The sequence below is a fragment of the Asticcacaulis currens genome, assembly GCF_028550395.1.
GTDB classification, from domain to species: Bacteria; Pseudomonadota; Alphaproteobacteria; order Caulobacterales; family Caulobacteraceae; genus Asticcacaulis; species Asticcacaulis currens.
Genome location: NZ_JAQQKW010000004.1, coordinates 287,525 through 345,195, shown reverse-complemented (window position 1 = coordinate 345,195; position 57,671 = coordinate 287,525). Strand labels below are relative to the sequence as shown.

Sequence of the window (57,671 nt, the reverse complement as noted above, 5' to 3'; positions counted from 1 at the left end):
AAGGTTGGCAGGACTGAGTTTTCTGCCAAGTACCGTGCGGCGAACTGAACCGCCTAAATCTGGCGGACGCCCGTACTCGAAACGATATGGCAGGTGACCGCTCCAATGCGTTAACGGGCGGCCGCACGACCAGACCTCACGACGTCCGGTAATGAAATCGTTCGGCCTCTGCAAATGACCGCTCTGGGCGCGAGGCAGAAAAATGGCAGCGCTTTATTCAGGGACAGGTTTCGGTTACTATCTGAGGTGTCGGCAGGTTGAGGGGTTAAAACATGACTGATGTGGTGAAGGGGCCTGCATCTTATTTTCCGTCGATTGAAAAGAAATATGGCCGCCCAGTTTCTGAATGGCAGTCTTTGGTTCGTCAGAAACTTCCCGCCAAACATATGGAATTGGTGTTGATGCTGAAGAACGAGCATGGAATAGGGCATGGTCACGCCAACGCCATCGTCGCGCATACGTTGGCAATGAACGGCGAGTAGTAGGCCTAGTTCGCCCTAGCGCAGGCTGCGCCAGCCGCTGTTATCGGGATTCAGTAAGAAGCTTTACCGTCGCAGCGCGCCGGGGGCCGCTATGGGCGCTTACCTGCCTGGGAGCAGGCGGTTCAGTTTTGACGGTTTGAAAGTCATAGGTTTCCGTAAGACAGGCGCCAAGTCTTGCTGGGGCGAGATCTGAGAACGAGGGGATCTTGGAAAAGCATAAAGAGTATTGGTTTAGGTGGACTTGGTTTGGCAGCGCTACACCGATACACCTAATGGGTGTGTTGACATTGTTTGGCGGCATAGCGGTTGCGTTTGCTATTTTTTATTCCGGTGTTTGGTTGCTGAACAACGGCTACGGTAGTTTTGGAAAGCCATTGTTCGGAGTTTTTGCCGTTTGGGTTTTGTGGCTGATAATATTCATCTCGTCGAAAACAGAGCGCCGATGAATAACCCATCCATGGTCCTCGATTAGCCGAGGGGCGGCACATCGTCGACCCGCCGCAGGGCCACTATCCTAACCACAACTCTTTTAGTTCCGGTATGGGGTGCAACGCGGCCTAAACTTACCGTATTTGCATGGCCTTGAGTGGCGGCAAAAAAAGAAACAGATTAGATTGAGGGGGAGAAGTGTTCGGCTTTTTTAAAAAGAAATTACGTTACCAGTGCGCGTGCTGTGGCAAAACTTACAGTGGCTCACCTTCATTTGCCTATTTGAAGCCGAGCTATTATTTTGACGTTCCCGAAAATGATCGGGACGAAAGAATTACGATCGATACCGATCTTTGCCATATTAAAGGCCAAGCTGAAGATTCTTCGGACGATATTTTTGCTATTCGCGCTACGTTGGATATCCCAATTCTTGGAATGAAAGACCCATTTTGTTGGGGTGTGTGGGTTACGCAATCGCGTGAAAATTTTTACCGTTATGTTGAAACGTTCGCTGAAGATCAGTCCGACGTCGTAACTTTTGGTTGGCTGGCTGTGACAATGCCGATTTATAATAAATGTCCCCCGGATCAGCCACATGAGCACCTGGGTTGCGATGTAAGCTGGGCGGGTGAAGGACAACGGCCTAAAATTTTCGTCCAAGAAGTAGATCATCCATTGTTTGTTGATCAACGTGACGGGATAACGCGTGATCGAGCGGTGGAGATTGCCAAGAGCTTTATGAGGACGGTGCACTTACGATGACGAGCATTGCCCGAGGTCCGCTTTCGGGTGTTGGGCGCAATCTGCGCCAATGTCGGCTTTGGGCGCAGAGCAGTACATCAAGGAGGGAAAGAACGCGCTGAAATGGCCCCGTCTTTCCCGCTGGATGATTACGGCCAAGGCGGTCCGGCTTCAGCACCATGCCCTAGCGTACAATCTGTCGAACTTCTTACGTACAATCGCCTGGCCCGACGAGATGCGGTTCTAGTCTCTGACCAGCGTCCGCGAAAAGGTCCTCCAGATCGGCGCCAAGGTCATTACCCACGCCCGTTACCCAGTGTTCCAAATGGCCGAGGTAGGGGTGCCGCGTCGACTGTTCAGCCAGATCCTCAGCCTGATCGACGAACTGCGAAAGCGGGAGCCAGCCACATGTCAATGACCAAGTCAGCCCGCACTTCCTCGCCCAATGGACAGGATAGGTGCGTCCCAGACTGCCCCAAACCGCATTGAATGGCTACGTCTGAGGCGAAACGCACATTCGAGGCCCTGAAAAAGGGTGGCGGAGGCATCGCACAAACATACCAGCTTCACACCGGCACGGTTAACGACTATCGTCGTACCAATTGACTGCCATTGGGGCTTCAAATGGGGCATGTCGGTTGAAGCGCGGACTTCGCGACAGGGATAACATAAAACATCAATTTGTGTATTAAATATGGGGATTTGACTAATCCGACTTCCGCGGTTCGAATAATTATTTTGTTAGTGAGCGGATATAAAGTGTGAAGCGCTCAATATTAGAGATAACCTCGAATGTATTATTTTTCTTTTTCGCAATGGCGACGCTCATGGAGTGCCTTGGTGCGGCGGCGATAGCGTTGTTCACATTGCCTGCTGTGCTGTATAACTTCGGATATATATGGGTGACGCTTGTTTTATATATCTTTAGTCCAATTGCATTGTATTATTCCTACAGATTTCGCTCAAAATATGAGGTCGGGAAATTAAAATTAGCGACAACATTACTAAGTCTCGCCATCTTTGTTATTCTTTGTTTTGCGAATTTTGGCTTTAGTTTGGATAGGATGTTATCGTACTTGAAGCTGTTGGGTGTATTGGGGCGTGGCTAACGGCCACCGGGTGCCCAGGCTGTCAAATCGCAGTCAAAACACACCCCTTTTCGCGTCCAACATAGTCTTCTAAGGCGCAGACTTTACAACGGGATTGCATAGCCTAACGGGGCGAGTTGGACGCGAAGATCGACCACTAGAGGTCCAGAATTACGCGCGAATTTACATTATGTTGCACGGCTTCGGCGAAGGTGCAGGAATTACCGGCGTGGCGATCCTCGCGGAATCGCACATCAGCATCCATACATGGCCGGAACTCGATTATATCGCCCTTGATGTCTTTATGTGGGGGGCCTGCGATCCGAACCTGTCTTTAAGCGTTTTTCGGGCCTGTTTTATGCCCCAAAAGGAGCGCGTAAGTCTACACGTCAGAGGTCAGGATTCATCGCCTTAAGCCGCCGCTTCGCCTCTTCCAGCATGTCCGCTTTCGAGGTTTTTCACCGACACCCAAATGTCTGCATTGGGCGCTTGGCGGTAGTTTCTTCGTTTCTTTGGAGCTCAGGAGGTGGGCTTTTGTAGTTTAAGACTGAATGACGTCGCTTAAAGCTGCGGTCGCCATGCAAACAGGGAACGAGGCCAACAACACAATCCCGAAAGCTAACCACCACCACTTCGCATGACCACGCGTTGAGGGTATAAGAGATAAAATGAGCGCCAGGCCGAAATCGACGATGATGAGGCCTATATTGTAAATCCCCGGGACAATTATCTCTATTCCTAAATTGGTCTTAAACGCGTAGGGCAAATATATGAATGCCAATAAAATCGCATTTCCAATTAATATCAATAAAAGCTCTGTGTTCGCCTTCATTGCGAATCCTTTCCCATGTCAATACTGCATAGACTAAGTCTTTTGCGTCTAACGTGCCGCCGCCATCAATTTCGACTCAGTTTGCTCGTCACGGTAAAATAGATTCATTGTATCGAACGGAATGATTCGCCCGTCTTTATGAACGATGTGAACGCAGGACTTTTTAACCCCCCTGACATCGAAATCGTGGGCGTCGTAAAATTTCATTACGATGACACGAAACAGGTTAGAGTAGGTAAGTTCTCCGTAAGCCGTTTCCGTCTTGATTTGCGGCAAACAGCAAAGAATGTCCGCGATCGTGTCTGCGCAGTCTGAAGGGGAGTTGCCTGTTGAAAAAAGCTTGATCAGCTTGGCGTGAACCTCGGGCATAGTCTCAAAGTTCACTGTGTTTCGAGAGGTCGACAGAAGCTCTTCCGGACTGAAATGGCGGGTCAGTGGTACCAGCTCATCGCCTAGCTTCAACGCATACCCCATCATAATTGCATCTGGGTGGCAGGGAACTGGTACCAAATCGTCGGAGGTAAAGATGTGGCTTTGGTCAAGAATGGCCTGGCGAACTTCTGAGAGTGTTATACGGTCTGTCTCCGGCCTGAAATGCTCTGTCCTGCCAGCTGCCTGTGTGGGCTGAAAAGTTACGCCTCGAACGCAAGGTTGTTGCCGAGCATAGCCAAGTATGTCGCCAACCTCATGATCGTTCAGGCCCTTTTGTAAGGTGACGACGAGGGTGGTTGAGATGTTAAACGCATTGAGGTGGTCAATGGCCTGCTGACGCGTCGCCCGCAGATCCTCGCCCCGAAGCGACATCAAGGCTTCGGCCTCAAGCGAGTCAAATTGCAGGTAGAGTTCAACGCCGGGCATATATGTGGCGAGGCGCTCGACAAAGGCGCGGTCTTTGGCAATACGAATGCCATTGGTATTGATCATCAGGTGCTTGATTGGACGAGCCTTGGCCATATCCATAACAGCAAAGAAATCTGGATGAAGCGTTGGTTCGCCCCCCGAAAGCTGAACCACGTCAGGCTCACCTTCGCTCGCCACGACGATGTCGAGCATAGTTTCTATTTCTTCAAGGCTGCGATGTCGCCCATGGCTTGGGCTTGAAGACGCGTAACAGGTCGGACACGTCAAATTGCAGCGATCTGTCAGCTCTACTATCGAGACACAGCTATGCTGCTCGTGATCGCTACAAAGCCCACAGTCATAGGGGCAACCCCGTTCAACCTTCATTCCAAATTTCCGAGGCATGTCCCCCGGTTTGTTAAAATCTCGCGTCTTTTTGTAATAGGGAATGTCGGTCGATATCAGAACCTTTTCCTTCCCATGGTCAGGGCAGGTTTTAAGCATATAGACCCGATCATTCTGGAAGATGATCTTAGCTTCCAGTTTGCGGAAACACTTCGAGCAGATAGAGTTGGTCAGTTCAAAGAAAACATAGTCACGCGCGGCCATTTTCCCCCCTTTTGTAAACGGCGCTGCAGAAAGAAGGCGGCATAGAAGGTGACGCCGGCTAAGGCGGTCAATTGGAGAAGCGAAACACCAGGAAAAGCCGAAAGTGCACCCGTTGTAGCAACATTTTGAACTATGTTCAAGTTGCTTGCGACATTGTAGGTTGTGACGGGTTTAAGAAACTCGATGCCAAAGCGCCAGAGACAATATCCCATGATGAAGATTTTAAAAAAATCACCTTCCTCCAACCGCAAATGTCGCTGCGTGTGCCACAAACCCAAACCAAAGCTTGTCAGGAAGGCGATCTCGTAGAGTGGTGTCGGGTGACGAATAACGCCATCACCCGCATTAAACCCGAGGATGAAATGCGTGGCATTCCCCCACGTGCCATCACTTACCCCTGTTAGCAGACACCCCATCCGACCAATAGCAATGGCTGTTAGGAGTGGAAATACATAGATGTCGCCTGTCGATCGCGTAATTCCCGCAAAGGCCTTCGTGATCTCAACGCCGATGATACCACCCAACAAGCCGCCGAGGATTGATTTGGATGCAATGAAGTAGACAGGGTCAGCGTGTGCCAGTGGCCATAGTTCTGGGTGCTCAGCAAAGGCAAGAACCTTCGACCCGACCGCGGCACCAACTATCGCACCAATGAGAACGGTCAGGCGCGATTTGTTATCTACCGGATCTTTCGTTTTTTGTCTGAGCCATAGATAGAGTCTGAAGCCAATAGCATAAGCCAGGCTTTCGAACACCAGGTGTGCCGGTATCCCTACACCAAACGCATCGAAAACAACGGGGAAATCCATAACTTCCCATAACACACTCCAGCGCGCCTCCAAACGATGCCCCTGCGTCTTTCACGTGCTACCGGAATCCGTGCGGGCCGATGGGCGCGAGCGCATCACTGAGAGAAGCTTAAGTGAAAGGTTGGAAACGCGGGCTCCCGTTATCCGCCGTATGTCCGGTAACGGGATCTTCTGTCACAACCCGAATGTCCGGACTGGGCGCAAGCGCGACTTGTGCATCCCGGTGCAGCATCCGGTCCACCTATCTCTAAACTCCTTGCAGACCTATCGGAGTTCCTAGGCCGAAGCGGTTCCATCGCTCATAGCCGCAGGTATTGCCCACGTACAGGCAGCCGGAGGCGAGCACATTCCCGCACGCCTACATGGCAAGTTTATGCCCCTGATGTCGATAGGTGACGCAAGCCCTCGTACGCGTTACAACGTTGCATCCATGGGTGGCTACATGATCAATTTTGAAGATATGTTTGTTCTGGCCTTACGCTCAACGTACGCCTGCCTGATAAGCGCGTTGTCCGGTGCCGCACTTTGGCTCGTCTTTTTTTCGGCATCTGTCGTTCTCCAACTCTCGCAGAGTATGAGCCTCCAGCACGGCATGGCGTTAGCCGTGGAGGGAGTGATAAGCGGCGCGCCGATGATGTTGATGGGGGGCGGTGTTGTATTTTTAATCATGGTATTTCTAGGAATGCCGCTCCAGGCGGCACTTCAAGCTTTACGGCAGACAAGCTTTCTACCAAATGCAGTCCTGGCGGCTTTGATGGGCTCTGCTCTGTTTTTGCTAGCCAGCGAAACTTTAAGACCGTTCGAAGGCTACAACGGCGCTTGGAATAGGCCGCTCGAGGTGAGGTGGAACGAATTGGGTATCGGTGCCGTGCTTGGTTTTTATTTTGGCTCAATCGCATGGCTCGTGCGTAGGCCCGACAGGGATGCGGCTAGGGTTAGGAAGATCAGTACGCCGCTTACGGTTTCCTAATCGAAACTAACCGACTATCTCTTTTCTTCCGCTATCGGGAGTATGTAGCGGTGTTGGCATGGATGGCTGACCGGTATGGGCGCATAACCGCTTATATCGCGTGATAATCGAGCCGTTTCGGGTAACGCTTGAAGTCGAAATTCATAACCAATCGACCTTCATGGCGTTGTTTGATATGACGAATTAGGGACCTGTGAAAGACTTTGGGGGGAAAGTGTGGCCGACACCGAACGCGTTACGGATTACGAGCGCAAAATACTTCGGAACGTTAATGAACATGGTTGGTTTTGCGTCAGCGTGTTCGACCCCGAAGATGAAAGCGCAACTTTTTCGTATAGCGTAGGGTTCACAGAAACATTGGGATGTCCTGAGTTCATCATTTTTGGTCTGAACTCCGGGCTGATGCATTCGATGTTGTGGGAGGTGTTTCGTCAAATTCGCGGCGGTAAAATGCCGGCGGACAATGAAAAGTGGAGCAATGTGTTGACCGGCTACGAGTGCGTGAGTCGGACGGTTCATCCCACAAACATCATTCGCGATTATCTCAATTCAGCCATGTGGTTCTGGGGCGACCCGAACGAGCGGGGCCCATTGCCGGCTTTTCAGCTCGTTTGGCCGGGCGTCGAGACGCGCTTGTTTCCCTGGGACAAAGGCTGTTCGGAGATAGTTCGAAAGGCGCAGCCACCTCTATACCTTCCAAATAGCGGCGCATGAAACGCGCCGGATTAACCGGAGCGTTTAATTCGTGACTAGGCTCCGTGAGCGTCGCAATGTCGGCTAACAGGCGGACTGGAAGTTCGACGTCGCGATGTCCGGTCAGGGCGCTGAGGCGAAGGCTAGTCCCGGCCGATATAGTCGAAAAATCGTTGTTTCTGGAGCATTAAACAGAATACAGACACCAACTGTATTTCGGGCAAATCATAAAGTCGTTTCGTTCCCTTCCTGCATGCGGCAACACGTCGGCTACGTCGGAAGCGCCTTTACCCTCCGGATACGTCACGAAATCAATGGCATTTCCGGTCCCATAGGGCACTGTTGATCCGTCCTTGAACACGACAGTGAAAATTGTGTAGCCCATTCCAGATTCACCCTCTGCATAAAGTTTATTTGCAAAGCGAGCGGGCAGTGCAAATTGACTTGGCGCCACACGCGCGACTTGCAGGATATCTAGACTTCTTTTGCCGGAGTCGTCCTCCGGCCACACGCCCCAATACTGGAACCATTTTGTCGCCTCACAAATATAGACGCATGGTAATTGATCGCCAGACTTCAGCGTGACCGCGCATGGAAAATAGACTGGCTCATAAGTGCCGCCGCTTGGTTCCAAGCTGAGAAGCTGGGCTGCTATGCCTTCTGGCAGCTTTGGGTATGTACGTGTCATACTATAGCGATACTGTAGTGTGATCGTTGCGACAACTATGGAACTCACCGACACTGAACCGTCCCGAGTTTCCAGTGGCCGCGGCTTCTGAGAAGCTACGTCCGCTTGGGGAAGACCTAGATAATCGAACGATGACCGCTGTGGGCGCAGTCACGCCATACGGTCATGATGGGCGACGAGGCCGAGCGGAACGCTCGTTGTCGTTTCTTTGGCGTGTGTATGCTAACCTCCAAGCGTTGGCGGGGAGCACTAAGCGCATCTCATGAGGTTGGCAGCATTAAAATCAATTGGACACAACATCGCCGATTCCCTCGCAAGTGGTATGGGATTTATGATTGGTGTCTATGCGACTGACATTTTCGGCGAGGCGTCCGCAACTCCGGAAGGCTACATTCTCGTTGATTTTATTACAGGCGAAACTTCCGGAGGCAAGGTGTCACCCTCGCTTGCAAAGGCAGTTCTACTTTACTCGCAAATGTTGGGTGACCTTTGTAACCGGCATGGGGTGCCGTCGAATGCATTTCGCTTATTGGAAGTGCGTTACGTTCACGATCCGTATGGGCAGCGGTTCGTGGTTTCAATTGAAGATCAAACCGGCCGTAAATCGATCGATGAATACATCGGGAACCCTGGAAAGCGTGTCAAGGAGTTGGATCACCTAGGGCGAATTCGGCCAAAGCGACATTCAGTGTAAGATTGGCGCGCCATAAATTGACGGTGGGCTCTTACGATGAGAGGCTGCTAATGGGATGGACCTGGCTAGGCCGATGACATGGTCCCAAAGAAATTATGCAACAAACTGTTGCACAACCTCCTGATCCGGGAGCGTTTCGGCGAACGCTCGCATACACTGAAGATTTCGCGGCGACAGGCCCTTCATATCGGGAAAGTCGCGTAGGAGGTCCATCGAAAGACGCTCGATAAAGCGTGCGCCCATCCTTCCGCCGTTTAGCGCTTCAGTATATCTTTTCCTTCGTGCACGATGAGATTCAACTCAAAACACGTTCGATTTCATTTCCACAAATCCGTCTGACACTGAGTGCACCGCACCGCCGGTAAAGCAACCTCGCTATTCGGCCCGTGCGCATTATAGCGGGCCGTCACCGGCAAATCGCACTTCGGACAACGACATAAGACCGATTTGAGGAGAACTAGACCGACAAAGCCCACAAAGAACAGTTCCCCTGAATAGAAGGGTACGCGCCCACCTAACCATGCGGGGGTCGTGACCCATATCAGTATCAGGGCGATAAAGAGAAAATAGCGACCGGCCGGCGAAAACAGCTTCATAAGGTGACTCTTAGCTCTTTTGCGTCCAACCACAAGACCGATCAATGTAGATAACATAGCCGACATATCTCATTTGTTTCGCTAATGGGCGGCTGTTTGGCGTGTCAAATTGCATTCAAAACAAACCCCATTTCGCGTCCGGCATAATCTTCTAAGAACCAGACTTTACAACGGGATTGCATAGCGTAAGGGGGCGAGTTGGACGCGAAAATCGACATTTAGAGTGCCAGAATCGCGCGCCAATTTACAACCATGCCGCCCCAAACCTGCTTGATGATATGCCATACCCCTATACAACGGGTGGTCTGCCGTTGGTTTGGGCTAAGTACGGGACGCGTCTTTCGTTCGGTGTCACCTACCGGATTAAATGAGGCTTTATCTGTCCCGTATCGAAGCGCAGACAGGGCTTAAAGAAATGCAAGTTGTCAGCGTGCCCTGTCCCGACCGGCAGGGCACGGTTTGCTTATGTGGGGTCATAATGTCCAGTCGTCGTGAATTCTTGAACGCTTCTCTTACTACCTCGGCCCTGACCGGTCTTTCAGTTGCTCCAGCGAGGGCCGTCACGCGTGCGCGTCCAATTGTCGTATCAACCTGGGACTTTGGTGTCGCTGCCAATCAGGTTGCATGGGAGGTCATTTCTCGCGGGGGGCACGCTTTGGATGCGGTCGAAGCCGGGGCGCGCGTACCCGAGGCCGACATGAAAAATCATACTGTTGGCCGGGCCGGTTATCCGGATCGAGACGGCCACGTATCACTAGACGCCAGTATCATGGACGATCAATGGCGCTGTGGTGCGGTGGCGGCGCTTGAACATATCGCCCATCCCATTTCAGTGGCCCGCCGCGTGCTGGAGAAAACCCCGCACGTGATGCTCGTGGGGGCCGGGGCCCTGCAATTTGCGCTCGAACAGGGGTTCCCAAGGGAGGAACTCCTGACCCCCGAGTCCGATGCTGCCTGGAAAGCGTGGTTAAAGACTCAAACCTACAAGCCCATCGCCAACAGCGAAATGTCTACCTATGGACACGTGCCAAACAGCAAGCTGCCGGGGGATGTGCATAACCATGATACGCTGGGGATTTTGGCTCTTGATCAGCAGGGACGCTTGTCAGGCGCGTGTACGACATCAGGCATGGCGTGGAAAATGCGCGGCCGCGTAGGTGACAGTCCCATAATAGGGGCGGGGCTTTACGTCGATGGCGAAATCGGCGCGGCGACCTCGACGGGCGTTGGTGAAGAAGTCATCCGCAACTCGGGTAGTTTTCTTGTCGTGGAACTCATGCGTCAAGGGCTCTCGCCACAGAGGGCCTGTGAGGAAGCCGTCATGCGCATTGTCAGGCGCCGTCCAGAGACCGCAAAGTCGCTTCAAGTGGGGTTTTTGGCGTTGAGTCGGCAAGGCGCGGTTGGGGCCTTCGCTATTCAGAAGGGCTTTGTATATGCTCGTTGCGACCAGAACTCTGTCGATCAGATAATACCTGCAAAAAGCGCCTTCCTGTAGGGGCGAGTAAAGCACATCTTGGGGCACACGCGTCTTCGAGATCCGGCCAGTGTAATCCGTCTCTCTCGACTGAAATTTTCGTGGTATCAGCCCGAAGAGTGGACCGACATCGCGAGACGAGGAGAAGCGGTCGGTTTGATCGATAGCCGATACAAAGGTCAGCGAGGTGATGGGGCCGACGCCAGGAAGGGTCATCAATCGCTTTGTTCTCTGGTCGGCCTTCGCCAGAGTCAAAACCTTGCGGTGCAGAAGGTTGAATTGCGCCGAAAGGGCGCCCTTGGCGTCGAGCATGGACCGGGCGATTTGCATAAGTGTCTCATGGCCCTCGCAGACCGCCAGGATCCGAGTCTCGCAGCCTTTGGTGGATATAGCGCCGACTTTCAGACCAAAACCTCGAAGAATACTGCGCAGGCTTGTCTCAATATCCAGGAGCTTTGTTTGCAGGGGTTTGCGATCTGTTAGGATGGCACGCACCTCCTGAGCAGGCTGGGATTTGCAGTGCACGGGCCCGAACCAGCCCAGCCGCATCAGCTGGGCAATGCCGCGCGCATCCTACTTGTCGGTCTTGACTGGCATAATCTTGAACGCGGTGCGCACATGACGGGTTTCGATCAGTTGACATGCTAAACCCTTGGCGGTCATCTCGGTGTAGAGCCGCTGCGACAACGGACCGGCTTCCAGGCCGATGAGCTCAAGCTCCGTTCCAAAGGCTGAAAACTACGCAAGAAGTGCCTCTGGTTCGCTCAGTGCGTCTCCCTCACGACATTTCACTTGCGGCATCCACGATGCAAAGGCTTGAGCGTTCCAAAGACACATCAATTCCGGCATAGTGTTTTATAGTCGTATCTCGATGATGCTTGGCGCAGGCCACGAACCTGACGCCGTAGGTTGATGACACCATCATTCTGAGGGACGACCATCAAAGCGCAAGCCCTGGCTCAAGCCGCCCGTTACTCCATCTAACAGGCGGACTATCGGCGCGACTTTGCGATGTCCGGTACGGGCGCGAAGATGCCTAACCGATCGGGTGGATTGCCATGCCGGGTCGCCGGGGATAAGCTTTTTCGATGCCTCGACCGCTTTCTCAGAACCAGAAACTGATCCGACGAATTTTGCGGGTCAATCACGCAGGTGAACACGGCGCCGTTTCAATTTATTCTGCCCAGCTTAAGCGACTGCCCGTGGGCGGAAACGACTTGGAGGTCTGGCTGAAGGAAACAATGTCTCATGAGAAAGAACATCGGCTGGCATTTCGGGAAGCCATGAGTCCCCGTTTTGCTAAACCCTGTCGCGCATTGTCAGTCTGGAGCGTTGGAGGCTGGTTGTTGGGCAGTATCACTTCCATGTGGGGCCGGACAGGGATTTTGGCATGTACTGCAGCGGTAGAGCGAACTGTTCATGCGCACCTTGAGGAGCAAATTGCGTTTCTCCGACACCACGATTCCGAACTTGCGACTTTGGTCGAGCGCATTCAGTTTCAGGAGATATCCCATCTCTCCTATGCAGAAGAGGGACTGGGGCCCGAGTCGGGGTTAGCTGCGTCGCTAAGGATATTGATTTCATGTGCCACAGAAGTGCTGATCGCATTGTCTACGCGAGGAGACTCGATCCGACTGAGATACCGGCTGCGGGCGGCCATTGAATGATAAGCAGTGTCGGCTCAATGGAACGTAACGCTTTTTAGACATAGCGTGAGTGTTTGGCGATGAGATCATCCGGCATCCGCCAAATGACTATCGTCGGCGCGATGCGGGCAGATCCACTGACTTACGTGCTTTATAAGAACGTTGACAGCCTTTCTTGAAGAGGGCCATCTTGCATGAATTAGGAAATCAATCCCGGTCCGGGGTGGGGATGTGACGCCGGTCGCGCAAGTTATGCTTTGGATCTTTCTAGCGGCGTGTTGCGCTGGTGTAGCAGCATGGTTTTACGCAGTGTGGAACTTTCATGCCTTGGGACCGATTAACTTTATCCCAAAGGGAATGTCTGACGCGAAACAGGCTCGTAGAAAGAAAGCCGTTCGACGGGGCGTCCTCGCTTTCTTTTGTGCAATTGCTGTAGCATTTGCGGCTGGTGGGGTCGCACATTTGGCGGGAGGTTGGGGGTGAAAGCGCGTAGGAGCGTGCGCGGAAACCCGTGCCTCAGTTGGCGATACTTGGATAAGGCAGCGGGGCGATTGGGGCGCAGAAGGCTAAACTCAACGACATCTGGGAATTGTGTCGGGTTATAAAAGGACGGTATCTGCAGTTGCGAATTCTATCAAAGAAAATGATTGGGGATTTGGAAGAGATCAATAATAGAAAAGGGGTTTTCAGAATAAAGATTGAAAGGGTTAAGAATTGAATCATAAAAATTTCCATCAAATTTCCGTAAGAAATGAATTGTCATTTTTTATATTTTACGAAGTGATATTTTCATTTTTATCTATATTTTATATTGCATTTAATTTTGATGGTATTATTGGACATATTAGAAGTATTGGTGAATTTATTGATGCGTGGTGTGGATTTTTCATTATGTCCATTGTGTGCTATGGCCTGGCGTATATTCCATTTTTGTCGGTTCGATATATATTAAAATTTCTTTTTAGAAATATTTATACATATTTCTTTACTATGCTATTTTTTTCCATTTCGCTGTTTTATTTAGTGGTTGGGCCCGTATTTTTTAAATGACTTGAAAGTCTTCTAAGGCACAGACTTTAGAACCGGATTGCATAGCCTAAGGGGGCGAGTTGGACGCGAAAATCGACCTCTAGAGGGTCAGAATTGCGCGCGATTTTACACTCGAAGAGAACAATCCCACTGACAAACGGGGGCAAAATTCAGGTTGAACGGCGCCGATTATGCCGGAGCATCTCACTCGTGAGTAAGCTAGCAGTCAAACGATCACCCCGCGTAGAGGACGTCGGCTGGCTCAAAATTGTCGCCGGTCAGCGAAAACGCGCTTCATCGGTATTGACCGCGTCATTTGGGCCTTCACCTTCGCCTGAGCAGTTTGTAATCTCGAACGGTTGCCGAAACCAATTGCAGGGGCGGGGCTAAGACATGCCAACTAAACTCGAGGGCCCTGGTGGTGGAATCTACCACACCATCTCGGACGAGATCACGGTCTGTGTTGGCGAGGAGCATAATTCGATCCAACTCAAAGCCGTCTCGTCGTTTGGCGACCCAGTCGACCTCGGAGAGGGCGAGGTCGAAGAGCTGATCGAACTGCTGCAAGCGCTTCTGGAAAAAATCCGGTGATTTACGAGCCTCTATCAACGGCCTGTCAATCTCCGCTTATCCGGTCAGCAGGTTATGGTAAAACCCTTCCCACTCTCCCGGCTCTTTGTTGCGCGTCATGTACTCCTCTCTCTCAGCCACCGAGAGCGATTTGAACCACTTTCTGTATTCGCGTGCGTAATCCTCGCCACCACCCATTCGCCATCCCATGCAATATCGCGAATACGTGGGGAACTTTTCCCAGAGTGGATCCATCAAAACATCCTATCCATCCAGAGATCTTTCAAGGCGGTCAGTACCGATGAGGCCAGATTGTTACCCCGGAATCTGAGGCATCTGAACGCCCGCAATCCCACCTCAACCGGCCCCGATGAGGCGTTCACCGCATACAGCTTCAACCGTCTCTTGCAATAACTGCACGCGTTCGCAAAGCCACGCCAATTCGTCCTCGCCGATCTTGTAGCTCGCTGAGTATCGAGCCTCGACATACGCCCGGCGAAGCTGATCGAAGGCTTGCCGATGTAGCTTGGTATCGTTCGGCCAGATGTTCTTCAACCGGTCATCCAGCGCTTCTGCCTGCGACCGCAGCATGGTGATGCGATGGCTCTTGGGGCTGTAGAGTTTTAGCACCAGCAAGAGGGAGTGATACAGGGCTTCGGTGGCCTGATGTAGATTAAAGGCCGCCATATTTCGCCAATCTTTGTTGATTTGATCCCCAGCAGTTAGGAAGAACTGTTCGGCTCTAGTTGACCACTGCTCATAATGCCCCCTGGCTTCTGCCAGCCGCTCTGCCTCCGTCAACGGCTTGGGCGCCACCAGCGGATGCCCCGGGGCCTCGTACAGCATGATCCCGTCACGGGCGATATCGACGAAGAAGGGCCGGCCTCTGGCGAGGTTATCGTTCACTTCATTGAGGCTGTGCACGATGAAGTTGACCGGTGTACGGATGTGCTCAGTGACGGTGTACTCCCGGATCAGATGCTCGTCGGCTTTGGCCCAGTAATCCTGCAGATCGGTAAAGGCCTGACCATTGACGACGATCAGGAGATCATAGTCGGAACGATAACCGGAAGAGCGGTCTTCAACCCAGTCCCCGCGGGCGTAAGACCCAAAGAGGATGATCTTGAGAATACGCCCGGCCTTGCGCTTATCGGAGAGCGCGGTCTTGGTGGCATCTTCGAACTCGTCAAACAGGATCTGCACGACGCGGGTCAGTTCGCGCCGTTTCACATCCGGTAGGTGTTCGAGCTTATCAGCCAGCATCAAAAAGGCCCCGCAGTTCGCGATCAGCATAGTACCGGAGCCGGGTTGCCACAATGGGGCGTTGTCCATTGAGGAACAGGAGTTGTGTATCCGGATGCATCCGTCGCACCTCATCAGGCGTCAGAAGGGGACGGCCGGTGTAATGCTCACTGTAGGAGATGCCGCTCTTATCGGAATCGAGATTGCGGTTCCTTGCTTCGAAGCTCACCGTCTCCTGTCCCAGCAGATCAGAGACCAGCCGTGAGGTCTCGTAGTCGTTGACGCCGAAGACCTGAAGGACACCGGCGTTCGATAGAAACGTGCCGGCCCTCTGGCCATAGAGGGCGCGTAACTGATGGATGTCCTGAAGGATCGGCCAGAGCTGTACGCCATAGCCTGCCATCAGACCCATGGCCCGCTCTACGAAGGACAGATAGCCGAGACTGGCAAACTCATCCAGCAGGTACAAAACGGGCGCGGGGAGACGGTGCCTTGTCCGTACCAGTTCGGTGAGACTTTGCGTCACGAGCAGCCTCAGCCAGCGCGCATAGGTGTCGAGCCGATCGGGCGGCAGAACGAGATACACGGTGGCCACAGAGTGCTTCAGATCGCCAAAAGCAAAATCCGACCCGCTCATCACCTCCGTCATGCGCGGACTGTCCAGAAAATGCGTGTGCCGCTGCGCTGAGGATAAGACGCCTGCGGCCTCACGATCGGCCTTGGACCGGTGGCGGTTCGCCGCCCGCCTGATCAGACCATGGCACGCGTCTGTCTCCTGCATCAGTGAGAGAAGCGCCATGAACTCCGGAACGTCCAGCGTCAGATACTCCCGCAGGGTCGCGAGACTGCGCCGGTGCCCAAACTCTTCAGTGGCGATATAGAGGATAATCCCGGTGATCAGGGCCTTCGCTTCTTCGTTCCAGTGCGCTTCCCCGGCCGTGCCTGGCGCATCGCAGACGAGCGCATCGGCCAGCAGCGCCGCGTCCTCAGCAATATCCGGACTGTCGGGATCAAGTGCCGCCAGCGGATTGAACGAAGCCGATGGCATTCCGGTCACCCCGAAGGGATCCAGAATATAGACCGGTCCAAACGCCGATCTGGCGCGCGCTGTGATGCGGGCGTTCTCGCCCTTGGGATCGACACAAACGACGGAACGGTACTGCACGAGGAGGTTCGGGATGACGGTGCCGACGCCCTTGCCGGATCGCGTCGGTGCCAGGGTCAGAAGATGCGCCGGGCCAGCATAGCGGATGAGCTTGCCACTATGCATATCCCGCCCGATCAGAAGCCCCTCACTCACCTTCAAAACGGCGGCAATCTCCCGCCTCTCAGCAAAGCGCGCCGAGCCATGAGTGTCGGGCCCATCATCACCGCCCAGATGATCCAGAAGGGGCTTAACAAGAAGACGCCAGAGCACGGCAAGGACGATGCCCACCACGATCAGATCAAGTACCCGCTTGAGGGGCTTTCCACCGATGCCGATTAGATGAAACTGGCCCTCAACCCACTCAGACAGAAGCCCCAGCAAAATCAAAATCACGAAGGACAAAACAAGGGCGGCAACAACGTGCTTCCACACCCGAAACGGCGCCGCGAGAATCCAGACAAAAGCCCAGACCGGATCACGCAAGGCGCGTACCAGACCCTTGCGAAGTGCGCGTAACACCCGAAGGACGAAACTGATCATCCCCGCACCCCCCAGAGACTCCCTAACCGGTCTTGCCCGGACCGATCAGATCCTCGAACAGACGCCGGTCGATGTCGCGTGTCAGAAAGCCCGGCAGCTCCCGCCGAATGAAATCGCGCAGATAGTCTGCACTGCTCTCACGGCCCTCTTCGAGACGATGCAGAACCAGCGCCCCTAACAACACCTTGCGGCGCGTATCTCTGGCCCGCTCGTCCTTCGACAACCGCGCCTGCAGTGACTTCCGCTGTGCCTCAAGCTGAGCCAGCCGTTCCTCAATGGATTTACGCGACATGGAAACCTCCTTTGCGAGACACCAACCGCCCAGACACGCACAATCACACGTCGCTAGCGGCTAACGCAAAGTCAGACCGACCAGCATCAGTCCCCACACGGCCCACACCAAAAGCAAACCAGCTCGCCACCAACGCGATAGATGAGACGATAACAAATACCACCATTGCGCGCAATGCCTGTTGTGGTATCGTCCTGATAATCCGGCCTGGCCGGACGCGCGCAAACCGCGCAGCACACCTGAGAAACCCGGCGAAGCGAGGGGTTTGAAGGGCGCACTTACGAGTTGCTTCGCAACTCAGGCGCGGCATCGGCATGGCGATGCGAAGAGAAGGCAAGACGCGGGGGCACCGCCCCCGCACCCCATATGTGGCGTAGCTTACGGTAGCGTCGGCGTTGTCTGTTCTCGCGGGGATGGGGTCCCGCTTTGCGTTCACAGTGACCGTGGCGTTCGTGTTTGTCTCTGAGTGTTCTGGCGTGTCGTCTGGATTTAGCCTGAGAGCGGATCATGGCCATCTACCACCTGAGCATGAAACCCATAGCCCGCGGTTCGGGTCGCTCTGCCGTGGCCGCTGCTGCTTATAGGTCCGGCACCAGACTCACCAACGAACGCGATGGCCTCACGCATGACTACACACGCAAAGGCGGGGTGGAGCATACGGAGATAGTCCTGCCCGAAGGCGTAGAGGCCAACTGGGCACGTGACCGCGAGCAACTATGGAATGCCGCTGAGACAGCGGAGAAGCGCAAAGATGCCCGCGTCGCGCGTGAGATCGAAGTCGCCCTGCCGCATGAACTAAACGCAGACCAGCGCCTGGAACTGGTCAGAGAGTTCTCGCAGTCAGTTGCAAATAAATACGGTGTGGCCGTGGACTTTGCTATCCATGCGCCGGATGAGGCCATGGATGTGCGCAATCACCATGCCCATATCCTCCTGACCACCCGTACCGTTGGCCCTGATGGCCTCGGCGACAAGAGCGACCTTGAACGCGAAAACAAATGGCTGAAGGCCCTTGATCGGCTGACTACGGACCAACAACTCAAAGCCCTGCGTCTGGAGTGGGAAGAACGCACCAATCATGCCCTCGCCAATGCGGGCCATGACATCCGCATTGATCACCGCTCACATGAGGAACGGGGCCTGGAAATTGAACCCACCCAGCATGTGGGTGTGCACGCCACACAGATCGAACGTAAGGGGGAGGAAGTCTCACGCGAACGGCTGGCCGAAGAGGCGAGGGCGCGCAATGCCGATCTGATCCGCCAAAACCCCAATCAGGTGCTGACCCTGATCACCGGAGAGAAGAGCGTCTTCGACCGCAAGGATATCGCCCGTACGCTGCATCGCTACATCAATGAGGACGCCTCAGAATATCAGTCCCTCTTCACAAAGGTAATGGCCTCAGATGAACTGGTGCGGCTGGCCGAAGGCCCTGACGGTACGCGCTATTCCACCCGCGAACTCGTCGAACTGGAAACGCGCATGGCCAGCCATGTCGAGGCCATGGCGCAGCGTACAGATCACGTCGTCGCAGACCGTCACATAGACCGTGCGATAGCCCGTCAGGACGAGGCGATCAGGCGCAGCGCTTCTGCCGGTTTGCCAGAGGACATATCCGCCACAGAACGCGCCCGCCGGCTCAGAGATGTCGGCATGAGCGGAGAGCAAAAGGACGCGGTACGTCACATCACCGGTGATGCTCAGATAGCGGTCGTTGTGGGGTTTGCCGGCGCCGGCAAAAGCACGCTTTTGTCGGCAGCCAAAGAGGCCTGGGAAGCGCAAGGCTACACCGTGCATGGCGCGGCCCTGGCCGGTAAAGCTGTAGCCAGTCTCGAGGAGAGTGCCGGCATAGAAGGACGCACACTGGCGTCGTGGGATACGCGCTGGAAGATGGGCACGTCTGAGCTTGGCCCACGCGATGTTCTGGTCATCGACGAAGCCGGTATGATCGGCTCACGCCAGATGGACCGGTTTGTATCGGAGGCCGAACGCACAGGAGCCAAGCTGGTGCTGGTGGGAGACCACGAGCAGCTTCAGGCCATTGGTGCCGGCGCGCCCTTCCGGGCCATTGCCGAACAGGTGGGTTATGCCTCGGTAGAGGACATCCGGCGCCAGCGCAGCGACTGGCAGAAAGACGCCTCCAAAGCGTTTGCCACCCAGCGCACAGGGCAAGGACTGGCAGCTTACATAAACCATGGCCATGTGCATCTGAAAGCCGACCAAAACGAAGCAACAACCGCACTTGTCCGGGACTATGTGAACGACGTCGAGGCTCGGCCAGAGGGCTCACGCGCGGCCATGGCCCATCGGCGTGTGGATGTGCGCGAGCTCAATGACGGCATCCGTGAGGAGCTTAAGGTGAGGGGACATCTGAAGGGCGAAGACGTCACCTTCAGCACCGACGACGGAGAACGTCACTTCACGGAAGGCGACCGTCTGGTCTTCCTGCAGAATGACCGCGAGATGGGTGTGAAGAACGGCACGCTGGGAACGGTTGAGCGCATCGAGAACGGCAGGATCACCGTGCGGCCTGATGACAGCCAAAAGACAGTTGAGATCAACACGAGAGAGTACAAGGCCTTCGACCACGGCTATGCCACCACCATCCATAAGACGCAGGGGGCCACGGTAGACCGGGCCTATGTGCTGGCCTCAGATACCATGGACCGGCACATGACCTATGTCTCCATGACTCGGCACAGGGACGAGGCCACCCTCTATGCGGGTCAGGATCAGTTTGATAATCACAGGGACCTGACCAGAAGCTTAAGCCGGTCCGGAGCCAAGGAAACGGTTCTGGACTATGTGGATTCAAGAGGCCGACGCCATGACACCGGACAGCCAGCCACAGGCACTGCAGGCTTCGCACAGCGCCGTGGCATGGACGGCGAGATCATCTATCCCGCAAGGCAATGGGCGGTCCCGGAGCCAGGGCCAGAGGCAGCGGCGGCGGCAGGGTCAGAGGCGAGGCAGGAGCGAGACCGAAGCGTCGATGCAGGGGCAGCGCCCCAGATAAGGCGCGACATCTTTGCGGGCTTGAAACTGCCGGTGACCGACACCGACACCCACAGAGACAACGAACCCGCACCTCAAAAGCGCGATATCTTCGCCGGGCTGAAGCTGCCTGTGGCCGATAAAAACGAAGACTTCGATGCCGACACCAACGGGGATCGGGACGCTCATAAGGTTTGGCGGACACAAAAGCCTGAGACAAAGTTGCCCTATTCCGGAAGCCGCTCGCCACTGGAGAAGGCCACCGATCGCTATGCCCGCGCTTATGGCGACATCCAGAAAATGGAGCAAAAGGGACTGCCAGTCCTCGAAGGCCAGAAGCAGGCACTGAAGCAGGCGGCAGAACCCCTCGAAAAGACCCAGCCCGGCGCGGCCAGTGTCATGGCCTCGGGCCTCGAACACGCACCCGGCATGCGGCGCGCCGCAACGGAAATGACTGGGGAGGCGAGAACACAGGCCCTGATCAAGGGCATGGCGGAGGAGCGTCAGGCCCTCGCTGAACCGGCTGTCCGGGCAGATCGCATGGTTGGACGCTGGAAGGCCCTGAGCGAACAGCATGACCGTCTCAGAGGCTGGCAGCACGCGGATGCGCGGAAGGCCCTTAAGCAGCGGATGCAGGAGACGGCGAGGGAGATCGCTCGTGATCCGCAGATGGAATCCCACCTGCGTTACCGGCGCAAGGAGCTGGGTCTTGGGCTGGAACAGAGCCGGGACAGTCTCAGCCGGGAGCTTGAGCGGAAGCTTCAGCGCGGCTTGGAACGAGACCGGGGGTTTGAGCTGTAGAGGGGGAGATCATGGAGGACGACACGTGGCCTAAGGGCAGCACCACTGATGAGGCGGAGGCCGCCACAAAAGCGTTTGATGGGCTGCGCAAAGCGATCGACAAGCGCGGCACGGCGACAGCGGCGGAGCTGAAGCTTATCCGGCAGGGCGTGGAGGCCCTGTTCGATCAGGTCGAAGCCCTTCGGGCGAGGCCCGACCTCGGACAGGATCTGGCTGGGCTCAAGGAGGTGTGCGTAAACATCGCTGACAGGTTGAAGGCCATGGAGACCACGCCGATGCTTAAGGGAGGCGTTCAGGCTTTCGAGCGGGCAGGCGCGAACGTGGTGTGGGCCGCGGTCAAAACGCTGGAGCAAAAGGCCCAACGCTTTGACAGTGCCGCCTTTACGCTCGAACGGATCACAAGGAATCTACAGGATCGGCAGAGGCGGTGGACGCATTTGATAGCTGTCGGCGGTCTCGGGTTGCTGGCAGGCGTTCTACTGGTGTTGTTCGTGTTGCCGAGACTGCTGCCGCTGGAAGTCAGAACCCAGGTAGCCGCTGCATTGGTGGGGACCGACCGGTGGGAGGCAGGTGCGGTCCTGATGCAGGCGGAAAAGCCCGAGGCCTGGGCTGCAATTGTCCACGGTGAGAAATTAAGAGAGAAGAACAGTCAGGCCTTAGGCCGCTGCCGAGAGTTGGCAAAGAAGAGAGGGGCGGCTCAAAAATGCAGCATTACAGTAGCGCCGTAGCGCCGGGCTCCAGGTTGAAATCATCCTTACGTGGCTTCGATCAGACGCAGACCCTATCTGAGGCCTAGGCCATGGCGGATCGCAACCTTGGCGATGATCATCATACGCCGTTACCGAAGGCACTGAGCGCGACAAGGCGTGGGAGAATAGGGAGAAAGAGTTCACCTTGCCACCGCCTGAGGTCGTTACGTGAGGCAGCGCAAATGTGACATCGGGATGTAGGGCGGGCGCTCCCTCTGTTCTGAGAAACCTCCTGCTTCCCGGTCAGCTGAATTGGCAATGAAAATCGCGAGCATCTTGGATTTGCACAACCCTGTGCTAGGGTTGCGCTTAGTGCAAGGGGGCGGCCGGTGCTTGTGATGCGGCTGGCGAAATGGCCGCGCAAGCCGGTAAAGATACGGAGGGGAATAGAGAATGCCGATATCTAGAGTTTCTTATATAAAATTGTTAACTGGTCTTCCGCTTTTTGCATTTTTATCATTAACCTCTCCCTTGTTGTTATTCTCTGAGTTTGCATTGGGTTACGATTTGATAAAGCCATCAAAGTATGGTGCGCTTTTTATATGCTCGATTATAAGTATATACCCTTTGTCATATTTATTAGCTATTTTAATTAGGGCATTTTTTTTCAACGGATTAATTATATACTGTAAATCGGGAAAAATATGCTACTTAAGTTCTATTTTAAAATCGGTCCCGGTGTCTGATGTTAAAATCGTGTCTATAAAGAAAATAAATTACGGTATATACAAGCTAAATTCTATACAATTTGAATTAAGTAATGGCAAGACAAAGTATATTCCTATTGCCTTATCAAGGGAGAGTCCTGAGATAATTGTTGAAAGGGTGGGGAATATTATAAATACTGGGCGGTAAAAATCGAGCATGATCAATCAGTGATACTTTGGTGTTGAGTTTCGCCAAAATCTGACCCTTTGAAGCTTGTAATTTTCGTTTCACGTTGACACTTGGTTCAGCCATGAGCCCGTTACACGATCTGGGGAAGCGTGGGTCAATCCACAGAAAACATGGAGGGGCAAGTTTTGAGGAAAATCAACGGTCATTAACTTTCAGGTGGAATTGGTCGTTGGCCGATCTACCACTAAATCGTTGGGGGGGGGCTTTTGAAATATGATGATGCAGTATTCCGTGTTTGAGAAAGGGCGTTCTGCTCCGGGCAAACCTCATCACATGTATGTGGTAATTGAGGACTCCGAGACTGGTGAGAAGTGGATCGCTCGGGGTGGACCTGACGCGAAGGGCATAATGTTTTTCGCAAAGGCTCTAACCGACACCCTAAAGCTAACATCAGAAGTCACAACTGCGGATAAAAATCAGGATACTCAAGTGATAAAAGAGGGAAATAAATTAGTTAGCATACTGGACTCTACAGTAATAGAGGGTATTTCCGGGCGTGAGGCTGCTAATCAAGATCAAGAGTATTCAAACGCAGTCAACGAAGCGGCTATAGACTATACAGCTCATTCGAATTCCAACAGTTTTGCCGCCGGAGCCTATAAAGATCTTACAGGCAGGTCAGCGGGGAACTCGGATAACTGGGGCAAGGATAGAGACCCTAGCCAGATGACCCAATTTCGCCTCAACAAAGACGATGCATGGCAGAGCCGACTTCAGGATGCGAAAAATGAATAATAAACAGAAAGGGACGGTGATATTTTTTATTGGATTAATTCAATCAGCTATTGTTGTTACTGATTTGTCCTTTGAGTTATTTCAGCTGATTTATATTTGGAGTAGATGGGTGGGGCCGGCATTGTTCTTGATGTTCTGGCTTGGTGTAATTCTGATGATTACTGGGGTCTTCACCTATTTTCACCAAAAAGAAGCCCAGATCATAATAGCAATACCCCGCTCAAGTAGGTTGGTGCCTGTAAATCATATGATCGGGCGATTGGTTTGATCGAGCGAGTGCAGCCGTGTCTGAAGTTCGCCTAAAGGTCTTTGAAATCTGAAGAAAACTGCCTCAAGGCGATTTTTAGCCAGCGCGTGGATCGCGACGGCGAAAATGCGCCGTAAGCCACGGAGGCAACAGGGGAAAATCCATCCCGATACGATCTGCCGCGTCAGAGGTGACAGCTTTTACAAACCGACCCCATCGGGTCAAAAGATGACCTCAATCTATATGCTTACACAGGCGGAGACCCCGTCAATAAGGCCGATCCAACTGGTCTGAGGCCCCCAACGGACCGTGAAAAAGATGTCCTTCGGCTGATATTTGGGAATTTAGACTTTGACAAAGTAGACATCAAGAATGGATCTGCGGGAAACATTGCAGCTATGGTGGCTTTTATGAATGACTCGCCGGCAATTACAATCGAGAATAACATATATGTAAACAAAAACTACTATTCATATGATCTGTCGAAAACCGATCCCGGGCTGTTGGCGCCCGATTATACTCACGTTTGGCAATATAAGTACGCGCCAGATAAAACTAGGCCGTTGGGTATTGCAGCGGATTCAATTAAAAAAATGTCTGGCAAAAATTCATATGATATAACCGAAGTCAACATTGATACAAAATTTAATGATCTGGGCAAGGAACAGCAAGCGCAAGTGGTCGGAGGCTATGTTGATTCGCAAAATAGAGGGGACTCATCGACCTCTGACATGTTCTCCGTCGTGTTGAAGTCCGGAGGTCTGATCCCAGATGTAATGAGGGAAGAAGAATGGTGAGACTGAAAAATAAAATAAATTTTATTGTTAGTATTTTATGCGCTTTAAGTGCTCTAAGTATTGCCTCTTGTTCAAGTGGGTTGGACATCGAGGTTGATCAAGGCAATGGGCAGACGTCTTTTCATGTCTTTTCATCAGGTGTGAATTACAGAAAGCCTTGTGTTAACAGCGTAAGTGTTCTGGATGGAAACGATTTAATTTGGTCAATAAGCAGCTCTCCCAAGTGCGTTGAGCTAAAACATCTCGTATATGGAGAAGTACCGCCTGGGTTTTCAGAGTACGTGGCTAGTCGCCCTCTCGTTCTTGGTAGAAATTATTTCTTGCGCGCGTCAGGTTACGGATGGGTCGGGCACGCAAAGTGGACTTCAAAACCTCTTGATGCGCAGCACAAACAGCGAGTGGAAGTTCAAATGTAAATATTTGGGTGTGTGACTGTGTGTTGAGTTTCACAGAAATTTGACCCTTTGAAGATTGAAATTTTCGTTTCACGCTGACCCCTGGTTCGGCCATGAACCCCTTACACGATCTGGGGAAGCGTGGGTCAATCCATAGCAAACATGGAGGGTCAAGTTTTGAGGAAAATCAAAAAAGATGGGTCAAACTGCAACTTTCCTCATTATTTTTGAAGTCGAAGAGCGGTACGCAACTGCATTCTCAGCCAGCGTTAAAAGCTTAGGTGACTGGGCAATCCTCACGCCGACAACAATAATGGTGAGAACCAAAAAATCTTCTGAGAGCGTCATGGAACAACTGCAGTCCTTGATTGGACCGGGAGATAGCTTGTGGCTCATCACTCCGTCCGCGCCGTGGAGCGGATATGGCGACCCCATTGCGTGTGATCACGTCGAGGCAGCATTGGGCCCGGAAAGCGGAAACTGGGTGCCGAAAGATTAGCCTGCGCTTCATTCTCTGGTCCTCTTTTAGGGGCCAGAGCCAAATCTAAACTGGATCAATTCCAGGGGGCAACGTCGGAATGAATAATGTAAATACGAATGAAAATCCAATGAGGCGCCAAGCTGGATTGCCTGAAAGGATCGCTTACGTCGTTAACAAGATAATTTGGGGGCCCACAAATTGATAAAGCCTTTCATCTTTACAATCGCATTGCTTTTACCCTTAGGAGAGGTCGCTAGATCAGAGGTGGCGACCTACGAAGTTTTCTATTTCGATTTTTCTATAGATCCTTTTGTTCCCACTTCGGAAAGTGATATAGAAAAAAGAGGCTGTTTATACTACATTAATTCTAAGGATTTCCATTCCTCTCTCAGAGAATATAAGCCAAAATCAATATATGACTCCAGAAACGTGAAAGTAAAAATTATTGGCAACAGGGGCCGTGTGTACTTTGTTGATGCGGACGGTAATGTTAAATCTGAAAATGCGCGATATTACGTTGAACCAAGACAATTTTCGTCACTACTGAAACCCAAAGGCAGTTACTGCAGGTAACCTCTCCGCGATTTTGTCGAATTTGGCGGCACGCGCCCTCTTCGGTAACTCTTATTTCTGTGGGGATTTTTTTGGCCGATATCAAATCCATCCACGAAGCGTCGTTATCCCAAAGTTCGCATGCTGGTTTCTTATGCGAAACATTGCCACAAAAGCCTAGGTCTGGGATGCCTATGTCACGCCGTTCGGGGCGGCGCAGGTGTTCACAACGGGCACGGCCAAGGTTGATATCCGCCTGCCTGGCGAATGGTGCCGGGACGAAGCCGCGTGCTCAGGTCTGAACGAGAACCATCACCGCGTCTCAATGATTTCTGTGCGATCGGAAGAGTGGTCGCTCCGAATTTTCTTAGTGCGAATACTCTGGGAGCTGGCGTTGGGAACTACGATTGGACGAAGGGTTTCCCACAGAAAAAAACTTGCGGATGCTGAGAAATATGAAAACGCGACGAAGGTATGTTGTTCGTTATGGTATCGCATTCGGTGCTACGATCGCAATTCAGGCACTGATTGTATTTAAAGCGGTGAAGGAGAAAGTTTTGTTCTCCCCCGGATCTCTCGTAATTATTTTTGGATTATTAGCATGTGATGCTGTCATGCTTTGGAAAGCAATTTCTGGATATCCGAAATCGCACCATAAATAAATCCGATATGCTTAATCACCCATTCTTAGTGTAACTGATGCGAGCGGGCCAACTGTTCTAGGGTTGTTTTCCGTGAAACGGGGGGAAACCGAGCTTCAAAGGTAAGCGCGAATTTCTCTGCACCTTTTGGTGAGGCTTGGGATATTGGAGGATGTGTCCACTAAGAACGGAGGTGGACACCAATTGGATACGTTGAATTTTGGACGTGGCGTTGTTCGTGTTGGGACTGACGGGCGTCGCTGGTATGACCCATTATGGTGTCAAATCGCATTCAAAACACACCCATTTTCGCGTCCAACATAGACTTCTAGACACAGACTTTACAACCGGATTGAATAGCCTGAAGGGGCGAGTTGGACCCGACAAGCGATTTCTAAAGGACCAGAATTGCGCACGAATTTACATGGTTAGCCTTCCTGCGAATGATGTCAGGGCTGACTGAGCCGCTTCCTCACCCACTGAAAAGGGAAAACTAAGACCTTAACCGCAGCGTTATGAAAACGGGTCCCCAATAACACCGCGACTACGAAGTAAAGCCCTATCCTTATTGCCTCCAACGTGTTCGCGCCCTCGAGCTCCGCTTGACAACTTTCAATATGTTCAAGGTCTTTTGTTTTATCAATCGGCAGACCGGCACGCAGGCGTTCCAGTGCATGGCTATAGCGTTGAGAATTCCTCTCTACACACGCGTGATAGCTGCCGCTCAGCGGGGCGAACATAGAAAGCGCCAAAAGTCCATAACCGAGCACCGCCCATTTTAGGCGAGGCATCGCCGTGGTTTTGTACCAGGAATTTTTTTTCTTCATAATGCCTCTCAGCCTACCCGGGCGGTTACGGGAGGTTCGCCACAGTTATCCACTATTCCGGACTCAACGCAAACCTCCGGTCGGACGCGTTAAACGTCGGCGGGCACTAGCACAGGGTATTGTCGCTGGATCGGCTCGATGAGTGTCTCGTTTAGCCGTTGCGCTGGACCATGCGTTCGCCGCTCTTCTCGTGGTAAGCCGCGCCGGTAACAGCGCCGACCTTCATTGCCATCAGGCGCTCGGCGGCAAAATCTATCATCTCCCGCAACAAATCGCTGTCGGAGGTCTTTTCAACAAGCTCTTTCAGGGCCATCATCTAATTGGTCATTGGTGTATCTTTCGTCTCTGGAATGAGTGTAGGAACCCAAACCACATCCGAAACTCACTGATGGCCAACCCGCCACGCTTCAGGCTCTCCTGGCCCTTGAATGGGGCAGCGAGCCTAGCGCTTCGCTCTTACCCAGTTACAGCACACGGTGGGACACCATCAATTGCTGCATTATTTTGCCCGCCGCCTTTAGTAATCCCGGTTAGATAGCTCTCTACTTCAATTCAGTAGTCTCAGCTACCTGTGACTTTGTCCAGACTTCCGCCATACGGTTTGACCTCCTATAAATAAAACCCGACCAATATGACAAATTTTATATTCGCCTTTTTGTCTATTTTTACAGTGTCTATCGTGCTCGACTGGTGCCTTCACGGTCGGGTTCAAAATCTGTATGCTGGTATATCCCGTGAAGAGGCGACGAAATACAAATTTCCGATCTCAATGAGGCTTTTAATGCTTCTAGTAACCGTTTGTTTGTGCGCTTATTCGTATGTACGTAATGAAAATGTTGATTCAATAACTGTATACGGTTCCATGGCCTCGTATCTGTTGTTCAATATATACAGCGCATTTTACTTTGTGCGGTTGATGAAGTGAGGCATACAAAATATTCTCAAAAAATATTTCGCGTATAAATAAATGATATAGGGGCGGATGCAAAAAAATGCATGCTTTTACTGTGTGTATGCGCCGGAGTTGTTGAGTTTTGCAAAAACGTGACCCAATGAAGATCGAATTTTTCTTCCCGGGTCGCCTCTCGCTTTGGTGGTGAACCTGTTGCGGGATCTAGGCAGGCGTAGGTCAATAATCGGCGTACATTCAGAGTTAGGTTTTAGGAAATCAACATACAGTTACTATCACAGCGTTACCGGAGTCTTCGGAATAGACAAAAGTAGATATTGGGTGAAATGAAAAATCATATTTCAATAAAAATTCTTCATTATGTCTTGCTGGGGCTTATGGTTGCGAGTTGCGATCAGGCAGGCCAAAAAGCTAAGGCTGAAAGCGTTTTTTATGTTTCTATACCTGCATCCGTAATTGGCCCAACTAATGGGAGTTCTTATGATAAATGGTCAAAGGTAGCGGCAATTGCGGTAAATTCTACTGTAGGCTCAAGATGTTATTCAGATGAATATTTCTACTATTCCGTTTCTAGTAAAAAGGATGCAAAGAAATTAATATCGACGTTGGCTAATCAGGTTGTTCAGGAAACCTATATCAGCGGCGCTGACTTCGATCGACTTTGCGAGGAAGGGTACTTAAATGCATCTGGCAACAAGTATACAATTGCGTTTCGGACCCCATTGGATGATGCCGGAGGAGTTGTGAACAAGATTTTGTCCGAGAATTTTCAAGCTTCGCTGACTCAGAATATTCACGTTGATCGATGGGGGAGGGGTAAACTCGTCGAATTTACTTACCCAAAAAATTTCGTAAACTCCGAGCGGGATTTCAGGTTAGTCGAGGGGCGGTTGCGCCAAGAGACGGGTGGTAATTGTTGTATTTAGTTTAGGGTTCATCTGGAGAGAAGATTGAGAAGGGCTCGACCATTTAAATACTAGCCCAATTTTTAGCCCGCTAATCATAAAGTTAATAATATATCTCCTTTTTATCAAACGGTTAACGCGATCGGGTAAAGGCTCATAACCTGAAGGTCGTCAGTTCAAATCTGGCTCCCGCACCTTAAGATAAACGCAATAATATCAACACGATAATAAAATTTATGCGTTTGAATCACTTGGCGCAAGTTTTCCTAGCTTGAGGTGAATCTCCTATTACCCTTTGATCTTATTGCTAAAGAAATTAAGCACAAATCACCGCTAAAACCTGACGGTCGTAGATCTTTATCGTTCATACGACCGTCATGTGGAGTTCGGTTGCTATTTCAAAATGGCCCTATATTGTTATTGAGTTTAGGCCTCCGGCATATCCGGTGCGGTTCAATCTATTGAAACGTGCGGTTTGTATATTACATCTTATGCGGAATGTGTATTAGGTGGCGTTCGAAATGGTCATTCGGGAGAACTTACACGTTTGGAAATGGTTCTTTGCGCCCTCGCGTGCAATATCTACCAGCGCTGATACCTCCGATAAGGTTGACATTATCGCGATGTCGCCTTTTGGCCTTAATCGGCACGCGAGGTCCCTTGGACGACGTCTAAGCGGACATCAAGTCAGATCTCTGTCGGAAATGCCGCAGCTTATCTTGAAGTTTGGGCTTCAGAATATCCATTATCTGCCGCAGACGGGATAATGCCTGCGCAACCGAAGTCGGCTTTGTCTCCCCCACTGATTTTACCTCGTCACCTAGGGGGGGCAATGTCCAGGCGCGCTCAAATCGCTCTTTGGGAATACCACTCCGCCAATACGGCGAAGGCCTGTTTGCGGGCACCGGTTTCCGACAGAAGGCCCTTGCGGTTCCACCCATTCTGATAAACCGGATGTTCGCGCCGTGGCGTCTGAAAGTCCTTCAGAATCCACGGAGATAGTCCGGCCAGAATGGGCACGGTGGCGGCGTTGGCCAGAGTCGCGCGATAGAAATCGGCCTGAAACTCTTCGGAAAACTTGCGACGGTCGGGAGCATGGAACCCGGCCAGCGCATCGGCCCCGAACTCTGAGAAAATCAGCGGCTTGTCCACCGGTGCTGACCATTTAATCGCGGGCACGTCCTCCAGCCGGTCATTGCCGTACCAGGCCGTATAGGTGTTGGCCGACAGGATATCGAGCTTATCGACCATAGGGTCGTCGATCGTCGCGTGCAGCACACCGTCCACCTTCGTCTTGTTGACCAAAAGCGCAGCCGAGGTCAGGCGCGAGGGATCAAGGCGTTTGGCGTCGTCGGCCAGCGTACCCATAAAATGGTTGCGCGCCTCGGTTTTCGGCGTCTCGTTGCCGACGCTCCAGATGATAATGCTGGCGCGGTTGCGGTCGCGCAGGATGTTTTCGGCCATCATACGCCGGGCGGTAGTCAGTGCGCGCGCATCGCCAAAGGCGACGGCCCAATAGACCGGAATCTCGCTCCACACCAGAAGCCCCATCTCATCGGCCAGTCGCGTCGTCACCTCAGAATGCGGATAGTGGGACAGGCGCACGAAATTGCCGTTCAGTCCGTGCTTGACCTCGGTCAGAAGGGCCCGCGACGCCGGTTCGGTCATGTTGCGCGCCGGGTTTGAGCCGAACTCTTCTTCGTGCAGACAGATCCCGCGCAGAAAAACGGGCTTGCCGTTGAGCAGGATCTGATGCCCCTTGACGGCGATGGTGCGCAGCCCCACGCGATCGCTCAGCGAATCCGTGCCTGCCGTCACCGTGACCTCATAAAGGGTCGGACTTTCCGGCGTCCACAGCTTGAGGCCGCGCGGGGCCTTCAGGTCAAAGTGCGCCGTGCCGGTCTCATCGGTGCGCCCGCGTGCCATCAGCTTGAGCGCGGGAAGAGACAGGGTGACGTCGCTGCCCGCCGACGCCGGCCCCATCAGACGGGCTTCGGCGAGGATACGGCCTTCGGGCGTGTAGCGGATATAAAGGTCGTCGATGAAGGTATCGGGCACGACAAACAGGCGCACTGGGCGCGTCACCCCGCCATAGATGTCCCAGTCGGTGACCCGCGGCGGTACGCTCTGGTCCGTATGGCTGGAATCGACGCCGAGGGTCACCTGATTGACGCCGTCGCGGACCAGCCCCGTAACATCCAGGGTGAAGGGGGTGAAACCGCCTTCATGCGCGCCGGCGGTTTTGCCGTTGACGAAGACCTGCGTCACATAGTTGACCGCCTCAAAGCGCAAAAGCACGCGCTCACCCGGCTTCGGGCTGACCAGAAAGGTGCGCTGAAACCAGATCAGTCCGTCATAATAGCGCAGTTGCGGCAGGGCCGCGTTCCACGCACCTGGCAAAGCCATGCGCGGGGCATTCTGCATGTCGTATTCAAACAGGGCATAGCGGTCTCTGGCCTCTTCGGCGGCGACATCAACGTCGCTGAATCGCTGGTTGCCGCGATTGGGCTTCCAGTCCATCAGGGTGGACCAGCCGGTCTTGTAGAGATCCTTGGAATAGGCCCAGGCCCCGGACAGGTCCTGATGGGGGCGGTTGAGCGCTGCCGTCAAACGGATGGCGGGCAAAAGCGGTGCATCGGCCATCACGACGGGCTCGGCGCTGGCGCGGGCCGGGACGGCCAGTGCCGCCAGACAGCTTCCGGACAGGAGGGCGGCGCCCGAAAACAGCGCGCGGCGGCGGGTCAGATCAGTCATGGCGTCCCTGTCTCTTTTATAGGTAAGGCCGTCGCCGCACAGCGGTCCTGCCTCTTGATCAGAGGATACGCGGCGGGACGATCTGCGCAATTTGTTTTTGAATGATTGTCCCTATATTTGAACTTGAGTTGTTCGCCTGCCGCCCTCAGGATGCACTTCCGCGAACGGCATCAACGCCGATGTCCATACTCTGCCAGAGGAACCGTCTGATGAAGCGTGCCCTTCTCCTTGCCACGACCGTGGTGTCTCTGGCCTGTATGGCGCCAGGCCTGCCCGCCGTGGCCGAAACGCCGGTCGCCGCGCGGCCTGCGGCCAGAATGCCCTTGAGCCGGGCGGAGATATTGACGCTGGCCGAGCGTGTGGCTGACTATCAACTGGCCACCATGGCCGGCGGCGAATTTCCGCAAAACGCAGCGCTCGGCACCTCGGACATGAAGGGCTGGGTGCAGGGGGCGCTGTTTGTCGGCCTTACCGCGCTGGCTGACCATTCGGACAAGCCGCACTTCAGGCAGGTGATCCTGTCGCGCGGGGTGGCCAACAAATGGGAGCTGGGGCGTCGCCTCTACCACGCCGACGATCACGTTATCGGGCAATCCTATCTGTGGGCCTACCGTCAGGGGGCCGGGCCGCAGGCCATTGCGCCTTTGAAGGCGAGCTTCGATCAGATCCTCGCCCATCCGTCGCAGGACGACCTGATCCATCACGAATATTCGGCTCCGGGTGGGGCGGGCTGCGATGAGCGCTGGTGCTGGTGCGACGCGATCTTCATGGCCCCGCCGACCTGGTTGCAACTGGCGCAGGCCACCGGTGACCGGCGCTACCGCGACTTTGCCGTGAAGGAGTTTTTCGCAACGACGGACATGCTTTATGACAAGGAAGAGCATCTCTATTATCGCGACTCGCGCTTCTTCGAGCGGCGAGACCCCAATGGACGCAAGGTCTTCTGGAGCCGCGGCGACGGCTGGGTGCTGGCCGGGCTGGCGCGGATGATCCCTTACCTGCCCAAAGGCGATGCCGACCGCACGCGGATGGAGACGATCTTCCGGGAGATGTCGGCCAAACTCAAAACCATCCAGAAACCCGATGGCTTCTGGTCGCCCTCCCTGCTGAGCGACCCCAAGACGGCCCTCCCGGAATCGAGCGGCACCGCCTTCTATGTCTTCGGGCTGGCGTGGGGGGCGAAGGCCGGCCTGCTTGACCGCGCCACCTATGAACCGACCATCCGCAGGGGCTGGGCAGCACTCGTTTCCGCCGTGCATGAGGATGGCAAGTTCGGCTATGTGCAGCCGATCAGCGACCGCCCGGACGCTGTCGGATACGACGACACGCAATATTACGGGGTCGGGGCGTTTCTGCTGGCCGCCACTGCCGTGGCCGATCTGGGTCTTGAACCCGCCAGGGTCCCGACCAAAGGCGCGAAACGCCGGCGTTGAATATGCGATGCGCCTCAAGGCGACGGTTGACGCAGGCGCTCATACAGAAGCCGGGTTTCCAGAAGGTTTGATATGCGCAGGGCCACCTCGATCACATCGAAGGGCTTGGCCACAAAGTCCTTGGCCCCCAGAGACAGGGCGCGGCGGCGCGCCTGAAGCGTTGTATCTGCCGTCAGTACCAGAACCGGGCGGTATTCATCGGCGCGTTCATGGCGGCCAAAGGCTTCGAGCAACTGGAACCCGTCCACTTCCGGCATCATAAGGTCGAGAAGCACCAGATCGGGCGACAGGTCTATAAAGGCCTGCATGGCGCGCGACGGGTCGGTTATGCCGTGCACGTCCGTGTAGCCTTCACGTTTCAGAAGCGTGGTCAGCAGCAGCACATTGGCCTCTTCATCGTCGATGACGAGGATACGGCGCGACACGAGCTCTCCCGGTGTGATCAGGGGTCCCGGCATGGTTGTCAATCCTTCTGCGGCATTTGGGCCGGTTGGACGCCCGGCAGGGTGAACCAGAAGCGCGCCCCCTTCGCCGGGGCCTCATAGCCGATCTGGCCGTTCATGGATTCCACCAGGCGTTTCGAGAGGGCCAGCCCCAGTCCCGTGCCTTCGACCCGCGTTTTTGATTGTTGGCCCAGTCGATCAAACGGGGTGAACAGCCGTGAGGCGGCCGACGGGTCTATGCCTTCGCCATCGTCTTCGACCTCGATGCGAATGTCCGCACCGTTGCGCCCATAGGCCAGACGCACGCAGGTGCCGGTGCGGTTATATTTGGCCGCATTGGCAATCAGGTTCAGAAGAACCTGTATCAGCCGCCGCCGGTCCGCCTGGGCGATCAGACCGGGCTCCGCTGCCTCAAGCTGAAAGCTCAATCCGCCCGTAGCCACGATCGGCGCGGCCAGCGCGTGCACCTCCTGCACCACATCGTCCAGATCGACCGCTTCGATCGACATGTCGGTCGCTCCGGCCTCGATGCTGGAAATATCGAGCAGGTCGTTGATCAGGGCCAGAAGATGCCGTCCGGCCTTCATGATCTGCTGGACGGCGGCCCTGTGTGACGGGGACAGCGTCTCCTCATCCAGTTCCAGCAACTGCCCGAAGCCCAGAATGGCGCTCATCGGCGTGCGCAGTTCGTGGCTGGTCCGCGACAGAAATTCGCTCTTGGCCAGATTGGCGGCAATGGCGTCCTCACGCGCCATGCGCAGCGCCTCTTCGGTGCGTCGGCGTTCGGTCATGTCGCGCGTCACCTTGGCAAAGCCGCGCACCTGACCATTATCGTCATGCAGGCTGGTGATCACCACATTGGCCCAGAAGCGCGACCCATCCTTGCGCAGTCGCCAGCCTTCGTCTTCGACCGTCCCGCGTTCACGCGCCCTCTGAAGCATCCGCGCCGGCAGAAAATCGCGCGTTTCGTCGGGATAAAACCGGCTGAAATGCTGCCCCAGAATTTCAGCCGCCGTCCAGCCCTTGATGCGCTCAGCCCCCAGATTCCAGCTTGTCACCACGCCGGTGGGATCGAGCGCGAAAATACCGTAGTCGCGCACCTCTTCGATCACCAGGCGGAAGCGTTCCTCGCTTTCGCGCAAGGCCTGTTCGCGGCCCCGCAGGAGGGCGCTGGCGCGCACGAGGCGCTGCGCCAGCCGCCCGATCTCGTCGGCGTCCTGCGGCAGCTCCGTCAGGGCCTCGCCCTGCGCCAGTCGCTCGGCATTGTCCTCAAGGTTACCGATGCGGCGCACAATGCCGGTCGAGAACAGGTACACCGCCGCCAGACTGCCCAGCAGGCCCACGACGGCACTGATGGCGGTCAGAAAGAGGAAGCGGTTGCGCACCTCTTCTACGCGGCGAAGCCTCTGGTCCAGCAGGGTGTTTTCGCGCACCTGAATGCGGTCGATTTCCTGGCGCATGGCATCAAGCACAATCTTGTTGGCAACCAGTGCGGCCTCGATTTCAGAGGTATTGTGCGCATGGGCCGTGCGCGCGTCCGCCAGCTCGACAATCGCGTGAAGCCCTTCGCGTTTGCGCACCGCCAAAGTGCGTATGCGCTCAAACCGGTTGCGGATCTCCGCATCCCGGATGATGCCGTCCAGTCGTTCAAAGGTCGGCGGCAGATCGGCCTCGGCTTTGCGATAGGGTTCCAGAAACCGCGCCTGCCGTGTCAGCACATAGCCGCGCACGCCCGCGGCGGCTTCGGCCAGAAGGGCGTGCACCTGATAGGTGTCGCGCTGAACGGCGAAGGCGCGACGCACATCGTCTTCGGCCTCCTCTTCGGCATGACTGGCCTGAAACAACAGGCTCAGCGACACCAGCAGGATGGCCAGCGGCAAAGCGACGACCACCAGCCCTTTGAGCGCCAGCGGCCGGTCGGCCCAGAAGCGGGTGAGGAAACGCGCCAGCCTCATGCCTCGCGCCCCGCCGTCAGATGCCGCGCCGCCAGCACCGCCGCCTGCGTGCGGTCTGTCACCCCCAGCTTGGCGATCAGGCGCTCGACATGCGCCTTTACCGTCGCAGGGCTGATGCCGAGGTGTCGTCCGATTTCCTTATTGGTCATGCCTTCGGCAATCAGACTGACGATTTCGCGCTCACGCGCGGTCAGGCTGGACAGGGCGACCGGGTCGCGCTCGGCCGGTTCGGGCGCGCGCAGGGCGGCGCTGACCAGATCGAGCGGCAGGGCGGTCTGTCCCTGTGCCACGCGCACAATGGCCGCTTGCAGGTCGTCAATGGCCGTGTCTTTCAGCACATAGCCCGCGGCCCCTGCCGTCAGCGCTTCACGCACATAGGCGGGCAGGTCGTGCAGGGTGAGCATCAGAACCCGTGTCGGCAACCCCAGAGCGGCAATACGCCGTGTCGCCTCAAGCCCGTCCATCTCCCCTTTCAGACGCACATCCATCAGCACCACATCCGGGCGCAAGGTCTGGGTCAGGGCAATGGCGGCCGGTCCGTCGGCGGCTTCGCCCACGACGCTGAAACCGCTGCTGCTCAGCACGGCCTTCAGCCCTTCACGCGCCAGGGCGTGGTCATCGACAATCAGTATGCGCAACGGATCGGAAGCCAAAACGAAACTCACGAGGAAGGCGGAAGGGGCAGATGGGGCAGATGCGCGGTGACGCACACACCTTCAGGCTTCGCCTCCCACAGGAGGTCTCCGCCGATGGCCAGCATCCGTTCATGCATCACTTCACGGCCCACCTGCATCCCCTGCCTGTCCGCCCTGAGCGCGGTCTCAGCGGGCGTTATGCCGCGTCCGCGATCACTTATACGTAAGGTGATCCCCGTTGGCGCATCCATGGTCAGGGACACCGTGACCGGGCAGGGACCGCCCGCGTGTTTGCGGATATTGGTGACGGCCTCCTGTGCTACGCGAAACAGGGCGGTTTCGACGGCGGAGGGCAGAATCGGGGTTTCCTCCGGCAGGACTAGGGTCACGCTGTACCCGGCCTTTTCCATCTCCTCCGCCAGATAACGCAGCGCCGCGCTTAGTCCCAGATCATCGAGCAGGGTGGGGCGCAGACCGCCGATAATGGCGCGAATCTCCTGCACCAGTTCGCGGGCAATCTGCGCCAGACGCACCCGCTGCGGCCCGGCGACGGGCTCATGCGCGCGATCTGTCCCGCCTTCGAGCAGGCGGACCAGCGCCGTGGCGGTCTGAGCCACGCCATCGTGCAGTTCGTGCGACAGGCGGCGGCGCTCGTCTTCCTGCGCCGTGAACAACCGCCCAAGGACATATTCCAGCCGCTGCTCACGCTCACGCAGGGTGGCGGTGAGGCGACCGCGTTCAGCTTCGCGTTCGATACGGCTGGCCGTGGCCCCCATCAGTTCCAGAACGAGCCGCACGGCCTCGCGGTCCTCGGCATCCGGAATGTCGCTCAGATCGGTGAAGCCGTCTATACTGACATAGGCGAAGGGGGCAGGGGGTGCCCCCTCGCTCTGACCCGGCGCGCGCAGACCCAGCCCCGGGCCCTGTGGCGCGATAGACGCCCGGCCCCGGCCCAGAAAATGCGCCAGTCGCCCGGCGCACGTCTGAAGCACGCTCTCGACATTGGTCATTTCGGCCAGCGCCAGCTCACCCCCGGCTTGTGACAACAGCCGCAGACGCGCCGCCCGCGCCTCCGCCGCGCGATAAAGCTCGCGCAGTTCGGCGACGGTTTCGATCTGCGTCGTCAGCAAAGGGGAGGCACTTTCCATTGTTCGTCTCTATACCGGGGAAGCCCTGTTGTGCATAGGCCATCCGGCCTAGGCCGCAAGGCGCGCCAGTCGGCGGATGCGCCGCCGGCCCGTCTGCCCATACCTTCTCCTCACAAGCCGCAACGATGATGACGGCGTTTGAATTGGAAAGGTGCAACACGATGAAAAAGATGACTTTGAAGGCCGCCTGTCTGGCTCTGGCTTTGCCGCTGGCCTTTGCGGGTGCCCCGGCGCTGGCAGCGGGTAATGCGGCTCAGATCAGCCCGGCCGTCTATGCCCCGATCACCGTCGCCGAGGTCGAGGCCGCCCAGAAGGCCTGGGGCGAAGCGCTGGTCGCCATTTCGACCGAGAATGACAAGAACGGCTACGCGGCCGCCAAGCGTCTGGCGGAAAAGGTGCTGGACAGCGCCTATGGCTACAATTACGGCCCGGTGCTGTTCAAGCCGACCCTGACGGTGGCCCCGCAAACCTTCCGCACGACCCGCGACGGCGCGCTGGCCTATTTTGTGGGCGGTGATACGAAGTTCCCCAACGACAAAGGCTTTGCGCTCAAGAGCTGGCGCAGCTTCAAGATCGACAATGCTGGCATCGTCATCACCGGCGACAGCGCCATTTCCATGGGAAATGTGACCCTGACCGATGCCAAGGGCAATGTCACCGTGGTCGACAAGACCTGGGGCTATGTCCGCGATGGCGAAGGCAAGCTGCGCATCGTTTTGCATCACTCCTCCCTGCCCTATTCGGCGAAGTAACCCCCCTTACTGACGCCGTGTGCAGGCGGGTCAGACGCTGACACCCCCCGTCTACTGACCCGCCTGCGTCTTTTTCTCATTTTGCAGGGCCTGTTTGATGTTTCGCATAACCCGGCTGGTGCCGTTCGTTTTTGGTTGTCTTCTACCTTTTGCCGCGCAGGCGGCGAGCGAGGATACGGCCGTGTGGGGGGGGCTGCATTCTCATTTCAAGCTGAATGAACGCGTCTCCGCGACCCTCGAGGTGCAGAAGCGTTTCAACAACGACGCCTCGCGTCTGGGGCAGTATCTGATCCGTCCGAGTGTCAGCTACGGTTTCAGCCCGACCACGCGCGGGGCCCTCGGTTATGCCTTCGTGCAGACCAATCCGCCGGGGCCGGCCAAGACGGATGAACACCGTCTGTGGCAGCAGGTGTCGTACCGCGTAGCCGCCTTTGAGGGCGGTGCGGTGCTGAACGGACGCACGCGGCTGGAGCAAAGATGGATAGAGGGTCGCGACGAGACCGGCTGGCGGCTACGTCAGCAGCTTCGCTTCAGCAAACCGCTCACACCGAAAGTCGGCGGCGTCGTATGGAGCGAGGCCTTCTGGGCGGCAAACCGCACGCCATGGGGGCAACGCGAAGGCCTTGACCGGTGGCGCAACAGTGTCGGCGTGTCGGTGCCGCTTACCTCCAAACTGACCCTTGAGTCCGGCTATATCCATCAGTGGGTGCGCCGTCCCCGCGAAGACGCCGTTGATCATATTCTGAGCCTCAGCCTGACGGCGCAGTTTTAAAGGACTTTTGTATGAGTGCCCTCCCTCTGGCCGTAATGGCCGCCTTCCTGTTCACCCCTTCGGACATGGCTCCGGTCGAAAGCCTGCGTCTGTCCAGGGGACTGGCCAAGATCGAACCGTCTCATTTTGCGCGTCGCGCCGTGATAAGGGGTGATCACCTCGACGACGCCATCGTGGTGTCCACGGAAAAGGCGACCCTTAAGCCCGGTCCGGCTCGAGGGGCCTTCATCTGGGATGGGCACGTTCAGGCCTCTGTTCAGCGGGCTTCCGGCCAGACGCGCTGGGAAGTCTCGCATCAGTTGACCTATACGGGGGCGCGCCGGGAAATTACGGAAGTCCGATACGAGATCGCCGGTCGTATCGTGAAGATTAAACCCACGACGGTTTCGCACTGGACCGACTATTGTCCGCTGTTTGAGATGCCCGGTGAGTGCAGCCAGTTCACCCGCGTCATTTTCGAAATACCTGAAGACGACGTGCGCGCTCTGGCAGAGGCCTATCAGCCCGGATCGCGCAAACCCTGGCTGATCCGGTTAAAGGAAGCGAGCGGTCAGGATGTCACCATTGGTGTGGCACCTGCGGAAGTGGCGGGCGTGTGGCAGGCGCGCCAGCAACTGGCTCTGACGAACTGAAGGTGACGGTTTAACCCGGATGAGACTGAGGGAAGGGAGCCGGGCATTTGTCCCGACCCCCTCTGACTTTAAGCAGACGCCGGACTTAGAACACGGCGCGAAGTTTCAGCGTCACCGGCACGACGAGACGGCCACCCTCTTCGTTGATGGAGGCGAGGCCCAGACCGCCGATAGCGGTGTCGTTACCGTCGAGCTTGCCGTAGTAGCGCAGGCCCGTCTCCGCGATCAGCGACACGTTTTCCGACATCTTGTAGCTGACACCCGCTTCGAACCCGGCGGTCAGGACCGTCGTGTCGTCATAAAAGGGGACGTTGCGCAGGGACTGATTGATAGTCAGGTCGGGGACGGTGAAGGTGGCACGGATTTCGTCGATCTTGCTGGCCCCGATGCGGCCGGCGATATAGGGCTCGAAGGTGCCGCCTTCGTTGAACCACTGGCGCACACCGACCGAGACGCCCATACCCTTGTACTCGCCGAAACGGCCATAGACCGGCACTTCGGCCACGGTGTTCGTGCCGTTGACGACGGCGGCGGTGCCGACCTGCGTCGTGCCCTCATCGGCCTTCACATAGTCGAAAGTGCCGAAGACCTCACGGCCGCCGCCGATGCCGTAGGTGGCTTCAAAATTCAGCGCGGTAGCGTTGTCGTAAATATCGTCGAAGCCACGCGACTGAATGCGCAACTGTCCGGCATTGCCCGTGGCGGTCAGAGCCGAGGGCAGGGCCGGTGCCCCGGCGTCGCGCAGCGAAGCGAGGGTGGCCAGAGGAATCTCTCCGGTTGTGGTGCCACCATGGACGTCGCCGGAGACCGGGACTTCGGTGCCGATAGAGCCGCTGACGGCCCAGCGACCGGCCTCGACGGGTCCGGCCTGCGCCACAGAGGCCAGCGACAGGGCGGCGAGGGCGGAAGTGGCCATAAGGCTGAGTTGAATCGTTTTCATGTGATTTCCGTTGGTTAGGGCCTCATGCCGCAAAGGGAAGCCCCTCTGCGGATAGCGATGAGGCGTGGCAAAAGACGAGCACCTGGCGACGGCTCAACGGAACCGGCGAAGGCGGCGGGGATCTGTCTAAAACGCACGTTCCATCTTGCGATGTGCCAGAGATACGTCGCGATGCCGATTTCGGATTTAACGGAAAGGTTGTTATGTGGGCGCGATGTCAGATAAGCGCGGCCAGTAACGGGTTCGGAAAACGCCGTTCAACCGTTACCGCATAAAAGGTTTCGCGCAGGTCCGGCAGGGCGGCAAATTCCGCCAGAAGACCGCTTTGTAATTCGTCGCGCACCACGATGGGCGGCACGATGGCCAGACCAAACCCTTCGCGGGCGAGAAGGCGCATCATGGCCATGTCGTCGATTTCTGCGGCGATGACCGGACGGATATTCAGTCGGTTGATCATGGCGTCGAAACCGGCGCGAATACTGCTCGAATGGCCGGGCAGGATGAGGGGGGCCTCACTCAAATAATCGCTCAGGCTCGCCCCGTCGCGCATCCTCTGCGGTGGCCCGATCAGGCTCACCGTCTGGTCGGCAATACGATGTGAAATCAGGGAATTAAGCCGGTCGCGCACGGGGGCCATATTGGCCAAAACCACATCCAGCTCAAGGGCCTGAAGCCCCTCCAGAAGCTCGCTCAGAGTCCCTGAGCGAAGGACGATATCGACATCCATGCGCGCCATCAGAGGCGTCAGGAACTGCATCTGAAAATTGCGCGATAGCGTAGCCAGGGCGCCAATGCGCAGAACCTGCCGGGCGCGGCCGCGGTTTTCCAGCGTGCCGATCAGCTCATCGCCGGCCGCAAAAATCGTATCGGCATAGCCCAGCGCCACCCGCCCGGCTTCGGTCAGGACCATCTGCCGCCCGCGTCGTTCAAACAGGGCATGCCCCAGCTGCGCCTCAAGCGCCTGAATCTGCACAGACAGGGCCGATTGCGATACATTACAGGCTTCGGCGGCGCGCGTCAGATGCCCTTCGTGGGCCACGGCCCAGAAATAGCGCAGGTGTTTGAAATTCAAGCTTGCCATGGATTTGTTCTAAATTATAGAACAAAACAATTCAATCTTTGAATTTTTTATATTGGTTGTCACCCCGTATCAGCAAGCGAACGGGAGTTTTCACCATGTCTGTTGCGCTACTTGCCGGGGTTTGTCTCGGTCTCTGCCTTACCCTCGCCGTGCTGCATATGGCTTTGGGGGCGCTCGGTGTGCGGGCCGTCGGCCTGCCGACCCTGCGCCGTCTGTCCGCCGGCCTGTCCCTGATCGGGTTCGTCGTCGGGCTGATCGCTCTTCTTTATCTCGCGGTCGTATTGATCAGCGGGAACGCCCATCCGGCCTCCCAATGGTTCGGCCTGCGGTTCGATGCCACGGGCGCTGCACTGGTGGCCATGGTGACGCTGGTCGGCGGGGCAGTATTGCGCTTTTCGCAGAACTATCTCGATGGCGATGCGCGGCAGGACGCATTTCTGGGCGGGCTGCACCTGACGCTCGCCACCGTGATCCTCTTTGTGCTGTCGGCAAACCTTCTGACCTTTGCGCTCGGCTGGGTGGCTATGTCGCTCACCCTGCACAAGCTGCTGGTCTTCTATCCGGACCGCCCGGCGGCCAGGCTGGCGGCCCACAAGAAGTTCCTTCTGGCCCGCCTTAGCGACGCAGCTCTGGCGCTGGCCTTTTTCTGCCTCTACCGCATAACCGGCAGCCTCGACATGGCCGACATCGCCGCGCGCCTGCCGGGCGCGACCCCCTTTGATGTCACTGTGGCCGCCCTCCTGCTGGTCGTTGCCGCCGTCCTCAAGTCCGCTCAGTTCCCGGTGCACGGCTGGCTGATCGAGGTGATGGAGACGCCGACGCCGGTCTCGGCCCTTCTGCACGCCGGTGTGGTCAATGCCGGCGGCGTCCTCCTCCTGCGCTTTTCGGACGTGCTGATGCAGAGCCCCATCGCGCAAGGGCTTCTGGTCCTGCTGGCTCTGGGCTCGATCATCGTGGGCTCGCTGGCCATGATGGCGCAAAACAGCGTCAAGGCGGCACTGGCCTGGTCCACCGTGGCGCAGATGGGCTTCATGCTGCTGCAATGCGCGCTGGGGGCCTTCGGGGCCGCTCTGTTCCACATCCTTGCCCACGCCGCCTACAAGGCCAATGCCTTCCTCAGCGCCGGCACCCTGAGCGACAAGCGGCCGGTTCAGGAGCGTTCGGTTGCCGCCCTCCTGCCGCTGGCTGCCCTTGCCGGTCTTAGCCTGATGCTACTGGCTACCGGCACCCTGTCGGCCAGCCTGCTCGTCACGCTTCTGGCCGCCATGGGGGTTGTCACCGTGCTTGAGGCGCGCCGCCCGCTGATCCTGACCGTCGTCACGGCGGGCATGGTGACGCTGGCCCTTCTGGGTCACGGGGTGATCGAGCGGCTTCTGGGTGAGACCTCTGTAAACGTCTCGCCGCTCCTGGCGAGCGTGACCGTCGCGGGCATGGTGATCCTTTGCCTTGGGCAGTGGCTGGCCTTGAGCGCGCCGCGCTGGCCGCCGGTCATGGCCCTCTATGTCCATCTGAAAAACGGCTTCTACATCAATACCTGGCTTAACCGGAGTGCCCAGCCATGAACGCTTTTACGTCGCTCTTTCCTACGACGGAACAGGAACTGGACACGCGGTTAAAGGCGATTGTGCGCCGCGTGTCGCCGCAATGGCCGCTCAGAAGCTTTGTCGCTGTCAACCCCTTCATGGCCCGCAGCGGCGTCGATTTTGCGCAAGCCGCGCTCGATGTCGCCCGCAGCCACGGTGCACACCTGTTGCCTGACCCGGCCCTGCCGTCGCCGGTCGAAACCCTGAGCGATGCCTTCGGCAAGGCGCTGAATAAGCCGCTGAGCGATTTCGTGACGGGGCGGATTTCGCAGTGGGCGGCGGGCTTCTACGATCAGGGGCAGGCCGTCTGGGGCAATCCGTGGCAGGGCGAAACGCCCTTTGCCGCCTGGCGTGCCGAAGCCCTGCACGACCGCGCCCCCGAAATCTTTGGCCTCAAGGGGTTCCGCGCGCAGGTTGCGGCCCTGCCCACTGACGCCGTGGCGGCCGCAGAGGCTCTGCTGACGTCCCTGAACCTGCCTGCGGAGGCGCAGACCGCCTATCTGGAGCGGCTGATCTGCACGGTTGGCGGCTGGGCTGCCTGGATGCGTCACCGGGACTGGGAGGCCCAGCTCGACGGGCGCACGGATGAGGGGCTGCGCGACCTGCTGGTCATCCGGCTGGCGTGGGATGTGCTGTCAGCGCGCGCGCTGTCGGATGAGGGAACGCTTTTGAACTGGCGGCGCGCGCTCTGCGCCCCGCGTCAGGCGGTGCTGCCCGACGTGTCGCCGCTGGAAGCGCGCGAAACTCACTGGCGCGAGGGCCTGTTCAACAGCCTGCGCCGCCCCGCCGCGCCCGCACCGGCCCCGGTGGCGCAGGCCGTCTTCTGCATCGACGTGCGTTCGGAACTCTACCGTCATGCGCTGGAACAGGCCGGGCCGAGCATTGAAACCCTGGGCTTTGCGGGCTTTTTCGGCCTGCCGATAGCGGTGGAACTGACCGACGGTCGCCGTCAGCCGGCCTGCCCGCCGCTGCTGCGGCCCGGCGCGCTTGTTTGCGAGGCCGTCCCCGGCAAGGCCTCGTCAAAGTCCGCGCTGAGCCGCGCCGTCGAGGGTCTGAAACGCACCGGGGCGTCGGCCTTTGGCTATGTCGAAAGTTTCGGGCTGGCCTCGGCGCAGTCTCTGGCCGCGACCCTGTTTGCCAAGGGATCGCAAGCCCGGCGGGCGGCCACCGAGATCACCCTGTCTCTGCCCTTTGCCCAGCAGGCCGACATGGCGGCGGGCCTGCTGAAGGGGGCGGGACTGACCCAGCCGACGGCGAAGCTGGTCGTGCTGGTCGGCCACGAAGGCGAGTCGCTGAACAATCCGCACGCGGCAGGCCTGCACTGCGGGGCCTGTGGCGGGCGCAGCGGCGCGGTCAATGCGCGGGCCGCGGCCCTGATGGTCAATCACCCGGAGGTGCGGCGTCTGCTCAGGGCCGAAAAGGGCATCGACCTCAGCCCTGAGGTCTGGTTTGCCGCGGCGATCCACAACACGACGACCGACGAGCTGAGCCTGCTCGATGAGGCCCTGATCCCGGCGCATCTGCACGCCGAGGCAGAGGCCTTCAAGGCCGCCACGGTGCGGGCGGGCGAGAGGATGCGGCGGTTGCGCGCGCCGACCCTGAACGAGGCCCCGACCTTAAAGGCCTTCCGCCGTCGGGCGTCCGATCCGTCGCAGGTGCGGCCGGAATGGGCGCTGGCGGGCTGTGCGGGCTTTATCGCCGCGCCGCGCCACCTGACGCGCGGCAAGGATCTGGGCGGGCGGGTCTTCCTGCATTCCTACGACTGGCGAAACGATGACGGCTTTGCCGTTCTGGAGCAGATACTGACCGCGCCGGTGATCGTCGCAAGCTGGATCAACCTGCAATATTTTGCCTCAACCGTGGCCCCGGAGGTGTTCGGGGCGGGCAATAAGGTGCTGCACAATGTTGTTGGCGGCAATCTGGGCGTGCTGGAAGGCAATGGCGGTGATCTGAGACTGGGCCTGCCGCTGCAATCGGTCTTCGACGGTCAGACCTTCCGCCACGAGGCCCTGCGACTGTCGGTCGTCATCGCTGCGCCTACAGAGGCGATTGATGGCGTCCTGAGCCGCCATGCGTCGCTGCGCGATCTGGTCGAAAACCGCTGGATTCACCTGTTTGCCGCGGATGAGACGGGCGAAACGGTCATGCGCCGCACGGCGCAGGGCTGGCACAGCCTGTCGCCGGAGACGGAGGTCGCGGCCTGAAGCGGAGGGCCGTTTCCCCCGGAGAATCGGCAACACCCTCAAAGAGGGTTTCACAGTTGGCGCAATGCCCTCTATGATCGGCGCAGGGATTAGAGCGGATTTCGTTCAGATTGAACCGAAACTCCGCTCTAACCTTTCGTTTGTCGCGCTTTTAATTCCGAAACCGTTGCACACGGTTCGGAAGGCGCTCAAAAGGGGGAACGCAAGTGATAAACGTCGAGTCACTGGCCAATCTGCCGGCCTATCTCCTGTTCCTGGGGACGGGGAGCCTTGTCTGGCTGGTGGGCATTACGGTGTATCTGTGGGTGACGCCCATTCGTGAGCTGGAAGAAATCCGCAAGGGCAATATCGCGGTCGCCATCCACTTCATGGCGGTTAGCCTCGCTCTGGCCCTGCCGATTCAGTCCGTCGGCCATTCGACCTTCGAGGCCGGCGACATGATCCTGTGGGGCGGCATCGGCATCGTGTCGCAGATCGTCCTGCACCTGCTGGTTCGTTTCTTCGGCAATACCTTCTATGCCCGCCTGACCGAGGCGGGTAACGAGAAGGGCGGCATCGCGGCAGCTCTGGCGCTGTCGGCCCTCAGTCTGGTGGTCGGGATGCTGAATGCCGCCGCCTTGTCGTACTGAGGCAGGGGACAGGACCATGACCCGGTATAATTCCACCAAAGCCTACAGGGCCGCCTATGTGGCCCGCCTCACCCGTCGCAGGGCGCGCTGGCTGGCGACACTGGCGACGACCGTTTCGGCTGTGGCCATGCTGAGCGGCTGTGAGGCACCGGAGGCGACTCAGACCTCTGACGCGGCACCCGTGACCGAGCAGATGAAGGTCTATAAGACGCTCGATGCGTGCAAGGCGGCGGAGGCTGATGACAAGCGCTGCGAAACCGCGTTCGCCGAGGCGTGGCAATGGCAGGGGCAGCAGCCGGGCTACACCGCCAAACAGCAGTGCGAAGCCGAATACGGGGTGGGTCACTGCGAAAGCCGCGCCAATCCGTCCGGCGGCAACTGGTTCGTGCCGCTGATGGCCGGTTTCATGATGTCCAATGCGATGAATCGTCTGTCACCGGACCCCTATGCCAGAGACCGCGAGCGTGAGCGCGACGGCGGCGGCGGGGGCTATCCGGTCTATGTCAACAGACAGGGCTATGTCTCCAGCTATGGGGGCGGGGGCCTGCGCCCGATGGGCTATCGGGTGTCGTCGCCCAGCGCATTGCCTTCATCTATCGAGGTCGAACGCGACCCGTCCGGGCGCGGCTATGCGGCGCGCGGCACCTCCGCGAAGACGCAAACCGGCTATCGCGCGTCCTCGCGCGGGGGCTTTGGCAAGTCGTCGGGCTTCCGGGGCGGTTGCTGCGGCTAAGCGAACGGGAACACGCATGGAACGCTGTCTGGTCCCGCCGCGCGCCAACTGGCAGGCGCGCGTCGAAGCCGAAGGGATGCTGTGGCATACCGCCAATGGCGTGCCCTACTGGCATGAGGGCGCAGCCTATCGCTTCACCGAAGCGGAGATCGAGCAGCTCCATGAGGCGACGCAGGCCTGTCACGACATGGCCCTGTCTGCCGTCGGGGCCATTATCGAAGGCGGTGAGCTGGCCCAATATAGCTATGGGGCTGAGGCCATCGCGTTGATTGAGCGAAGCTGGCAGACCCGTGAGCGCGATATCTATGGCCGTATCGACCTCGCCTATGACGGCGTACATCCGCCAAAGATGCTGGAATATAATGCCGACACGCCGACCAGCCTGCTGGAGGGAGCGGTCGTGCAGTGGACCTGGCTCACTGATACCGCCGGGGCCGACGCGACGAACCAGTATAATGACATCCACCGCGCGCTGGTTGACCGCATGCAGACGCTGAAGGCGGAGCGTGATGCGGGCTTGCTGGGGGTGCGTCAACGCGGGGCCCCGCTGCACGTGGCCTGCGTCTTTCCGCACGATGAAGACACGGGGACCGTGGCCTATATCGAAAGTGTGGCGCGTGAGGCGGGACTGGAGGTCTGTTTTGTTCCTATTGATCAGATCGGCTTCAGCGAGGTCGAAGGCGGCACCTTCCTCGATCAGAACGATGGGCCCATCCGTCTATTGTTCAAGCTCTACCCGTGGGACTGGCTGCTGGCCGATGACTACGGCGCGCCCCTGACTCAGGCGGTCCTTAAAAACAGCATCCGTCTGTTTGAGCCGGCGTGGAAGATGCTTCTGGCCAACAAGCTGCTGATGGCCAGGATGTGGGAAATGTATCCCGACAGCCCCTATCTTCTGGAGACGCGCGTGAGTGATGCGGCGTTTCGCGCGGCCGGACGGGCCTTTGTGTGCAAGCCGGCACTGGGGCGTGAGGGGCAGAATGTATCGGTTTTCGCGCCGGACGGCGGGAACGCGACGGCGCGCACGGACGGCCACTATGCGGACAATGACTTTGTCTATCAGGCCTTTGCCGATCTGTTTCGTGACCCCGCCTCCGGAAGCTATGCGCTGATCGGAAGCTGGGTCATCAATGGCGAGGCTGTGGGCATGGGCATTCGCGAGAGCGATCATCTGATCACCGATGACCGGTCGCGGTTTGTGCCCCACTTTTTCAAATGATGCCTCTCGCCTCCTGGCCGGCAGCACTTGTGATCACGTGAGATGCCACGGCCAATTGGGGTCATCCTGCATTAAGGCACCGCTACCGTTGAACGCGACACTGATCGTTGGCATGGACCAAACGAAAACGGTCAGGCCGCGGATAGGGCCGTGACAAAGGACTGAAATTCCGCCTCGAGTGTCCCGGCTTGCTCGGTAAGATGTTGAGCCAGGCCAAGCAATTGAACTGACGCCGCGCCCGTTGACTCTGCGGCTCTTTCAACACCGTAAATATTCTCGGTGACTGAGAGCGTGCGGGTTGCCGCGTCGTGTGTATTTGAGGCGATTTCACTGGTCGCCATACCCTGTTGTTCCACAGCCGCCGCGACCGATCCATTGCGCTCGGCAACATCGCCGATCCTGGCGGCGATTTCTTCAATAGCGGCCAGGCACGCGGTCGTCGCGTTCTGCATCTCCTGAATGCGCCTTGCGATATCTTCGGTAGCCCCCGATGTCTGACTGGCCAGCGCTTTCACTTCGCTGGCAACAACCGCAAAGCCGCGCCCGGCCTCTCCAGCACGCGCCGACTCGATCGTGGCATTCAAGGCGAGAAGATTGGTTTGCTTAGCTATCAGATTTATGAGGTTCACCACCTCGCCAATCCCTGACGCCGCCGTTGCCAGTGCACGGATCTCGTGCTGACTATTTTGAGTAATTGCGGCAGCTCGTGTTGAGGCCGACGTGGTTTCTTTCACCTGACTTGAGATTTCCCTGACGGCTGCGTTCATTTCTTCCGTGGCGGCGGCAACGGTTTGGACATTGCTAGAGGCAGACCCCGCGGCTGCGTTCACGGCTGAGGCTTGCCGCGAGGTTTCTTCTGCTGAGGCTGATAAGGTCTGAGCCGCTTCGGAAAGCTCCTCTGAGGATCGGACCAGATCACTCGCCATGACCGCCATTTTTGATCTGAATGCATCAATCAGGCCGCGCTCATATTCCAGCCGCGCTTGGCGAGCGGCGCGCATGGCCTCCTGCTCGGCCTGTAAGGTTTTGCGCTCCATCAGAACCTGCTTAAAGGCGAGGATAGCCTTGGCCATGGCCCCGATTTCATCTCGCTGCTCGGTCACCGGCACGTGAGATTTTAGGTTTTCCTGGGCCAGTTCGCCCATTAGTCTGGATAATGAAACGAGCTGAGACGACATTTTACGGGCGAGGTAAACGGCCAGACCCACAGAGGCGAGAGCAATCATACTTGCGAGCGCAAGCACGGTGATTAGTTTGGTAAACACCGCATGGATCCGGGCGAGCAACAGATGGTCAAGCTGCTCGGCGCTCGTGCGCCACATCTCAACTATCGCCGCTTTCAGGCGAAGGTGGGCTGTCTTTAACGTGGATTTACCTGCAGCATCGACGCCTTTTCCAGAAGCCAGCTGGTCGGCAATCAGGCGGCGGCCCGCCAACAGATCACTCATCGCTGCGTCAAGATTCTGGGAAGGCCCGGCCAGGGCGACGGGCAAGGATTTGCTTTTTGTACCGGAAAGCGCCGATGCCAGGTTTAAATGGAGCGTCTCATGCGAGGAGTCCAGTTTGGCACCTGCAATCTCGAAGGTCACGAGGTTTGAGGCGCGTGAAGTGGGCTCAACCCCATTCACACTCTTTTCCAGGTCGTCGCTAAGAACCAGAAGCGCGGGCAGGGCGACCGTTACATTCGACTGCAGATAGTAGGTATCTACGTCCGGATCGAGCGTAAGGTTACTCGCATCGGCTGCACGCGTTATGAGAGTGGCGCGGGTCTGGTCCGTTTCTCCGCCATCCCGCTGTGCTTCGGCTTGCGCAACGGTAAAATCCTCTGTAGCCGGAAAACCTATCGGTGGCTCGAGCTTTAGGGGCCTGCCCGTCGCGAGGCCCTGCCAGACAGGCCTAATGTAGTCCAGCCCGCTTCTTTCCGCTTCGGTAAAGGATATCATTGCTCGTTCACTGTTGACGAAAAGGATCGTCATCAGACCCAGCGGCAACGCCATTGCGACAACAATGAGGGAGAACTTACCCCCCAACGGTAGGTTCATCAGGCTGAAACGCATATAAACAACGCCCCTGTTACGCGTAATTGTTGAGTAACAGCGTTGTCTGGACCGCGTTAACAAACCTATAAATTGTGCGCGGGCGTTCTTAAAAAAAACGGACGACGCCAGATGGATGTCAAGCCCGCGTGTCCGTCACTATTTCGCTGCGCCCTTGGCCTGCTGCTTTGCCAGATCAATGTGGCGGCCCATCGCCTTAATGAAGGGGTGACGTGCCAGCAGACGACGGCCCACAATAGCCACGACGACAAATCCGGCCCACACTTCGGGGCGGTTCCATTCCGGATGCAGGTCGTAGATAAAGAATTTGAAGCCGATCGACAGCGCCAGATAGGGCAGCAGGATGGCGCCCCAGCGCACACACTCGTCCTTAAGGAAACCGCCGGCGCCTTCCGGATGAAAGCCCCACGCCTTATAGCTGACGCCCCAGCGGATCAGCACGATCAGGCTGACCACAATCAGCGAGATCACAGTGGAAATTAACACCATGGTCAGCGGGTGCGCGTGCTGCCACGCGGCAGCGGCACTGTGCGGATCGGGCCCCATCTGTCATCCCCTCACTCTTGCCAACGATTGCACGATTAGGCCTCAAGCCCATCCGTCTGTCCACTAAAACTTGACGTTGCGGCGCGTGGGCGGCGTATCAGAGGGCGCGCAGCGCGCTCAGCAGCTTCGCCATATCGGCTGGGGTCGAGCTATAGCCCGGCGTGACGCGCACGCAGGCCCCGCCGTCAAGACCGGTGCGTGTCACGGTGAAGAGGCCGTGTGCCTCCATCAGACGCCTGGTCAGAGCCGTATGCGCTTCGGGGGAGGGATCGGCCTTCAGGCGCAAAGACGTAATGCCGATGTGCAGGCGCGGATCTGCGGGCGTCAGTATGTCGATCGTCTTCAGGGCGCGCGCCGGTTCGGCCCACAGGTCGCGCAGATAGCGCAGGCGCGCTTCGACCGTCGCGGAGCCGAGCTTCGTGTGCAGCTCCAGGGCGTCGATGGCCGCCATTTGCGCGGCGAAATTGGCCGTGCCCGTATGGACGCGGGCGGAAACCGGATCGCGCGGATTGACGTTTTCGCCCATATAGGGGTCAATGGCCTCCACCCGGTCCTTGCGGATGAACAGGGCGCCGACGCCGACGGGTGCGCCGATCCATTTGTGCAGGTTGAAGCCTGCAAATTCAAAGCCTTCGGCGCGCACATCGACCGGGCTCTGGCCCCAGGCATGGGCGCTATCGACGATCGCATCGACACCGCGCGCTTTCGCCATGGCGATGATCTCACGCACGGGCAGGCGCAGACCGCTGCGGTGGCCGACATGGGTGAGCAGCATCATTCGGATGGCAGGGTGGGTCTTCAGCGCCTGTTCGTAGGTGTCGATCAGGTTTTGATACGTGGCCGGATGGGGCAGGGCGAGGCGCACGACCTCAACCCCGCGCCGCGCTTTCAACCACTGCATGGCCGTCTGCATACTATCGTAATCATGGTCGGCCATCAAAACCGCATCACCGGGTTTCAGGCGGTTGTAACCGCTGATCAGGGCGTGGAGCGCCTCGGTGGCGTTGCGCGTGAGCGCGATTTCGGACGCATCGGCGTTCAGGGCCGTGGCGATCGTCTGACGCAGTTTGAGATAATAGGGGACAAAGCCCCGCCGCGTAAAGGCCGCGCCTTCCTGATTGACCTGCGCCGTGTAGCGGGAAAAGGCCGCTTCGACGGCGCGCGGCATCTGACCGAAGGCCCCGTATTCGAGATTGATCAGCCCCTCCGGCCGTGCCGGAAAGGCCTCAGCCACCCGCGCCCAGCCCGCCTCGTCCTGTGCCCCTGTGGGTGGTGTCAGCGCAGGGGGTGCCGATTGCGCGGCCGCGGTGGCGGGCAGCAGCGCCCCGACGGCGCTCAGAAGGTGGCGGCGATGCATGGCGGGCTCCTGAAAAACAGAAAAGGGACGGGCGCGAAACCCGTCCCTTGAGGGATACTGTATCTTAAAATTAGAACCTGGCGTTCAGGCGCACATAGTACTGGCCACCGTAGGTGTCGTAAGGCGCGTTACGCGAATATTCGATACCGCGCGACGCCTGGAAGATGGCCTTTTCCGGGTACGCATCGAACAGGTTTTCCGCCGAAACCTTCAGTGACAGCTTGTCCGTCATATCCCACTGCACCGAGGCATCGACGAAGTTCATCGCGCCGAAGCGCTGGAAGATGTCGCCGGTCGAATTGCCGGTCGAGTCGGTCCAGCCGCCGTAGTGACGTGCGCGCACCTGATATTCGAACGCCCCCTTGCGGAAGGTACCGGTGAAGGTGGCGTTGTTCTGCGGCAGGCCTTCTTCGAAGACGCGCTTGGTGGTCGGGTTGGCATTGAGCGTCCCGCCGGTGATCAGGGTCTTGTTGTTGTTATAGGCGAGCGTCAGGTTCAGACGGCCATCCCACAGCGAACGCACATAGGTGGTCACTACGTCGATACCCTTGGTGCGGGTATTGTAGTCGTTGGTGTACCAGTAGACCGAGGTAAAGCTGGCGGCCGACGGATAGCCCTGCGCCACCAGCGCGTCCTTTTCGGCCTGGGTCAGGGTGATCTGCGACGATTGACCCAGACGGTTGCTCACCTCGATCTGATACATGTCGAACGAGCCCGACAGGCCGAAATCGGTGCGCCAGACGAAGCCCGCGCTCTTGTTGGTCGACTCTTCCGGTTGCAGGGGCTTGGCACCCTTGCTGACGGCGATCGGGTTGAGCGGCGACAGGCGGCCTGTGGTGAAGAGTTGCAGGGTAACCGTGTCTAGGCCCTGCGACACGGCCAGCGAGTTGATCTGACCCGGTGTCGGCGCACGGAAGCCCGTGGACCATGAGCCCCGCGCGGCGAAATAGGGCGTAAACTCGTAACGGGTCGAGACCTTGCCATTGGTGGTGCTGCCGAAGCTGTCGAAGTCTTCGTAGCGCACCGCGCCGCCCAGCGTCCATTCCGGCGTCAGCCTGGCTTCGACATCGACGTAGGCGGCGTTGCTGTCCTGCGACCACTCCCCGGCCTGAAGGTCGGAGAAGCCGGGGAAGCCGTTGGCCCCGACGGCCAGACCGTTCTTGGCACCCGGCCCGACGGCGTAGGAAGCCTTGTCGCCGGCACCCACCTTATAGGTTTCCTTACGGTGCTCGGCCCCGAAGGCGATATTGACCGGCTCGCTCAGGCCCAGATCGAGGCGATAGACGCCATCGGCATTGAGGGTGACTTCGCGCTGGGTCTGGGTGCCGAGGAAGAAGTTGAACGGCGAGGACGGGCCCAGAGAGGCGTTGATCGAGTTATAGAGGTAGAACTTGGTTTCGTTTTCACCAAGCGAGGCCGACAGGTCCCAGGTGAAGACCTCGCCAGTGTGGCGCACGCCGCCCACGGCCTGATAGTCCTGATACTTGGCCTGTTCGCGCGGCGTGAAGCCCAGCGGATAGACCGACTTCAGATCCCAGCCGGGGAAGGCGGGGGTGATGGTGAAGGCCCCGCCGACCGGGATACGCCAGTTGATGTCGTTGATGCCTTCGCCCTTGGCCGCCGTGGCAAAGCCATAGGCTTCGGCAAAGCCGAGATCATAGGCACCGTTGAGCGCCAGATTGTAGCTCTTGGTATCCGGCGCGCCCCAGTGCTGGACAGGGTTGGGCAGGACAACGCCCGGATTGGCCGCCTGATAGGCCAGGGCATCGGCGCGCTGATGGCTGCGCGAGGTCATTTTCGCGTCAGCCCACTCCACAGAAGCGGTGAGGAAGCCCTTGTCAAAGCGCGTCCCGGCCTTCAGACCGGCGCGCACGGTTTCGCCGTCGCCTTCATAATACTGCGAGCCTTGCACATAGGCGCTGACACCCGGACGCTCATCGAGCTGGATATTGATCACACCGGCAATGGCGTCTGAGCCATACTGAGCCGAGGCCCCGTCGCGCAGCACTTCGACGCGACCGACGCTTAAGGACGAAATCTTGTTGAGATCGGCCCCTTGCGCGCCGCGCTGGCCCAGAAAGGCGGAACGGTGGAAGCGCTTGCCATTGACGAGAACCAGCGTCTGATCCGACGACAGGCCGCGCAGACGCGCCGGGCGGATGAACTGCAAACCATCCGACGACGGCAGCTTCAGCACCTGAAGCGACGGGATCACCTGCGCCAGATTGTCGGCCAGTTCCGCCGACGCGCCGTCCTGAACCGCCTTGGCCGAGATGACGTCGACGGGGGTCAGGCTTTCATACTTGGTGCGGCCCTTTTCACGGGTGCCGGTGACGATGATTTCCTGCGTCGTATCGGAGGCCGGCTGAGCCTGAGTTGCGGGCTGAACCTCCGCATGGGCCTGAGCGACCGGTGCCAGCAACAGGGCGGCCGGGAGGAGCGGCCACAGGGAGGTCGTGGCGCGCAGGGCGCGAGGAAAGGCGCTGAACATGTCTTTGTCCCCAAAACATGATGAATGATGGGGGCTTGCTAGGGGCGCTCTGCGACGCTTGAGTGATAGGAAAATGAATTTTTAATTATGGTGCGGCGCAGACTGGCTCACGCCTGAGCCGCAGAGGCCTGCGTGCCCAAGACGGCCGCAAGGCATTTGGTCAGAAACTGATCGAGGGTCGGCGTCACGGCATGAGGGTCCTTCGCCTTTTCGTCGATGCGTCGCAGGGTAAGGGCGTCCTGCGCATAGGGCAGGGCCAGAAAGGCCCGCTGCTCTGCGGGGCTCATCGGCCCGCCCTGTAAGGCCAGCGAAAGGACAGAGTCTTTCGACAGCGCGGCCTGATAGCCCGCTTCGGTTGCGCAGAGATAGCGCTTGGCCGCTACGTGCAAGCGGATCGGCTCGCTGACCGCGGGGGGAAAGCGCTCGGCCGCCCAGGCCGCGCCCAAGGCTTCGTGCCGGTCATCGACGCCCTCTTCGGCCGGCGCGTGGCCAAGGTCGTGGACCATATGCCCGACATCGTGCAGTAAGGCCGCGAGAACCAGAGCGGGCGAAAGCCCCTGCGCCTCGGCCCGTGTCGCCGATTGCAGAGCGTGCTGAAGCTGGTTCAGATGGTGGAGACCGTAGGCGTGGTGGCCTTCGCCCAGATAGATGTGGCGAATCTCGGCGCTCAGCGCCCCGGAATTTGTCATAATAAATTCATGTTCAAAAGGGATGCGACATTTGAAAATATTATATAGATGGCCCCTGCGGTTCGCAAGCCATGGCGGCGGCGCGGCAGGCAGGGGCAGAGAAATCACGCGGCAGTGCGCGGCTTTCGCTTTGTGCAGAGCCTGAAAGCGCGGTGATCGTAAAGGTGTCGGGACCGCCTGTGGTCCTTTCAAAATCAGATATGATTATTCAATCTGATTTTATATGTATCTGAATTATGCGTGCAGAGGGGAGTATCGGGTGTACGATATAGCCATTATCGGTTCGGGGATTGTCGGATTGGCGCACGCGCTTATGGCGGTGCGGCGGGGCCTGCGCCCTGTGGTGATCGAGCGTCAGGCCGCACCCATAGGGGCTTCCATCCGCAATTTTGGCTTTGTTACCGTGACAGGGCAGGGCGAAACCGACACCTGGCGCCGGGCCCGGCGCAGTCGCGACATCTGGGCTGATATTGCCCCGCAGGCGGGCATTGAGATCGTGCAGCGCGGGCTGCTCGTCACCGCGCAGCGTCCCGAAGCGATGCAGGTGCTCGAAGCCTTTGCGGCGCATGAAATGGGGGCCGCCTGTCACCTTCTGACACCCCAAGCGGTGCGTGAGACCTATACCGGCATTGGCCCGGCCCTTGAAGGGGCGCTCTACAGCCCGCATGAACTGCGGGTGGAATCGCGCACGGCCATACCGCGTCTGGTGCAGTGGCTGGCGCAAAACGGCGTCACCTTCCGGTTTGAGACGGCGGCGCTGACCGTGGACGGTACCGATGTCGTCACGCCGCAGGGGCGGGTGCGCAGTGACGCCGTCATCGTTTGTCCGGGTGATGACCTGACCCAGCTCTATCCCGACCTCTATGCCCGCCAGGGCGTGACGCGCAGTCAGTTGCATATGATGCGTCTGGCGGCCCCGGGCTTTGATCTGGTCTGTCCGCGCATGTCCGACCTGTCGCTGGTGCGCTATCGCGGCTATGCCGAGCGCCCGGAAAGTGCGACGCTCAGCGCGGTGCTTGAGCGTGAACAGAAAGCGCATCTGGACAAGGGTGTGCACCTGATCGTTACCCAGAGCGCGGATGGCTCGCTGATCGTCGGCGACAGCCACCATTATGGCCGCGCCCCCGAACCTTTTTACGACGTGACGGTCGAGGCGCTGATCCTCGAAGAGTTCCAGCGTGTTCTGGGTATCGAACCACTGCCGGTGATCGAGCGCTGGCTTGGCACCTATGCCAGCGCGTCGGAAGACCTGATGCGCCTGTCTCCCTCTGAACGAGTGCGGCTGGTCGTGGTGACCAGCGGCACCGGTGCCTCCACATCCTTCGGCATTGCCGAAGAAACCTTCAATGATCTCTATGGCAAGGACCCTTCGCATGACCACTAAGCCCGCAAATCCCAAGGCCGTTATCTTTGACTGGGCAGGCACCATGGTCGATTTTGGCTCTCTCGCTCCGGTTATCGCCATGCAGCAGGGCTTTGCCGCTGCGGGCGTAGAGGTGAGCGAAGCGGAGGTGCGCCTGCCTATGGGGCAGGCCAAGCGCGATCACGTCGCGGCCCTGATGGCGCAGCCTGAGGTGGCGCAACGCTGGCAGGACAAGTGGCGGCGTCAGCCGACCGATACGGATATTGAGCGCATCTATGCCAATCTGGATCAGCTGATGCGGGCGGCGGGAACCGCACGGGCTACCCTTATTCCGGGGGCGCGCGCGACCTTTGAACAGCTCCGCGCCGCCGGTATCCGGGTCGGCTCCTCCACCGGCTACACGCGGGCCATGATGACCCCGATACTGGCGGCCGCGGCGGCGCAGGGCTATGATCCCGAACTGGTCGTCTGCGCCGGGGAAACGCCGCAGGGCCGCCCCGCGCCGCTGATGATCTGGAAAAACCTCGTCGAGCTGGGCGTGTGGCCGGCGGCTGAGGTGGTGGTGGTCGATGATGCGCCCGTCGGTATCGCTGCAGGCAAGGCCGCCGGCGCCTATACCATCGGCATCGCCGCCAGCGGCAATGAGGTGGGCCTGACCGAAGACGCCTTCGCCGCCCTCGATGCGGCCGAACGGACCCGACGGCTGGAGGCTGCCCGCACCACGCTTTATGCGGCCGGTGCCGATGCGGTGCTGGACACGGTGGCCGATCTGCCGCACTGGCTGGGGCTTTAACGGGCCGATTTCCACAAAGGTCACAAAGTCCCACATCGTATCACACGCCTGTCACGCCCGCCCTCTATCGACGGACAGGCTTGCCCCGAAGCTGTTTGCACCGCGCATCGCCATTGACAG

49 protein-coding genes and 3 pseudogenes (1 of these 52 cut by a window edge) are annotated in these 57,671 nt (G+C 57.5%); 29 read left to right on the top strand and 23 right to left on the bottom strand.

Features of this window, described 5'->3' with window-relative positions; genetic code table 11:
- From PQU94_RS09110 to PQU94_RS09090, 5 genes and pseudogenes are all read left to right on the top strand, one after another.
- Window positions 1-48 carry the 3' end of a hypothetical protein gene (locus PQU94_RS09110; RefSeq protein WP_272741146.1) on the top strand. It extends 885 nt beyond the left edge of the window, so 48 of the gene's 933 nt are visible here — the last part of the coding sequence; the start codon falls outside the window, past its left edge; its stop codon occupies window positions 46-48.
- 224 nt (window positions 49-272) lie between these two features.
- Window positions 273-482, top strand: coding sequence for a DUF4287 domain-containing protein (locus PQU94_RS09105; protein ID WP_272741145.1), 210 nt, complete (start codon window positions 273-275; stop codon window positions 480-482).
- A 627-nt stretch (window positions 483-1,109) separates the two neighbouring features.
- Window positions 1,110-1,673, top strand: a complete 564-nt coding sequence (locus tag PQU94_RS09100; RefSeq protein ID WP_272741144.1) for a DUF2199 domain-containing protein — start codon at window positions 1,110-1,112, stop codon at window positions 1,671-1,673.
- 64 nt (window positions 1,674-1,737) lie between these two features.
- Window positions 1,738-2,070: pseudogene (locus PQU94_RS09095) on the top strand (transposase); the annotation flags it as partial.
- Between the two features lie 785 nt (window positions 2,071-2,855).
- Window positions 2,856-3,155, top strand: coding sequence for an S-adenosylmethionine decarboxylase (locus PQU94_RS09090; RefSeq protein WP_497006776.1), 300 nt, complete (start codon window positions 2,856-2,858; stop codon window positions 3,153-3,155).
- A 126-nt stretch (window positions 3,156-3,281) separates the two neighbouring features.
- On the opposite strand, the gene PQU94_RS09085 is transcribed toward PQU94_RS09090, so the two are convergent.
- Genes PQU94_RS09085 through PQU94_RS09075 form a run of 3 tightly spaced genes read right to left on the bottom strand, consistent with a single transcriptional unit; the run spans window position 3,282 to window position 5,830 of the window.
- Complete coding sequence (locus PQU94_RS09085) at window positions 3,282-3,572, bottom strand: hypothetical protein (protein ID WP_272741142.1); 291 nt, start codon at window positions 3,570-3,572, stop codon at window positions 3,282-3,284.
- Window positions 3,573-3,620: 48 nt separating this feature from the next.
- Window positions 3,621-5,021: a radical SAM protein gene (locus PQU94_RS09080; RefSeq protein WP_272741141.1), complete on the bottom strand. Its 1,401-nt coding sequence runs from the start codon at window positions 5,019-5,021 to the stop codon at window positions 3,621-3,623.
- Window positions 4,988-5,830, bottom strand: a complete 843-nt coding sequence (locus PQU94_RS09075; protein WP_272741140.1) for a prolipoprotein diacylglyceryl transferase family protein — start codon at window positions 5,828-5,830, stop codon at window positions 4,988-4,990. The genes PQU94_RS09080 and PQU94_RS09075 overlap by 34 nt, the downstream gene beginning before the upstream one ends.
- 442 nt (window positions 5,831-6,272) lie before the next feature.
- Between PQU94_RS09075 and PQU94_RS09070 the strand changes: the two genes are divergently transcribed.
- Window positions 6,273-6,800 (top strand): hypothetical protein, encoded by a 528-nt coding sequence (locus PQU94_RS09070; RefSeq protein WP_272741139.1) that lies wholly within the window; start codon window positions 6,273-6,275, stop codon window positions 6,798-6,800.
- Between the two features lie 216 nt (window positions 6,801-7,016).
- Window positions 7,017-7,514 (top strand): DUF4262 domain-containing protein, encoded by a 498-nt coding sequence (locus tag PQU94_RS09065; RefSeq protein WP_272741138.1) that lies wholly within the window; start codon window positions 7,017-7,019, stop codon window positions 7,512-7,514.
- 166 nt (window positions 7,515-7,680) lie between these two features.
- Here PQU94_RS09065 and PQU94_RS09060 read toward each other — a convergent pair whose 3' ends face one another.
- Window positions 7,681-8,181: a hypothetical protein gene (locus PQU94_RS09060; protein ID WP_272741137.1), complete on the bottom strand. Its 501-nt coding sequence runs from the start codon at window positions 8,179-8,181 to the stop codon at window positions 7,681-7,683.
- 262 nt (window positions 8,182-8,443) lie between these two features.
- Between PQU94_RS09060 and PQU94_RS09055 the strand changes: the two genes are divergently transcribed.
- Entirely contained in the window at window positions 8,444-8,875 is a 432-nt protein-coding gene (locus tag PQU94_RS09055; RefSeq protein WP_272741136.1) for a hypothetical protein, read from the top strand.
- A gap of 93 nt (window positions 8,876-8,968) precedes the next feature.
- Here PQU94_RS09055 and PQU94_RS18220 read toward each other — a convergent pair whose 3' ends face one another.
- Window positions 8,969-9,118: a DUF1016 N-terminal domain-containing protein gene (locus tag PQU94_RS18220; protein ID WP_368407072.1), complete on the bottom strand. Its 150-nt coding sequence runs from the start codon at window positions 9,116-9,118 to the stop codon at window positions 8,969-8,971.
- Window positions 9,119-9,949: 831 nt separating this feature from the next.
- Here PQU94_RS18220 and PQU94_RS09050 point away from each other — a divergent pair.
- Entirely contained in the window at window positions 9,950-10,966 is a 1,017-nt protein-coding gene (locus PQU94_RS09050) for a glycosylasparaginase (RefSeq protein ID WP_272741135.1), read from the top strand.
- A gap of 42 nt (window positions 10,967-11,008) precedes the next feature.
- Here PQU94_RS09050 and PQU94_RS18215 read toward each other — a convergent pair.
- Window positions 11,009-11,161: pseudogene (locus PQU94_RS18215) on the bottom strand (transposase); the annotation flags it as partial.
- 872 nt (window positions 11,162-12,033) lie between these two features.
- On the opposite strand from PQU94_RS18215, the gene PQU94_RS18210 reads away from it, so the two are divergent.
- Together PQU94_RS18210 and PQU94_RS09045 are read left to right on the top strand one after the other, a co-directional pair.
- Window positions 12,034-12,612 carry a demethoxyubiquinone hydroxylase family protein gene (locus PQU94_RS18210; protein ID WP_368407071.1) on the top strand — a complete coding sequence of 193 codons (579 nt, stop codon included), beginning with the start codon at window positions 12,034-12,036 and terminating at the stop codon, window positions 12,610-12,612.
- 1,401 nt (window positions 12,613-14,013) lie between these two features.
- Complete coding sequence (locus tag PQU94_RS09045) at window positions 14,014-14,211, top strand: hypothetical protein (protein WP_272741134.1); 198 nt, start codon at window positions 14,014-14,016, stop codon at window positions 14,209-14,211.
- 336 nt (window positions 14,212-14,547) lie between these two features.
- On the opposite strand, the gene PQU94_RS09040 is transcribed toward PQU94_RS09045, so the two are convergent.
- From PQU94_RS09040 to PQU94_RS09030, 3 genes are read right to left on the bottom strand one after another with little or no spacing between them, the layout of a single operon-like run.
- Window positions 14,548-15,483 carry a HEPN domain-containing protein gene (locus tag PQU94_RS09040; RefSeq protein WP_272741133.1) on the bottom strand — a complete coding sequence of 312 codons (936 nt, stop codon included), beginning with the start codon at window positions 15,481-15,483 and terminating at the stop codon, window positions 14,548-14,550.
- Window positions 15,443-17,119, bottom strand: a complete 1,677-nt coding sequence (locus tag PQU94_RS09035) for a type IV secretory system conjugative DNA transfer family protein (RefSeq protein ID WP_272741132.1) — start codon at window positions 17,117-17,119, stop codon at window positions 15,443-15,445. Before PQU94_RS09035 ends, PQU94_RS09040 begins: the two co-directional genes overlap by 41 nt.
- Before the next feature lie 22 nt (window positions 17,120-17,141).
- On the bottom strand, window positions 17,142-17,411 hold the full coding sequence (locus PQU94_RS09030; RefSeq protein ID WP_013478062.1) for a hypothetical protein: 270 nt from the start codon (window positions 17,409-17,411) through the stop codon (window positions 17,142-17,144).
- Window positions 17,412-17,918: 507 nt separating this feature from the next.
- On the opposite strand from PQU94_RS09030, the gene traA reads away from it, so the two are divergent.
- The 6 genes from traA (at window position 17,919) to PQU94_RS09000 (ending at window position 25,525) form a co-directional block, all read left to right on the top strand.
- Window positions 17,919-21,206 carry a Ti-type conjugative transfer relaxase TraA gene (gene traA / locus PQU94_RS09025; protein WP_272741131.1) on the top strand — a complete coding sequence of 1,096 codons (3,288 nt, stop codon included), beginning with the start codon at window positions 17,919-17,921 and terminating at the stop codon, window positions 21,204-21,206.
- An 11-nt stretch (window positions 21,207-21,217) separates the two neighbouring features.
- The gene (locus PQU94_RS09020; protein WP_272741130.1) at window positions 21,218-21,934 is read left to right on the top strand and encodes a DUF6118 family protein; all 717 of its coding nucleotides are present in this window, start codon (window positions 21,218-21,220) and stop codon (window positions 21,932-21,934) included.
- Between the two features lie 1,131 nt (window positions 21,935-23,065).
- Window positions 23,066-23,587, top strand: a complete 522-nt coding sequence (locus tag PQU94_RS09015; RefSeq protein WP_272741129.1) for a hypothetical protein — start codon at window positions 23,066-23,068, stop codon at window positions 23,585-23,587.
- Window positions 23,580-23,855 carry a hypothetical protein gene (locus PQU94_RS09010; RefSeq protein ID WP_272741128.1) on the top strand — a complete coding sequence of 92 codons (276 nt, stop codon included), beginning with the start codon at window positions 23,580-23,582 and terminating at the stop codon, window positions 23,853-23,855. The genes PQU94_RS09015 and PQU94_RS09010 overlap by 8 nt, the downstream gene beginning before the upstream one ends.
- Before the next feature lie 389 nt (window positions 23,856-24,244).
- Window positions 24,245-24,631, top strand: coding sequence for a hypothetical protein (locus PQU94_RS09005; protein ID WP_272741127.1), 387 nt, complete (start codon window positions 24,245-24,247; stop codon window positions 24,629-24,631).
- A 591-nt stretch (window positions 24,632-25,222) separates the two neighbouring features.
- Window positions 25,223-25,525 carry a hypothetical protein gene (locus tag PQU94_RS09000; protein ID WP_272741126.1) on the top strand — a complete coding sequence of 101 codons (303 nt, stop codon included), beginning with the start codon at window positions 25,223-25,225 and terminating at the stop codon, window positions 25,523-25,525.
- Window positions 25,526-27,149: 1,624 nt separating this feature from the next.
- Here the strand turns inward: PQU94_RS09000 and PQU94_RS08995 are convergent.
- Window positions 27,150-27,527: a hypothetical protein gene (locus tag PQU94_RS08995; RefSeq protein WP_272741125.1), complete on the bottom strand. Its 378-nt coding sequence runs from the start codon at window positions 27,525-27,527 to the stop codon at window positions 27,150-27,152.
- A 154-nt stretch (window positions 27,528-27,681) separates the two neighbouring features.
- A pseudogene (locus tag PQU94_RS08990) lies at window positions 27,682-27,843 on the bottom strand (transposase); the annotation flags it as partial.
- Between the two features lie 920 nt (window positions 27,844-28,763).
- Here PQU94_RS08990 and PQU94_RS08985 point away from each other — a divergent pair.
- Window positions 28,764-29,363, top strand: a complete 600-nt coding sequence (locus PQU94_RS08985) for a hypothetical protein (RefSeq protein ID WP_272741124.1) — start codon at window positions 28,764-28,766, stop codon at window positions 29,361-29,363.
- 825 nt (window positions 29,364-30,188) lie between these two features.
- On the opposite strand, the gene PQU94_RS08980 is transcribed toward PQU94_RS08985, so the two are convergent.
- Window positions 30,189-32,096, bottom strand: coding sequence for a glycoside hydrolase family 2 protein (locus PQU94_RS08980; RefSeq protein WP_272741123.1), 1,908 nt, complete (start codon window positions 32,094-32,096; stop codon window positions 30,189-30,191).
- A 209-nt stretch (window positions 32,097-32,305) separates the two neighbouring features.
- Between PQU94_RS08980 and PQU94_RS08975 the strand changes: the two genes are divergently transcribed.
- Window positions 32,306-33,529 carry a glycoside hydrolase family 88/105 protein gene (locus PQU94_RS08975; RefSeq protein ID WP_272741122.1) on the top strand — a complete coding sequence of 408 codons (1,224 nt, stop codon included), beginning with the start codon at window positions 32,306-32,308 and terminating at the stop codon, window positions 33,527-33,529.
- 14 nt (window positions 33,530-33,543) lie between these two features.
- Here PQU94_RS08975 and PQU94_RS08970 read toward each other — a convergent pair whose 3' ends face one another.
- The 4 genes from PQU94_RS08970 to PQU94_RS08955 are packed head-to-tail and all read right to left on the bottom strand — an operon-like array spanning window position 33,544 to window position 37,710.
- The gene (locus tag PQU94_RS08970) at window positions 33,544-33,987 is read right to left on the bottom strand and encodes a response regulator (RefSeq protein ID WP_272741121.1); all 444 of its coding nucleotides are present in this window, start codon (window positions 33,985-33,987) and stop codon (window positions 33,544-33,546) included.
- 5 nt (window positions 33,988-33,992) lie between these two features.
- On the bottom strand, window positions 33,993-35,927 hold the full coding sequence (locus PQU94_RS08965; protein ID WP_272741120.1) for a sensor histidine kinase: 1,935 nt from the start codon (window positions 35,925-35,927) through the stop codon (window positions 33,993-33,995).
- Window positions 35,924-36,580 (bottom strand): response regulator, encoded by a 657-nt coding sequence (locus tag PQU94_RS08960; protein WP_272741119.1) that lies wholly within the window; start codon window positions 36,578-36,580, stop codon window positions 35,924-35,926. Before PQU94_RS08960 ends, PQU94_RS08965 begins: the two co-directional genes overlap by 4 nt.
- 8 nt (window positions 36,581-36,588) lie before the next feature.
- Window positions 36,589-37,710 (bottom strand): sensor histidine kinase, encoded by a 1,122-nt coding sequence (locus tag PQU94_RS08955; RefSeq protein WP_272741118.1) that lies wholly within the window; start codon window positions 37,708-37,710, stop codon window positions 36,589-36,591.
- 161 nt (window positions 37,711-37,871) lie between these two features.
- Between PQU94_RS08955 and PQU94_RS08950 the strand changes: the two genes are divergently transcribed.
- From PQU94_RS08950 to PQU94_RS08940, 3 genes are all read left to right on the top strand, one after another.
- Window positions 37,872-38,462: a metal-independent carbonic anhydrase family protein gene (locus PQU94_RS08950; RefSeq protein ID WP_272741117.1), complete on the top strand. Its 591-nt coding sequence runs from the start codon at window positions 37,872-37,874 to the stop codon at window positions 38,460-38,462.
- Window positions 38,463-38,559: 97 nt separating this feature from the next.
- The gene (locus tag PQU94_RS08945) at window positions 38,560-39,234 is read left to right on the top strand and encodes a DUF2490 domain-containing protein (protein WP_272741116.1); all 675 of its coding nucleotides are present in this window, start codon (window positions 38,560-38,562) and stop codon (window positions 39,232-39,234) included.
- Window positions 39,235-39,245: 11 nt separating this feature from the next.
- The gene (locus PQU94_RS08940; RefSeq protein WP_272741115.1) at window positions 39,246-39,866 is read left to right on the top strand and encodes a hypothetical protein; all 621 of its coding nucleotides are present in this window, start codon (window positions 39,246-39,248) and stop codon (window positions 39,864-39,866) included.
- A gap of 85 nt (window positions 39,867-39,951) precedes the next feature.
- On the opposite strand, the gene PQU94_RS08935 is transcribed toward PQU94_RS08940, so the two are convergent.
- Both PQU94_RS08935 and PQU94_RS08930 read right to left on the bottom strand, forming a co-directional pair.
- Window positions 39,952-40,806, bottom strand: coding sequence for a hypothetical protein (locus tag PQU94_RS08935; RefSeq protein ID WP_272741114.1), 855 nt, complete (start codon window positions 40,804-40,806; stop codon window positions 39,952-39,954).
- A 217-nt stretch (window positions 40,807-41,023) separates the two neighbouring features.
- Window positions 41,024-41,887 carry a LysR family transcriptional regulator gene (locus PQU94_RS08930; protein ID WP_272741113.1) on the bottom strand — a complete coding sequence of 288 codons (864 nt, stop codon included), beginning with the start codon at window positions 41,885-41,887 and terminating at the stop codon, window positions 41,024-41,026.
- 95 nt (window positions 41,888-41,982) lie between these two features.
- Between PQU94_RS08930 and PQU94_RS08925 the strand changes: the two genes are divergently transcribed.
- The 5 genes from PQU94_RS08925 to PQU94_RS08905 all read left to right on the top strand — a co-directional run bounded on the left by PQU94_RS08925 (window position 41,983) and on the right by PQU94_RS08905 (window position 48,255).
- On the top strand, window positions 41,983-43,449 hold the full coding sequence (locus tag PQU94_RS08925; RefSeq protein WP_272741112.1) for a proton-conducting transporter transmembrane domain-containing protein: 1,467 nt from the start codon (window positions 41,983-41,985) through the stop codon (window positions 43,447-43,449).
- Window positions 43,446-45,674, top strand: a complete 2,229-nt coding sequence (locus tag PQU94_RS08920) for a DUF2309 domain-containing protein (protein ID WP_272741111.1) — start codon at window positions 43,446-43,448, stop codon at window positions 45,672-45,674. The genes PQU94_RS08925 and PQU94_RS08920 overlap by 4 nt, the downstream gene beginning before the upstream one ends.
- Window positions 45,675-45,880: 206 nt before the next feature.
- Complete coding sequence (locus PQU94_RS08915; protein WP_272741110.1) at window positions 45,881-46,303, top strand: DUF350 domain-containing protein; 423 nt, start codon at window positions 45,881-45,883, stop codon at window positions 46,301-46,303.
- 16 nt (window positions 46,304-46,319) lie between these two features.
- The gene (locus PQU94_RS08910; RefSeq protein ID WP_272741109.1) at window positions 46,320-47,036 is read left to right on the top strand and encodes a DUF1190 domain-containing protein; all 717 of its coding nucleotides are present in this window, start codon (window positions 46,320-46,322) and stop codon (window positions 47,034-47,036) included.
- Between the two features lie 16 nt (window positions 47,037-47,052).
- Entirely contained in the window at window positions 47,053-48,255 is a 1,203-nt protein-coding gene (locus tag PQU94_RS08905) for a glutathionylspermidine synthase family protein (RefSeq protein ID WP_272741108.1), read from the top strand.
- Between the two features lie 131 nt (window positions 48,256-48,386).
- Here PQU94_RS08905 and PQU94_RS08900 read toward each other — a convergent pair whose 3' ends face one another.
- The 5 genes from PQU94_RS08900 to PQU94_RS08880 all read right to left on the bottom strand — a co-directional run bounded on the left by PQU94_RS08900 (window position 48,387) and on the right by PQU94_RS08880 (window position 55,395).
- Complete coding sequence (locus tag PQU94_RS08900) at window positions 48,387-50,312, bottom strand: methyl-accepting chemotaxis protein (protein ID WP_272741107.1); 1,926 nt, start codon at window positions 50,310-50,312, stop codon at window positions 48,387-48,389.
- 138 nt (window positions 50,313-50,450) lie between these two features.
- The gene (locus PQU94_RS08895) at window positions 50,451-50,858 is read right to left on the bottom strand and encodes a hypothetical protein (RefSeq protein WP_272741106.1); all 408 of its coding nucleotides are present in this window, start codon (window positions 50,856-50,858) and stop codon (window positions 50,451-50,453) included.
- A 97-nt stretch (window positions 50,859-50,955) separates the two neighbouring features.
- Entirely contained in the window at window positions 50,956-52,215 is a 1,260-nt protein-coding gene (locus PQU94_RS08890) for an aminotransferase class V-fold PLP-dependent enzyme (protein WP_272741105.1), read from the bottom strand.
- Between the two features lie 70 nt (window positions 52,216-52,285).
- Complete coding sequence (locus PQU94_RS08885; RefSeq protein ID WP_272741104.1) at window positions 52,286-54,706, bottom strand: TonB-dependent receptor plug domain-containing protein; 2,421 nt, start codon at window positions 54,704-54,706, stop codon at window positions 52,286-52,288.
- Between the two features lie 107 nt (window positions 54,707-54,813).
- Window positions 54,814-55,395, bottom strand: a complete 582-nt coding sequence (locus PQU94_RS08880; RefSeq protein ID WP_272741103.1) for an HD domain-containing protein — start codon at window positions 55,393-55,395, stop codon at window positions 54,814-54,816.
- A 259-nt stretch (window positions 55,396-55,654) separates the two neighbouring features.
- On the opposite strand from PQU94_RS08880, the gene PQU94_RS08875 reads away from it, so the two are divergent.
- On the top strand, window positions 55,655-56,779 hold the full coding sequence (locus PQU94_RS08875; protein WP_272741102.1) for a TIGR03364 family FAD-dependent oxidoreductase: 1,125 nt from the start codon (window positions 55,655-55,657) through the stop codon (window positions 56,777-56,779).
- Entirely contained in the window at window positions 56,769-57,551 is a 783-nt protein-coding gene (phnX, locus tag PQU94_RS08870; protein WP_272741101.1) for a phosphonoacetaldehyde hydrolase, read from the top strand. Before PQU94_RS08875 ends, phnX begins: the two co-directional genes overlap by 11 nt.
- The last annotated feature ends 120 nt before the right edge of the window (window positions 57,552-57,671 follow it).

Coding starts and splice junctions, on each gene's coding strand:
- PQU94_RS09105 (WP_272741145.1), top strand. CDS start 273: ATGACTGATGTGGTGAAGGGGCCTGCATCTTATTTTCCGTCGATTGAA.
- PQU94_RS09085 (WP_272741142.1), bottom strand. CDS start 3,572: ATGAAGGCGAACACAGAGCTTTTATTGATATTAATTGGAAATGCGATT.
- PQU94_RS09080 (WP_272741141.1), bottom strand. CDS start 5,021: ATGGCCGCGCGTGACTATGTTTTCTTTGAACTGACCAACTCTATCTGC.
- PQU94_RS09075 (WP_272741140.1), bottom strand. CDS start 5,830: ATGGATTTCCCCGTTGTTTTCGATGCGTTTGGTGTAGGGATACCGGCA.
- PQU94_RS09070 (WP_272741139.1), top strand. CDS start 6,273: ATGATCAATTTTGAAGATATGTTTGTTCTGGCCTTACGCTCAACGTAC.
- PQU94_RS09060 (WP_272741137.1), bottom strand. CDS start 8,181: ATGACACGTACATACCCAAAGCTGCCAGAAGGCATAGCAGCCCAGCTT.
- PQU94_RS09055 (WP_272741136.1), top strand. CDS start 8,444: ATGAGGTTGGCAGCATTAAAATCAATTGGACACAACATCGCCGATTCC.
- PQU94_RS18220 (WP_368407072.1), bottom strand. CDS start 9,118: ATGGGCGCACGCTTTATCGAGCGTCTTTCGATGGACCTCCTACGCGAC.
- PQU94_RS09050 (WP_272741135.1), top strand. CDS start 9,950: ATGTCCAGTCGTCGTGAATTCTTGAACGCTTCTCTTACTACCTCGGCC.
- PQU94_RS18210 (WP_368407071.1), top strand. CDS start 12,034: ATGCCTCGACCGCTTTCTCAGAACCAGAAACTGATCCGACGAATTTTG.
- PQU94_RS09045 (WP_272741134.1), top strand. CDS start 14,014: ATGCCAACTAAACTCGAGGGCCCTGGTGGTGGAATCTACCACACCATC.
- PQU94_RS09040 (WP_272741133.1), bottom strand. CDS start 15,483: ATGCTGATCGCGAACTGCGGGGCCTTTTTGATGCTGGCTGATAAGCTC.
- PQU94_RS09035 (WP_272741132.1), bottom strand. CDS start 17,119: ATGATCAGTTTCGTCCTTCGGGTGTTACGCGCACTTCGCAAGGGTCTG.
- PQU94_RS09030 (WP_013478062.1), bottom strand. CDS start 17,411: ATGTCGCGTAAATCCATTGAGGAACGGCTGGCTCAGCTTGAGGCACAG.
- traA (WP_272741131.1), top strand. CDS start 17,919: ATGGCCATCTACCACCTGAGCATGAAACCCATAGCCCGCGGTTCGGGT.
- PQU94_RS09020 (WP_272741130.1), top strand. CDS start 21,218: ATGGAGGACGACACGTGGCCTAAGGGCAGCACCACTGATGAGGCGGAG.
- PQU94_RS09015 (WP_272741129.1), top strand. CDS start 23,066: ATGATGATGCAGTATTCCGTGTTTGAGAAAGGGCGTTCTGCTCCGGGC.
- PQU94_RS09010 (WP_272741128.1), top strand. CDS start 23,580: ATGAATAATAAACAGAAAGGGACGGTGATATTTTTTATTGGATTAATT.
- PQU94_RS09005 (WP_272741127.1), top strand. CDS start 24,245: ATGAATGACTCGCCGGCAATTACAATCGAGAATAACATATATGTAAAC.
- PQU94_RS09000 (WP_272741126.1), top strand. CDS start 25,223: ATGGGTCAAACTGCAACTTTCCTCATTATTTTTGAAGTCGAAGAGCGG.
- PQU94_RS08995 (WP_272741125.1), bottom strand. CDS start 27,527: ATGAAGAAAAAAAATTCCTGGTACAAAACCACGGCGATGCCTCGCCTA.
- PQU94_RS08985 (WP_272741124.1), top strand. CDS start 28,764: ATGAAAAATCATATTTCAATAAAAATTCTTCATTATGTCTTGCTGGGG.
- PQU94_RS08980 (WP_272741123.1), bottom strand. CDS start 32,096: ATGACTGATCTGACCCGCCGCCGCGCGCTGTTTTCGGGCGCCGCCCTC.
- PQU94_RS08975 (WP_272741122.1), top strand. CDS start 32,306: ATGAAGCGTGCCCTTCTCCTTGCCACGACCGTGGTGTCTCTGGCCTGT.
- PQU94_RS08970 (WP_272741121.1), bottom strand. CDS start 33,987: ATGCCGGGACCCCTGATCACACCGGGAGAGCTCGTGTCGCGCCGTATC.
- PQU94_RS08965 (WP_272741120.1), bottom strand. CDS start 35,927: ATGAGGCTGGCGCGTTTCCTCACCCGCTTCTGGGCCGACCGGCCGCTG.
- PQU94_RS08955 (WP_272741118.1), bottom strand. CDS start 37,710: ATGGAAAGTGCCTCCCCTTTGCTGACGACGCAGATCGAAACCGTCGCC.
- PQU94_RS08950 (WP_272741117.1), top strand. CDS start 37,872: ATGAAAAAGATGACTTTGAAGGCCGCCTGTCTGGCTCTGGCTTTGCCG.
- PQU94_RS08945 (WP_272741116.1), top strand. CDS start 38,560: ATGTTTCGCATAACCCGGCTGGTGCCGTTCGTTTTTGGTTGTCTTCTA.
- PQU94_RS08940 (WP_272741115.1), top strand. CDS start 39,246: ATGAGTGCCCTCCCTCTGGCCGTAATGGCCGCCTTCCTGTTCACCCCT.
- PQU94_RS08935 (WP_272741114.1), bottom strand. CDS start 40,806: ATGAAAACGATTCAACTCAGCCTTATGGCCACTTCCGCCCTCGCCGCC.
- PQU94_RS08930 (WP_272741113.1), bottom strand. CDS start 41,887: ATGGCAAGCTTGAATTTCAAACACCTGCGCTATTTCTGGGCCGTGGCC.
- PQU94_RS08925 (WP_272741112.1), top strand. CDS start 41,983: ATGTCTGTTGCGCTACTTGCCGGGGTTTGTCTCGGTCTCTGCCTTACC.
- PQU94_RS08920 (WP_272741111.1), top strand. CDS start 43,446: ATGAACGCTTTTACGTCGCTCTTTCCTACGACGGAACAGGAACTGGAC.
- PQU94_RS08910 (WP_272741109.1), top strand. CDS start 46,320: ATGACCCGGTATAATTCCACCAAAGCCTACAGGGCCGCCTATGTGGCC.
- PQU94_RS08905 (WP_272741108.1), top strand. CDS start 47,053: ATGGAACGCTGTCTGGTCCCGCCGCGCGCCAACTGGCAGGCGCGCGTC.
- PQU94_RS08900 (WP_272741107.1), bottom strand. CDS start 50,312: ATGCGTTTCAGCCTGATGAACCTACCGTTGGGGGGTAAGTTCTCCCTC.
- PQU94_RS08895 (WP_272741106.1), bottom strand. CDS start 50,858: ATGGGGCCCGATCCGCACAGTGCCGCTGCCGCGTGGCAGCACGCGCAC.
- PQU94_RS08890 (WP_272741105.1), bottom strand. CDS start 52,215: ATGCATCGCCGCCACCTTCTGAGCGCCGTCGGGGCGCTGCTGCCCGCC.
- PQU94_RS08885 (WP_272741104.1), bottom strand. CDS start 54,706: ATGTTCAGCGCCTTTCCTCGCGCCCTGCGCGCCACGACCTCCCTGTGG.
- PQU94_RS08880 (WP_272741103.1), bottom strand. CDS start 55,395: ATGACAAATTCCGGGGCGCTGAGCGCCGAGATTCGCCACATCTATCTG.
- phnX (WP_272741101.1), top strand. CDS start 56,769: ATGACCACTAAGCCCGCAAATCCCAAGGCCGTTATCTTTGACTGGGCA.